The sequence below is a fragment of the Bilophila sp. genome (genome assembly GCF_057864385.1).
In genome coordinates this window covers 4,204-61,874 of record NZ_DBMAFI010000006.1, presented here as the reverse complement: position 1 = coordinate 61,874, position 57,671 = coordinate 4,204, and the positions used below count along the sequence as shown (strand labels likewise).

The 57,671-nt window shown below is 59.0% G+C and carries 42 protein-coding genes and 2 tRNA genes (1 of these 44 running past the window's edge); 18 read left to right on the top strand and 26 right to left on the bottom strand.

Going from position 1 to position 57,671, the window contains the following annotated elements; translation table 11 throughout:
* From ACZM8Y_RS03185 to ACZM8Y_RS03175, 3 genes are all read left to right on the top strand, one after another.
* On the top strand, positions 1-1,007 hold the 3' portion of the coding sequence (locus ACZM8Y_RS03185; RefSeq protein WP_337431686.1) for a sensor histidine kinase. It extends 733 nt beyond the left edge of the window; the window shows 1,007 of its 1,740 coding nt (coding positions 734-1,740); the start codon falls outside the window, past its left edge; the stop codon is at positions 1,005-1,007.
* A 625-nt stretch (positions 1,008-1,632) separates the two neighbouring features.
* Positions 1,633-2,961, top strand: coding sequence for a sigma-54-dependent transcriptional regulator (locus tag ACZM8Y_RS03180; RefSeq protein ID WP_302551773.1), 1,329 nt, complete (start codon positions 1,633-1,635; stop codon positions 2,959-2,961).
* Positions 2,962-3,054: 93 nt separating this feature from the next.
* Positions 3,055-3,351, top strand: a complete 297-nt coding sequence (locus ACZM8Y_RS03175; RefSeq protein WP_308771273.1) for a hypothetical protein — start codon at positions 3,055-3,057, stop codon at positions 3,349-3,351.
* A 244-nt stretch (positions 3,352-3,595) separates the two neighbouring features.
* Here ACZM8Y_RS03175 and ACZM8Y_RS03170 read toward each other — a convergent pair whose 3' ends face one another.
* Positions 3,596-3,934 (bottom strand): hypothetical protein, encoded by a 339-nt coding sequence (locus ACZM8Y_RS03170; RefSeq protein ID WP_487479869.1) that lies wholly within the window; start codon positions 3,932-3,934, stop codon positions 3,596-3,598.
* 631 nt (positions 3,935-4,565) lie between these two features.
* On the opposite strand from ACZM8Y_RS03170, the gene ACZM8Y_RS03165 reads away from it, so the two are divergent.
* Positions 4,566-5,057: a MucR family transcriptional regulator gene (locus ACZM8Y_RS03165; RefSeq protein ID WP_302551775.1), complete on the top strand. Its 492-nt coding sequence runs from the start codon at positions 4,566-4,568 to the stop codon at positions 5,055-5,057.
* A 337-nt stretch (positions 5,058-5,394) separates the two neighbouring features.
* A complete protein-coding gene (locus ACZM8Y_RS03160) occupies positions 5,395-5,784 on the top strand; it encodes a rhodanese-like domain-containing protein (protein ID WP_489501573.1) in 390 nt (129 codons plus the stop codon).
* 726 nt (positions 5,785-6,510) lie between these two features.
* On the opposite strand, the gene ACZM8Y_RS03155 is transcribed toward ACZM8Y_RS03160, so the two are convergent.
* The 7 genes from ACZM8Y_RS03155 to ACZM8Y_RS03125 all read right to left on the bottom strand — a co-directional run bounded on the left by ACZM8Y_RS03155 (position 6,511) and on the right by ACZM8Y_RS03125 (position 19,049).
* Positions 6,511-7,680: a VWA domain-containing protein gene (locus ACZM8Y_RS03155; protein WP_482330531.1), complete on the bottom strand. Its 1,170-nt coding sequence runs from the start codon at positions 7,678-7,680 to the stop codon at positions 6,511-6,513.
* Positions 7,681-7,882: 202 nt separating this feature from the next.
* Positions 7,883-10,309: a DUF5682 family protein gene (locus tag ACZM8Y_RS03150; RefSeq protein ID WP_482330530.1), complete on the bottom strand. Its 2,427-nt coding sequence runs from the start codon at positions 10,307-10,309 to the stop codon at positions 7,883-7,885.
* Between the two features lie 576 nt (positions 10,310-10,885).
* Complete coding sequence (locus ACZM8Y_RS03145; RefSeq protein WP_482330529.1) at positions 10,886-11,980, bottom strand: ATP-binding protein; 1,095 nt, start codon at positions 11,978-11,980, stop codon at positions 10,886-10,888.
* A gap of 9 nt (positions 11,981-11,989) precedes the next feature.
* Positions 11,990-13,648 (bottom strand): DUF5691 domain-containing protein, encoded by a 1,659-nt coding sequence (locus ACZM8Y_RS03140; protein WP_482330528.1) that lies wholly within the window; start codon positions 13,646-13,648, stop codon positions 11,990-11,992.
* Entirely contained in the window at positions 13,645-14,976 is a 1,332-nt protein-coding gene (locus ACZM8Y_RS03135) for an SWIM zinc finger family protein (RefSeq protein WP_482330527.1), read from the bottom strand. The genes ACZM8Y_RS03140 and ACZM8Y_RS03135 overlap by 4 nt, the downstream gene beginning before the upstream one ends.
* A 692-nt stretch (positions 14,977-15,668) precedes the next feature.
* Entirely contained in the window at positions 15,669-16,832 is a 1,164-nt protein-coding gene (locus ACZM8Y_RS03130) for an MFS transporter (RefSeq protein ID WP_302551782.1), read from the bottom strand.
* Between the two features lie 609 nt (positions 16,833-17,441).
* On the bottom strand, positions 17,442-19,049 hold the full coding sequence (locus ACZM8Y_RS03125) for an amidohydrolase (protein ID WP_337431403.1): 1,608 nt from the start codon (positions 19,047-19,049) through the stop codon (positions 17,442-17,444).
* 61 nt (positions 19,050-19,110) lie between these two features.
* Between ACZM8Y_RS03125 and ACZM8Y_RS03120 the strand changes: the two genes are divergently transcribed.
* Positions 19,111-19,305: a hypothetical protein gene (locus ACZM8Y_RS03120; RefSeq protein WP_302551784.1), complete on the top strand. Its 195-nt coding sequence runs from the start codon at positions 19,111-19,113 to the stop codon at positions 19,303-19,305.
* A gap of 5 nt (positions 19,306-19,310) precedes the next feature.
* On the opposite strand, the gene ACZM8Y_RS03115 is transcribed toward ACZM8Y_RS03120, so the two are convergent.
* Entirely contained in the window at positions 19,311-20,690 is a 1,380-nt protein-coding gene (locus tag ACZM8Y_RS03115) for a sodium/glutamate symporter (RefSeq protein ID WP_482330526.1), read from the bottom strand.
* A 296-nt stretch (positions 20,691-20,986) separates the two neighbouring features.
* Entirely contained in the window at positions 20,987-21,565 is a 579-nt protein-coding gene (locus tag ACZM8Y_RS03110; protein ID WP_302551786.1) for a phosphoribosyltransferase family protein, read from the bottom strand.
* A gap of 659 nt (positions 21,566-22,224) precedes the next feature.
* On the opposite strand from ACZM8Y_RS03110, the gene ACZM8Y_RS03105 reads away from it, so the two are divergent.
* The 3 genes from ACZM8Y_RS03105 (at position 22,225) to ACZM8Y_RS03095 (ending at position 23,592) form a co-directional block, all read left to right on the top strand.
* On the top strand, positions 22,225-22,443 hold the full coding sequence (locus tag ACZM8Y_RS03105) for a hypothetical protein (protein WP_482330525.1): 219 nt from the start codon (positions 22,225-22,227) through the stop codon (positions 22,441-22,443).
* A gap of 264 nt (positions 22,444-22,707) precedes the next feature.
* Positions 22,708-22,866 carry a type I restriction enzyme endonuclease domain-containing protein gene (locus ACZM8Y_RS03100; protein ID WP_482330532.1) on the top strand — a complete coding sequence of 53 codons (159 nt, stop codon included), beginning with the start codon at positions 22,708-22,710 and terminating at the stop codon, positions 22,864-22,866.
* 114 nt (positions 22,867-22,980) lie between these two features.
* A complete protein-coding gene (locus ACZM8Y_RS03095) occupies positions 22,981-23,592 on the top strand; it encodes a hypothetical protein (RefSeq protein ID WP_482330524.1) in 612 nt (203 codons plus the stop codon).
* 1,037 nt (positions 23,593-24,629) lie between these two features.
* Here the strand turns inward: ACZM8Y_RS03095 and ACZM8Y_RS03090 are convergent.
* Positions 24,630-24,714 (bottom strand) — tRNA-Leu (locus tag ACZM8Y_RS03090).
* Between the two features lie 665 nt (positions 24,715-25,379).
* Here ACZM8Y_RS03090 and ACZM8Y_RS03085 point away from each other — a divergent pair.
* Together ACZM8Y_RS03085 and ACZM8Y_RS03080 are read left to right on the top strand one after the other, a co-directional pair.
* A complete protein-coding gene (locus tag ACZM8Y_RS03085; RefSeq protein ID WP_302551790.1) occupies positions 25,380-26,297 on the top strand; it encodes a LysR family transcriptional regulator in 918 nt (305 codons plus the stop codon).
* A gap of 424 nt (positions 26,298-26,721) precedes the next feature.
* The gene (locus ACZM8Y_RS03080) at positions 26,722-27,696 is read left to right on the top strand and encodes a DMT family transporter (protein ID WP_482330523.1); all 975 of its coding nucleotides are present in this window, start codon (positions 26,722-26,724) and stop codon (positions 27,694-27,696) included.
* 784 nt (positions 27,697-28,480) lie between these two features.
* Here the strand turns inward: ACZM8Y_RS03080 and ACZM8Y_RS03075 are convergent.
* The 3 genes from ACZM8Y_RS03075 to ACZM8Y_RS03065 all read right to left on the bottom strand — a co-directional run bounded on the left by ACZM8Y_RS03075 (position 28,481) and on the right by ACZM8Y_RS03065 (position 30,448).
* Complete coding sequence (locus ACZM8Y_RS03075) at positions 28,481-28,714, bottom strand: GMP synthase (RefSeq protein ID WP_302551792.1); 234 nt, start codon at positions 28,712-28,714, stop codon at positions 28,481-28,483.
* A 94-nt stretch (positions 28,715-28,808) separates the two neighbouring features.
* Complete coding sequence (locus ACZM8Y_RS03070; protein ID WP_302551793.1) at positions 28,809-28,979, bottom strand: bacteriocin-type signal sequence; 171 nt, start codon at positions 28,977-28,979, stop codon at positions 28,809-28,811.
* 32 nt (positions 28,980-29,011) lie between these two features.
* Complete coding sequence (locus ACZM8Y_RS03065; protein ID WP_302551794.1) at positions 29,012-30,448, bottom strand: putative sulfate exporter family transporter; 1,437 nt, start codon at positions 30,446-30,448, stop codon at positions 29,012-29,014.
* A gap of 277 nt (positions 30,449-30,725) precedes the next feature.
* Here ACZM8Y_RS03065 and ACZM8Y_RS03060 point away from each other — a divergent pair, with 277 nt between their 5' ends.
* Both ACZM8Y_RS03060 and ACZM8Y_RS03055 read left to right on the top strand, forming a co-directional pair.
* Positions 30,726-30,992: a hypothetical protein gene (locus tag ACZM8Y_RS03060; RefSeq protein ID WP_479858584.1), complete on the top strand. Its 267-nt coding sequence runs from the start codon at positions 30,726-30,728 to the stop codon at positions 30,990-30,992.
* A 1,507-nt stretch (positions 30,993-32,499) separates the two neighbouring features.
* A complete protein-coding gene (locus ACZM8Y_RS03055) occupies positions 32,500-32,946 on the top strand; it encodes a hypothetical protein (protein WP_302551796.1) in 447 nt (148 codons plus the stop codon).
* Positions 32,947-33,518: 572 nt separating this feature from the next.
* On the opposite strand, the gene ACZM8Y_RS03050 is transcribed toward ACZM8Y_RS03055, so the two are convergent.
* Positions 33,519-33,612, bottom strand: a tRNA-Ser gene (locus ACZM8Y_RS03050).
* 208 nt (positions 33,613-33,820) lie between these two features.
* Here ACZM8Y_RS03050 and ACZM8Y_RS03045 point away from each other — a divergent pair.
* A complete protein-coding gene (locus ACZM8Y_RS03045; RefSeq protein ID WP_482330520.1) occupies positions 33,821-34,843 on the top strand; it encodes a glycosyltransferase family 9 protein in 1,023 nt (340 codons plus the stop codon).
* A gap of 272 nt (positions 34,844-35,115) precedes the next feature.
* Here ACZM8Y_RS03045 and aroE read toward each other — a convergent pair whose 3' ends face one another.
* The 3 genes from aroE to ACZM8Y_RS03030 all read right to left on the bottom strand — a co-directional run bounded on the left by aroE (position 35,116) and on the right by ACZM8Y_RS03030 (position 41,439).
* Entirely contained in the window at positions 35,116-35,937 is an 822-nt protein-coding gene (aroE, locus tag ACZM8Y_RS03040; protein WP_482330519.1) for a shikimate dehydrogenase, read from the bottom strand.
* Positions 35,938-37,888: 1,951 nt separating this feature from the next.
* Entirely contained in the window at positions 37,889-40,564 is a 2,676-nt protein-coding gene (gene secD / locus ACZM8Y_RS03035) for a protein translocase subunit SecD (RefSeq protein WP_482330518.1), read from the bottom strand.
* A 185-nt stretch (positions 40,565-40,749) separates the two neighbouring features.
* Entirely contained in the window at positions 40,750-41,439 is a 690-nt protein-coding gene (locus tag ACZM8Y_RS03030; protein ID WP_489501569.1) for a hypothetical protein, read from the bottom strand.
* 71 nt (positions 41,440-41,510) lie between these two features.
* Here ACZM8Y_RS03030 and ACZM8Y_RS03025 point away from each other — a divergent pair, with 71 nt between their 5' ends.
* Positions 41,511-41,759, top strand: a complete 249-nt coding sequence (locus ACZM8Y_RS03025) for a HypC/HybG/HupF family hydrogenase formation chaperone (RefSeq protein WP_302553266.1) — start codon at positions 41,511-41,513, stop codon at positions 41,757-41,759.
* 505 nt (positions 41,760-42,264) lie between these two features.
* Here the strand turns inward: ACZM8Y_RS03025 and ACZM8Y_RS03020 are convergent.
* From ACZM8Y_RS03020 to ACZM8Y_RS03005, 4 genes are all read right to left on the bottom strand, one after another.
* Positions 42,265-43,545, bottom strand: a complete 1,281-nt coding sequence (locus ACZM8Y_RS03020; RefSeq protein WP_482330516.1) for a TRAP transporter large permease — start codon at positions 43,543-43,545, stop codon at positions 42,265-42,267.
* Entirely contained in the window at positions 43,542-44,087 is a 546-nt protein-coding gene (locus tag ACZM8Y_RS03015; protein ID WP_302553268.1) for a TRAP transporter small permease, read from the bottom strand. Before ACZM8Y_RS03015 ends, ACZM8Y_RS03020 begins: the two co-directional genes overlap by 4 nt.
* Positions 44,088-44,189: 102 nt before the next feature.
* Complete coding sequence (locus ACZM8Y_RS03010) at positions 44,190-45,197, bottom strand: TRAP transporter substrate-binding protein (RefSeq protein WP_308771030.1); 1,008 nt, start codon at positions 45,195-45,197, stop codon at positions 44,190-44,192.
* Between the two features lie 161 nt (positions 45,198-45,358).
* The gene (locus tag ACZM8Y_RS03005; protein ID WP_486850332.1) at positions 45,359-47,002 is read right to left on the bottom strand and encodes a sigma-54 interaction domain-containing protein; all 1,644 of its coding nucleotides are present in this window, start codon (positions 47,000-47,002) and stop codon (positions 45,359-45,361) included.
* A gap of 362 nt (positions 47,003-47,364) precedes the next feature.
* On the opposite strand from ACZM8Y_RS03005, the gene ald reads away from it, so the two are divergent.
* The 3 genes from ald to sarD all read left to right on the top strand — a co-directional run bounded on the left by ald (position 47,365) and on the right by sarD (position 51,307).
* The gene (ald, locus tag ACZM8Y_RS03000; RefSeq protein WP_302553271.1) at positions 47,365-48,486 is read left to right on the top strand and encodes an alanine dehydrogenase; all 1,122 of its coding nucleotides are present in this window, start codon (positions 47,365-47,367) and stop codon (positions 48,484-48,486) included.
* 159 nt (positions 48,487-48,645) lie between these two features.
* Positions 48,646-50,016: a taurine--pyruvate aminotransferase gene (tpa, locus tag ACZM8Y_RS02995; protein WP_302553272.1), complete on the top strand. Its 1,371-nt coding sequence runs from the start codon at positions 48,646-48,648 to the stop codon at positions 50,014-50,016.
* A gap of 127 nt (positions 50,017-50,143) precedes the next feature.
* Complete coding sequence (sarD, locus tag ACZM8Y_RS02990) at positions 50,144-51,307, top strand: sulfoacetaldehyde reductase (protein ID WP_302553273.1); 1,164 nt, start codon at positions 50,144-50,146, stop codon at positions 51,305-51,307.
* Positions 51,308-51,820: 513 nt separating this feature from the next.
* Here sarD and ACZM8Y_RS02985 read toward each other — a convergent pair.
* The 4 genes from ACZM8Y_RS02985 to hysD form a co-directional block, all read right to left on the bottom strand.
* Entirely contained in the window at positions 51,821-52,609 is a 789-nt protein-coding gene (locus ACZM8Y_RS02985) for a nitroreductase family protein (protein ID WP_482330515.1), read from the bottom strand.
* A 545-nt stretch (positions 52,610-53,154) separates the two neighbouring features.
* Positions 53,155-56,079, bottom strand: a complete 2,925-nt coding sequence (gene uvrA / locus ACZM8Y_RS02980; RefSeq protein ID WP_482330514.1) for an excinuclease ABC subunit UvrA — start codon at positions 56,077-56,079, stop codon at positions 53,155-53,157.
* 174 nt (positions 56,080-56,253) lie between these two features.
* Entirely contained in the window at positions 56,254-56,955 is a 702-nt protein-coding gene (locus tag ACZM8Y_RS02975) for a DUF554 domain-containing protein (protein WP_479858747.1), read from the bottom strand.
* Positions 56,952-57,443 carry a NiFeSe hydrogenase maturation protease gene (gene hysD / locus ACZM8Y_RS02970; RefSeq protein ID WP_482330512.1) on the bottom strand — a complete coding sequence of 164 codons (492 nt, stop codon included), beginning with the start codon at positions 57,441-57,443 and terminating at the stop codon, positions 56,952-56,954. The genes ACZM8Y_RS02975 and hysD overlap by 4 nt, the downstream gene beginning before the upstream one ends.
* Between the last annotated feature and the right edge of the window lie 228 nt (positions 57,444-57,671).

Below are 57,671 nucleotides of genomic sequence, written 5' to 3'. Positions count from 1 at the left end.
TCCTTGAGTCTGTCGAGGACGGGGTGTTGGTGCTGAACGCCGCAGGGGAGGTCATGCTGGTCAGCCGCCGTATGCTTTCGCTCCTCGGCTTGGCCAAAGATGATGTGCAGGGCATGCCGTGGAAGGATTTGTCCACCAGCGCGCCCAACTACATGGCCCTGCGGGACGGCCTCCGCGACGACATGCAGGGCAAGCAGGAAATTACCCTGCGCGTCGGCGGCGAGGAACGCATTTATGCCGGACGCCGGCGGAGCCTGCTCAACAACAAGGGCGCGGTGACGGGGCAGGTGTTTCTCCTGAGCGACGTGACCGAGAAGCGGCGGCGCTACGGGCTGCGTTCGGAGATGATGGACTGGATTTCCCACGAGTTGAAGACCCCCATGCAGTCCCTTGGTTTGGCGGCGGATCTCATGGCCCGGCGTCCGGGGCTGGACGAGGAGATGTCCATGCTGGTGGAGACTGTGGGGCAGGATGCCGCCCGGCTGCGTACCGTGGCCCGGCAGTTTATGGAAATCGCCCGTATGAGCCCCTCGGCGCTCCAGCTTGTCCCCGATACGGTGGATCTCGTCGAGCGCGTGCGCGAGTGGCTGATCCCCTTCCAACTGGTGGCCCGCGAGTCCGGCGAACGCCTTCTTTTGGACATGCCCGAAACAGACATTCCCGTGACCATTGATACCGAACGGTTCGCTTGGGTATTGTCGAATCTGGTGTCCAACGCCCTGCGCGTCGGTTCCGTGGGTTCCACGGTACGGATCGTCATCACGCAGGAAGAGGACGATGCCGTCCTTCGGGTGGAAGACGATGGGCCGGGGATTCCGCCGGATCTGGAGGCGCGTCTGTTCGAGCCGTTCTCGCACGGGCGGACGGCCGGGACGCGCGAAGGGCTGGTCGGGCTCGGCCTGGCGATCACCCGTGACATTGTGGAGGCGCACGGCGGCGTGATCCGTTATGCGCGGAACCCCGGAGGGGGGGCCGTCTTTACCGTGCTGCTGCCGTTGGCGAAGTAGAGGAAGGGGCAGAGGCATTGGGGATGGGGGAAACTTTCTGAAGGAAGGGACACCCCTTCCCCCTCCTTCCGTATCCTCCCGTTCCGAATCTTTTTGGCTCTGTTATAGTTTGTGGTTGTTTCATCTCCACAGTGCGGTGAAAAGACAGCCTTTTTTTCCGGTTTTCCCCTTGGCGGGATCCACGGCCAAGGCATTTTGCCGGTTATCCCTGTGGAACTTCAAGGAAAAAAGCATCAACCATGTTCTATAACACAGCCATATTTCTCATACGTACCGAATCCCCATTCCGGGGCTTTGGGTTACGAAAAGATTCATCCTGCCGGAAAGAGGATAACATCTTTAGGCAGCCGAAGGTGGAAATGTACAGGTGCCCGGCGTTGCGGCAATCAGCCCGAATCCGGGATAAGCCTGCGCCGAGGGCCGTTGCCGCCGATTTGAGCCGATGGCCTTTTTGCGATAACGAACAGATTACGGTCGGCCCGTTCCCGCATGGAGGAACAGGCTGATGCCCGCATAGGAAAGTCTTGGGAAGGAGAGAGGAGGGGGCTTGGGGGAGGGGAGAGGAAACCTTTCTCCAGAAAGGTTTCCTCTCCCCTCCCCCATTCATCCTCATAAGGAGTCCCACATGCTGCGAGTTCTGGTGGCGGACGACGATCCGGGGATCGTACGGACGCTGATGCTTGGCCTGAAAATGATGGGTTGCCAACCCGTGGGCGTGGAGAGCGCGGAAGCGGCAATCAAGGCGCTGGAAGAGAAGGGCGCGGACTTGCTGCTGACGGACATGCGCATGGAAGGCATGTCCGGGGTGGAGCTGGTGCGGGATGCGCATGCGCGCTGGCCTGAGATGATCTGCGTGGTCATGACCGCTTTCGCCTCATACGAAAACGCCGTGTCCGCCATCAAAGCCGGGGCCTACGATTATCTGCCGAAACCATTCTCCACCGAACAGTTGGAACACCTCATCCGCAAGATAGAGATGCTGGTAGACCTCCAGAGGGAAAACTCGCGCTTGCGGGCCGGTTCCGGCGACTGGTTTGACGGGCTGACTTCGCCGAAATGCCAGGCGCTCCAGTCCGTCGTGGAACGGATCGCGCCGAGCGATGCCACCGTGCTGCTGTCCGGCGAGACGGGATCGGGCAAGACTGAGCTGGCTCGCTCCATCCATAGGAGATCGGCGCGGGCGGACAAGCCTTTTGTGGAAGTAACCTGCACGTCAATTGCGGAAAACCTTTTTGAATCCGAAGTATTCGGGCACGTTCGGGGGGCTTTTACCGGGGCGGTGCGCGATAAGGCCGGCAAATTCGAGCTGGCGGAAGGCGGCACCCTGTTCCTTGACGAAATCGGGGAGCTTTCGGCTACGGCACAGTCCAAGTTGCTGCGTTTCCTTGAAGATAAAGTCATTGAGCGGGTCGGGGACAACAAACCCATCCGGCTGGACGTGCGCATCATTGCCGCGACAAACCGGGATCTTGCCGCCATGATGAAGTCCGGGGCGTTCCGCGAAGATCTGTACTACAGGCTGAACGTCTTTGAATGTACGGTTCCGCCGCTGCGGGAGCGCCCTGAGGACATCGAACCCCTCGCCGCGAAGCTACTGCGTTCCGCTTCCGCCAAGTACGGCACACCGCCCACCCTGTCTCAGGCCGCGCGTCAGGCGCTGTTGAGGTACGGCTGGCCCGGCAACGTCCGGGAACTGCGGAACGTCATGGAGCGGGTCGCGCTGCTCGCCGCCGGGCGCGAAGTGACGCTGGCTGATTTGCCGCCCGCGCTGACCGCCGGGGAAGGGATGCGGCCCGGCCCGGATGAGGGGCCGCATATCCTGACCCTGCGCGAGTTGGAAGCGGAACACATCCGGCGTGTGCTCGGACTCGGCGTCAGCATGGAGCGGGCCGCCGAACTGCTTGGAATCAACACCGTGACGCTCTGGCGCAAGCGCAAGGAACTTGGAGCCTGACGGCTTCCTTTTTGGGGCGGAAGGCCGTATGAAGGAGCCATCTTCCCGTTTCGGCGCCGCAAGCGGCAAGGGACGGGCTGAAGGGAGGCCGATATGGGGTTTATCGCCGGAGACAGCGTGTTGGATGCCGCGTACGGGTACGGCATGGTCTGCGATGTGATCAGGAATCCTGACGAAACGTATCCCGTAATCTGCCGGTTCTGGCGGAATGGGCGTCCTGTGGAAATTTCATATACACGGGACGGGTTCAACGACGTTTCCGACGTGATCCCTTCGCTTGTCCATGCGAGGGCCGGTGCCGCGAAAGGGAAGCCAGTGCCCCTGTCCTTTGAAGAGTTTGACGAGGAGTACCGGGAACTGTTCGGCGGCGCTGGGCAGAAGAAACCTTGAGCGTGCCGGTGTCGGAGTACGGCACTTCACGAGATAGTAAAAAGGATGCCCTTTCGGTTTCGGAAGGGCATCCTTTTTCATTGTGGGCTTCAGCCTGTTGAGGATACGAAGTATCCGAAACAAGAAACCACCAGCTAAGCGGGGGGCTTTGACTAGGCCGTGTCGTCAATCAGATATAATCTATTGAAATCATTTAACTGTTTTTTAAGTTACAAAAAAGATTGTTTTTAATAATTTCAAATAGTTATATAAAATAACGACACGGCCTAGGTTGTGCCAGAGAAAATGGCTGATGCTTTTTCTTTAGGCTGTGCCAGAGAAGATGGTTGATACTTTTCTCTTTAAACTTCCAAAGGGATAACCAACAAAATGTTTTAGCTGTGGATTCCGTCAATGGGAAAAACGGATAAAAAAGCCGTACTTTCAGCGTGCTGTGGAGATGAAACAACCACATACCATGACAGAACCTTTTTTTAAGGTTCCAAAGGAATAACCAGCTAAATGCCTGAGCTGTAGATTCCGCCAATGGGAAAACTGGAGAAAAGGGCTGATTTTCACCGTGCTGTGGAGATGAAACAACCACATGCTATGACAGAGCCTTTAATTATGGAAAGAAGGCTTCCCGCTAGGGATTGTTTCTAAAAGAAAATCTAGGTTTTTCATTATCCTATTGCTTTTTTCTAAGCAGAAAGAAGCCTTCATCCTAGCCTAGGATTGCGCAAGGCAAAGGAGCCCGCAATACCTTTTCCGAATGGACGCCTTCCATCTTTTCTAGGGAACGTTTTTACCGTTTGCTGCAATGCGGATCTGCTTGAGTGCGTTGAAGAGGCTGTTAGGAACATGATGATATTGGGGCTCCGTATCTTACGGTACGGCATAACCCCAAAAAGGCTCCCTGTGAACACAGGTCGGTTCATGAAAAGGCAAGCAAATGATGATGGTTTTGGAACAATCCTTGCCTTGCCGGAATAAGCCCTGTCTCCATGATGCTGCCCCCTGCAGGAAACGGGACAAACGCTCCTGCGGTTTCCAAAGCAAGACTGCACAACCGGTTTTCTGTCTTGGATAACTTCTCGTAAACGGAATAACCCTCCTTGCACCGCGTTCTATTTTTTATTGTAATCAGACAAAAAATATCCTTCTATGACCAGACGGTCTATACAAGGGGATAAAAGTCGATTACATTGCTAGGCAATCTACTTGGAGGTGAATACATGATAAGTGATGCCGAATTGCTGAAACTGGTTATGGAAAGATATCCCGAACAGCCCACCCCGTTCATCATCGAACAGTTTACCGTTCTTAAAGCCGGGCTTATTCAGGCCAATAACAAGCTGGCGGCAATGGACATGGAAGAGCCTGTTTGCGAACAGGTGAGCATTGAAGAGCCCATGCCGGAAGCTGCCGAGGCCGCCCCCAGCGCCGCGCCGAAGAAGAAATTCACCAAACGCAGCCTTGTTGTCCGTCCTGAAGAAGCCATTGGGGAAGATGTTGTCCAGTGCTGCCTCTGCGGCCGGGGATTCCAGAATCTGACGGCAAAGCACCTTCTCTCCCACGGGATTTCCGTGGATGAATACAAGAAGTTGTGCGGATACGCACAGGAACAGAAGCTTATCTGCAAGAACCTGCTGGAAAAATTGCAGGAAAACGTGCAGAAGGCCCAGCGCTCCAGAGAGCAGAAGCTGTCCGGCGAACACCTGAAGTAAAAGAAGGCGGGGCATCCGTTTGGGTGCCCTGTTTTATGGCGTGCGCTTAGGCGGGAGGAGCCGGAAGGTGCGATAGGCCTTCCGCCTTCGGGGGCGACATTACTTTTGGCTGTGTTATAGAAAATGGTTGATGCTTTTTTCCTTGAAGTTCCACAGGGATAACCGACAAAATGCCTTAGCCCTGTATTTCGCCAAGAGGAAAACCGGAGAAAAAGGCTGTATTTTCACCGCACTGTGGAGTTGAAACAACCACAAACTATAACAGAGCCTCACTTTTTCGCATGGCGTGCCCCTGCCGTTTGGCTTGTACGCCGCCCCTTTCCCCTGACTTCAACGAATGGTTTTTCCGATGTTGGAAACATTGTCCCCACAAGAGGCCATGACGCTTTTTCGCAATGGCGGCGCCTTTTTCGTGGATGTCCGTACAGAAAAGGAATTCCTCAAACGGGCGATCCCCGGCTGCCCGCTGGTTCCCCTCGATGTATTGGAGCGCGGGGACGGGCTGGACAGCCGTTTTTCCGGCAAGCCGGTCGTCTTTTTTTGCCGTTCGGGGAATAGGACGCGGAACAAGGCCGATCTCTTGGAAAGAAGCGCTCCGGGCAAGGCGTATCAGCTCGGAGGCGGGATCCTCGCATGGGAACAGGCGGGTTTTCCGGTTTGGAGCATACGCGAGCTCCTGCCTTGCTTTGCGCAGGAACCGCCTTTTGCCTCCGGGGTTCTTGCCTGAAATTTGCCCTCATCCTTTGAAAGCTAAAAGCCCGCCCTCCCTTCCCCATTGGAACGGAGGGCTTTTTTCTTGGCTGTGCCATAGAAAATGGTTGATGCTTTTTTCCTTGAAGTTCCAAAGGGATAACCGGAAAAATGCCTTAGCTGTGGATCCCACCAAGGCGAAAAATAGGAAAAAAGCTCTATTTTTCACCGCACTATGGAGATGAAATAACCACATGCCATGACAGAGCCATCCGAAAAGGGGCGGCGGCGCTTGACCGGGAAAAGGAAATACGTATGAAACAGGTGCTGAGGAGCGGAATCATTAGGGGCGGAAAGGAAGGCGCGGGGCCCATCCCCTCATTTGGGAGGCATCGCCCCAGACTGCCCCTTACAGCAATGCCCGGACGCCGAAAGGCCGTGAACCGGGCGGGCCCCGGTCATGGGCAAGATGAAAAAGGCTGTGTCATAGAAAATGGTTGATGCTTTTTTCCTTGAAGTTCCACAGGGATAACCGACAAAATGCCTTAGCCCTGTATTTCGCCAAGAGGAAAACCGGAGAAAAAGGCTGTATTTTTCGCCGCACTGTGGAGATGAAACAACCACAAGCTATAACAGAGCCATGAAAAAACGCCCGGTTCTTCGTTGCGGAAGGGCCGGGCGGCTTTTTATACGGCTGATGTGAGGCGGTTGATGCGCGGAGGAAAACCGTGGTGCCGCCTCCAAAAGCGTGCGGGGATGGATGTTACCCTTTAGGAACGACGATACCCTGCTTGGCGGCCCAAAGGTTGACGTCCTCCTTGCGGATGGCGGCGGCCATCATGCCGGGGAACAGGTCAGGGGTGCAGGCGAAGGACGGGATGCCGAGGCCGGCGAGTTTGGCGGCGAGGGCCTTGTCGTAGAACGGCGCGCCTTCATTGCTCAGGGCAAGAAGGGTGATGACCTGTACGCCCGACTGCACGAGCTCGTTGGCGCGTTGGAGCAGGTTCTTTTCCACGCCGCCTTCGTAGAGGTCGGAAATGAGCACAAGGATGGTGTTGCGCGGATCGCGGATCAGCGACTGGCAGTAGCCCACCGCGCGGTTGATGTCCGTGCCGCCGCCGAGCTGGACGCCGAACAGCAGATCGACGGGATCGTCAAGCTGTTCGGTCATGTCCACCACGGCGGTATCGAACACGACGAGATGGGTTTTTACGGCGGGCATGGAGGCCATGACCGCGCCGAAGATGCTGGAGTAGACGACCGACGACGCCATTGAGCCGCTCTGGTCGATGCAGAGGATGATTTCCCGCTGGACGCGCTGCGATTTGCGGCCATAGCCGATCAGCGTTTCCGGCACGATGGTTTGGTATTCCTGCTGCCAATGCTTGAGGTTCGCCCGGATCGTGCGGTTCCAGTCGATCTCGGCATGGCGGGGGCGACGGTTGCGCACGGCCTGGTTCAGCGCGCCGCTGACCGCCGTGCGCATGGGCTCCTCAAGCTGCTTCATGAGCGCGTCCACGACCTTGCGGACGACCAGCCGGGCCGTTTCCTTGGTCTTTTCGGGGATGATGCCCCGCAGCGACATGAGCGTGGACACAAGGTTCACGTCGGGCTGCACGCTTTCGAGCATTTCCGGCTGGAGCAGCATACTGTGCAGGTTGAGGCGATCGAAGGCGTCCTTCTGCATGACTTGCACCACTGAAGACGGGAAAAAGCGCCGGATGTCCCCAAGCCAGCGGGCCACGCGCGGCGACGATGCCCCGCTGCCGCCCCGCAGGCTGTGCCTGCTGTCCGCTTCGTACAGCGCCGCCAGCGCCTCGTCCATCTGCCGGTCTTCGGGGCTCAGCCCGGCAAGGCCGCAGCTCGCCTGCGCCTCTTCGCCGAGCACCAGCCGCCAACGCCGCAAGCGTTCCCCTTCAGCCGTATCCATCATCAACTCCTGTCGCCCCTTGGAGCCGCCGTAAGCCCGGCGCCATCCGTTGAGCGTGTTAGCCTTTGAATCATTTTGATTGTATGCCCTGTGAGTTCCATGCCTTTGGGGAAGCGCCATGCGGAAGCCAACGCCCTCCATCCGGCTATGCCTGTGCCGTGAGGCCGAGCACGTGCCGCAGCAATCATCCATCCCAGCGAAATGGTTACGCTTGATCCGTGAAGCCGAGCACGCGCCGCAGCAACGGGACGGGCAGGGCCGCGCGTTCCGCATCCCAACGGGTTTCGGCCTGTTTCTGCATCGGCTTTCCGGCGGGGCGCTTGGCGCGTTCGCCGAGCTGCCGGCGTTCGGGGGCGGAAAAGCCTGAGAATGTCCGGCGCAGCATGGGAAGGATATTGGTAAAATGCGACTCGTTCAGGCCGTCCAGCCAGTTGGCGAGCACACCCCACAGGGCGTCGTCATGCAGCAGCACCAGCGCGCTTTGGTTCAGGAACCCCTCGATCCATGCGGAGGCCGAGGCGGGCGCGGCCGCCGCCGACAGGGAAAGGCTCATCAGCCGGGCGGTTTCTTCCACAGGGAGGCGCTGCTCGTCGAACAGCAGGCGCACGGCCATGCCCCGCAGCAGCTCGTGAACCATCCCGTCGCGCAGGGCCGTCTGGTGCAGGGCGGACAGCCAGCTTTCCCAAAGCCCTTCGTTTCCAAGGAGCCGGATTGCGTTGTGCGCCGTGATGATGCGGGTGCGCATGGCGGCGGCGCTTTCGTCGTCCAGCGAGGTGCAGGCCCCCGGCAGCCCGATGGATGCACGGGGGATCAGGCCATCAAGGACACGGGCGACCATCCCGGCGTCGGTTCGGCGCACGTTGCCGTAGCGGGCGATGGCTGCCAATGACGGAATGGCTTCCAGCAGTTGGCCGACATCGTTGGCTGTGGCGGCCTTTTCTTCCAGCATACGGGTGGCGTGCCCCACGGCGTCCGGCAGGTCGGCGAACAGGATGTCGTTCACCAGCTCCGCCAATCGGAGCAGGTCCGCTTCACGGGACAGCTCTACGGCCTTCGCGGTGGCGGCTTCAAGGATGGTGTTTCCCCAGCGGCTGGCGGCGATCACCGCAATGGAGAGCTCCGGCACCCACTGCATTTCCCAAAGTTCATGGAACGTCCCCTTGGCGTTCCGGCCGCCTCCCGGCGCGGCCCAGCCGATCTCCAGCAGCCGCAGGCGGTGCAGGAGGTGGCTGCGCGCCAGATCGTTGGCTTGGCGCAGATCGAGATCCAGTACCTTCTGCGCGGCTTCAGGCTTCAGGCGCAGGGTCTTCTGCTGCTGCCCCAGATCCCGCTGGAGCGGGACGGTGGGCGCTGTTTCGGGGATCGTCCCCAGTTTGTCGCCCACGATAAGCTGGCGCTCGATGAGGCGCAGCGGCGCGGGGTCGCCCATGCAGACCGTGGTTTGCAGGGCTTCGTAAAGTTCCGGCAAGCCGGGGCGGGGCCGCTCGCGCAGGGCCGCCAGCGACGTGGCGAGGCGCGAGGCTTCGATGATGTGGGCGGACGAGCAGTCCATGTCCTGTTCGCGGAACAGGCGGGCGGCGTGGGCCAGCCAGCCGATGGCCCGATCGCCCTTGCCGCTGCGCCAGAGGTGCTCGTACCACGCGGGAGAGGTCACGCCCGCGCCGTAACCGCTCCGGCTGCTCAGGTTGGCATACGTCCACGGCGTCCATGTCGCCGCGACCTTCATCTTGGGCAGCCCCTTGAGCAGGCCGTTGTCCTGCTTGGCGGGCGTTTCCGCTTCGAGCGCGGGCACATGCCACGCGCCGCAGATCACGGCGATGCGCTGGAAGCCTTCCTTTTTTGCCTGCCGCAGCGTTTTGCGCATGTACGCTTCGCGCAGGGCTTCCCGCCGCGCCTCCCACTCGCCGCGTTCGCGTCTGGGCGCTTCGGCCCGCAGCGTGGTCATGGCTTCGCGGATGGCGTCAAACAGCTCAAGGCCGTCGATGCGCTCCTCGACCATATGGTTCCACCACGCCTCGCCGTCGCCGTATCCGGCGGCGCGTCCGAGCCAGTCGAGCGGATCGCCGTAAACGTCCTCCTGATCCGCCTCACCTCCGGCGTCTCCCTCCGCACCGCCCGCATCGCCGCCTTCAGGCTGTTTGGGGGCCTCTCCGCCAGTGAGGGCATCCGGGGCGGCGCCTTCAGGTGCCTGCGCGTCCGAAGCGGGGGCTTCCGTGCCTTCGGCGGGTTCCGTTTTTGTATGTTCTTCCGCTTTTTTCAGGGCTTCCTCTTCCGCCGCCCTGCATTCATCTTCAAAAGCCTTGTCCAGCCCGAATTGATGGGCGATGGGCAGATCCATGAAGCGCACCGGGAGGGATTGGCCCAAGCCGTACCGCAAGGCCTGCCATTCCGGGGAGAACTCGGCGAAAGGGTAGAAGACGGCGCGGCGGGAATCGTCGGGAGCGTACACGAGCAGGGCCACCGGGGGGCACATCCCGGATTCGAGCACGAACGGCAGCACGGATTCCCCGTCCGGCGGCCCTTCGATCAACAGGCAGTCGGGCTGCATTGCTTCCAGAGCCAGCAACAGGCTGCGGGCGCACCCCGGCCCGTGGTGGCGGATGCCGAAAAGTCGAACGGTCTGATCAGGCATGGCGAAGCCTTTTGTAAACTGTTGGGGAGGAACGCCCGCCGAAGGAAGGCCGGAAAGCCTTTTTCCCCGAATCGACATGCGGCGTGCATCCTTCTTCTTGCAACAACTTCAGGGCGGCGTTTGCTCCGTTTGCCCCGGATGGGCGGCATTTCAACGCCATTGGGACGGCCTTGGCTTGCCCCGTTTGTCCCCGGATGGGTGAACCTGAGAAACGGGGCATACGGCCCCCTGTTTTCCGGCGGCATACGCATGGCTGAACGGAAACGGCGCGGCATGGGCCGATTCCCCAGCCCCGCCGGACACCATCCTGAACGCCCTTTGCGCCGCCTCCCCACTGGTCAAAGTTTTTGCGGGTGGGGGTACGGGGGAGGGGCTTTTTTCAAAGGCTGTGTCATAGTATGCGGTTGTTTCATCTCCACAGTGCGGTGAAAAATACAGCCTTTTTTCCTGTTTTCCCCTTGGATGAATCCACGGCTAAGGCATTTTGCCGGTTATCCCTTTGGAGTTTCAAGGAAAAAGCAACAACCATTTTCTATAACACAACCTTTCAAAAAGCTCCCTCCCCCGGTTCCTTCACTAATCCACTTCGCGGCAGGCGCGGTAGAGATCCTTCCAGTCGGAGCGTTCCTTGACCACGGTTTCGAGGTACTCGCGCCAGACGAGATCGTCCTGCACGGGATCCTTGACCACCGCACCCACGAGGCTCGCGGCGATGTCGCGGGCGTGCAGCACGCCGTCCCCGAAGTGCGCGGCAAGCGCCATGCCGCTGTTGAGCACGGAGATGGCCTCTGCCGTGCTCATCGTGCCGGTGGGCGACTTGAGCTTGGTCTTGCCGTCTTCGGTCTGCCCGTTCCGCAGCTCGCGGAAGATCTGCACCACGCGGCGCACTTCATGCAGCGCTGGGGGCTCGGCGGGAAGTTCCAGCGCGCGGCCCATTTCGGAGACGCGCTTGGATACGATGTTGATTTCCTCTTCCTCCGTGGCGGGCACGGGCAGGATGACCGTATTGAAGCGCCGTTTGAGCGCGGAGGACAGTTCGTTGACGCCCTTGTCGCGGTTGTTCGCCGTGGCGATGAGGTTGAAGCCGCGCACGGCCTGCACTTCGTCGTTGAGTTCGGGGATGGGGAGCGTCTTTTCGGACAGGATGGTGATCAGCGTATCCTGCACGTCGGCGGGGATGCGGGTCAGTTCTTCCACACGGGCGATGCGGCCTTCGGACATGGCGCGCATGAGCGGGCTTTCGACCAGCGCGGCGCGGGACGGCCCTTTGGAGAGCAGTTCCGCATAGTTCCAGCCATACCGCATCTGTTCTTCGCTGGTGCCCGCCGTGCCCTGGATGATGCGCGTGGAATCGCCGCTGATGGCCGCCGCCAAATGCTCGGACACCCACGATTTCGCCGTTCCCGGAACCCCGTACAGCAGGAGCGCCCGATCCGTCGCCAGCGTGGCGACCGCCGTTTCGATGATGCGGCGGTTCCCGATATACTTGGCGGACACCGTAAAGCCGTTGTCCAGTTCGCCGCCGAGCAGGTAGGTGCAGACGGCCCACGGCGAAAGCTCCCAGTTGGCGGGACGCTGGCGGGCGTCGGATTTTTTGAGTTCTTCCAGTTCCTCGGCGAACTGTTGTTCGGCGTGGTGCCGCAGCTTGTTTTCGTTGGTAGCCGTGCTCATGGTTTTCTCTCAGGCAAAGTATTGGTGAAGGGCCTTGCGGGTTCTGATGGCCGTGGCCAGAAACTCGTATCTGGATTGGCAGAAGGGGGCCCCGTTTTCGCAGAGGGGCCAGTCTTCAAGCAGATCATCCAGCAAGGAAACCGGAATCAGCCAAAAAGTGGCCTTAATGATATGGGTCAGCGCGAAGGAGGTCTCGTAGCTTTTCTGGCTGAGGCCCTCGGAATGGTTCGCCCAGAAGCGGATCCGCCGGATGAGGGCGCGCCCGCCTTCAAGGGAAAAGGTTGCATCCCCCTCCCATTCGGATGCGGCGAAGCGTCCGAACTGCATCATCTGTTTATAGTACTGCTGTGCGAATTTCGCCCCGCCGCCCTCGGAGCCGGGGCAGGGGAAACGTTCAAGGAGGGCCGCCTCACGTTCGGGGGGCGGCAGAAGGCCGATGAATGCGGAGGCGTTGAAGTGGCCCTTGCCCACGGAAATCTCAATCTGTTCCTTGAACACATGCGAGAGCAGGGCGGAGGCCCATGCCGCATGGCGCTCACGGAGGGCGGCATCCAGCCAGATGCGGAGCAGCACGTTGCGCCAGTCGGTTTTCTGCGCCCAGCCGATGAGGGCTTCGGGCGGCAGGCCGGTATGCGCCTCCCACCACGCCAGCGGTACGCAGCGCCCTATCTGGTAGAGCCACCATGCGCGCTGGCCGAACTCCTCGTACTGCGGCTTTTTTTCTTCCAGCAAGTCCTTTTTCCACTCGGGATCGAAGGATTCCGGGGGCTCGACGACCGGGAGCGGCGCGGAAAAGGCTGAGGCGATGCGGCCGATGAGCCCGCCCTTGGCCTCCGGGACGACGATGCAGGCGGCAAGGCGTTCGCCCATGCGCCGGACATAGCCGCTTTCCGGCAGGCGGACGAGCAGGGAGGCGGCGGCTTGGCGCACTTCCCTGCTGCGATCCTTTTCCAGCAGGGTTTCGAGAAAGGCTTCGTCAGCCGCGCTCAGCCCTTCGCCGAGGCACCCGGCAAAGGCGGCGCGTTCGCGGGCATCGAAGGACGCGGAGGCCGTTTCAAAGAGTTCACGGGCTTTGGCTGGGTCTTGCGCGCGGAGGGACTTGAGATAGGCTTCGCGCTGCATGAGCGTGCCGTTGTCCCATATTTCAGGATCAAGTTCGTTTCCGGCGTCGGTGGCGAAGATGTTCCATGCGGCGTTCCGTCCGGCGAGCCAGCGGCCGCGTTCCCCGGCGATCAGGGCGATGGGCCCGCGCAGGGACGGCGTGCGGCGCCCAAGCTCCAGCGCCTGCGGGAGCAGCGCCGGGGGAAGCACTTTCCCCGCGCCGAACATGAGCCTGAAGGCTTCAAGGCGCATACGGTCGGAGTCGCTGGAAAGGGCTTGACGCAATACGTCGATGACGGCGGCCTTGTCGACGGACGCGCGGGGTTCCGGCGGGCAGGGGGCGGGGAGGGCGGAGTCGGCGCGGGGCGGCAGATACCCCGCCAGCCCGCAGACGGCCTGTACCCCGGCGGCGCGGAGCAGCTTGAGCGCCTCGGCGTTTTCGGAGCCGTCCCGCGTGGCGGCAATGGCTTGCGTGAGCCGTCCGGGTTCGCTGTCGTCGGCGGGAAGTTCGGGCGGGCGCTTGTCCGTGCCGAGCAGCGCCTGCATGGTCAGGAAAGGCATGTTCATGGGCGGGCTCCTTCTCGCCACAGCGGGGAACCGGACGTTCCGGGTTCCCACGCGCTTAGGGGCTGAAACCGGGCCCCGTCCCATTCCCCCCAGATGCTCAGGGGGCGTCCGCCGCCCTGCGCAAGCAGTTCCCAGCCGTCGTTGTCGGCTATGGAGAGCGGGAGGCGGTCGCCTGCGTCCGTCTGCAGGAACCAAGAATTATCGGAACGGCAGGGGACGCCGTCGCTGACCATGAGGGGCAGGGGCCATTGCCACGGCTGCGCGGCGATGGCTTTCGCCATGCCTTCCAGCGCCTCGCGGAGGGGAACCGTAGGGATGGGGGCCGTTTTCGCCCGGATGGGGGCGCCTGTGGCGATGGCCCGCAGGGGAGCCGCGCCCGGATAGAAGGCCAGCGTCATATCCACAAGGCTGCCGACGACGAAGCTCTGCTCGAAGTGCTTGCCGCCGTGTGAAAAATCCAGCAGCAGGGCCGTGCGCCCGCTGTTCTGCCCGCGCAGCCAGACGCGCCGACGCCAGAGCTTGTTTTCTTCGGCATAGCCTACGCCGAGCACCAGCCAGAGATCGCTCAGGCGTTCCCCGGCGGCAAACACTTCGTCCTTATCCGGGGACAGGCCGAGGGCGGCACGGACATCCGCCTGTTCCTCCGGGGACAGCGCGTCAAGATGGCGGAAGGCGTCGATGAGGAGCTGCATCTGCCCAAACTGGGCCAGCACCACGCCGGGCCAGTCCTCCCCGGAGAACGTGACGCCTTGCAGGTTCCGCAGCCGTGCGGCGATGCCGGGAAGCTGCGCATCGACCATGCGCGCGGCGGCTTCCTCCTGCCATGCGGAGGCCCCGGAGAGCTGCCCGAGGCCGTGGCGTATAAGGTCGCACATCCAGCGTTCCAGATCATCCAGGCCGGAAGCCATGCGTTTCAGGCGGGACGCCTCACGTTTGGCTGCTGCGGCGGGATCGGCGGGCTGGCCTTTGTTTTCCTGCTTTTGTTCCTGACGCGCGGCGCGCTTCCCGCGTGCGTCAAGCCATTCCTTTACCCAATCGGGCGCTTCGCCCTGCGTAAAGGCGGCCTCTTGCCGGACGCGGAGCAGGAGCAGGGCCAGGGAATGCTTGCAGGGGAATTTTCGGCTTGGGCAGGTGCATTTGAAGACCGGCCCGGACAGGTCGGCTTCGACTTGGTAGGGTTTGGCGCCGCTGCCTTTGCATTCGCCCCATACGGCGTTTTCGTTGAAGCCGAGCGTCGGCCACTGGCCGGGTTTGAGCAGGGCTTGCGCCGCCTTGACGGAGGAGGCATCCGGGGCGAGGGCCAGTACAGATTCGGAGGTGAGTTCCATCGTCTGTCCTGTTGTCGGCGGCCATGCGGCCGCTTCTTAAAGGATCGAAAGAAGGGAAGGACGGCCCGGCGGAACTCCTTTACCCTTACGCGGCGGGCCCTGTTCAGGGCAAGGCCGGCAAGCCAGGCGTCCCTGCGGGAATGCCCCACAGTGTAGGAAGAGTTCTGCCATAATGGGGGCTTTCCGGCAACCCATAATCTTTTCAGGGCACTATCCGCAAAAAGGCCCTTTTCCTCAAGGGGATGGGGAAAAGGCCCTTTTATCGGGGATCTCTGTTTGGATGGAGGAAAACCTCGCCTATGCGGGCAAGGATCCCATGCGTGTGCCTTGCTGTTGCTATCTCAAGGGAAACGCTCGCCAAGGAGTCACGGACGGGGCGATGGTTCCGCGCAGGCTGGAAAAGCCTCACGCATATGGGTGGGGAGGGGCTAAGGTGCGGATGGAGGACAGCTCCGGGGTGAAACCTCCGTTCATGTGCGCGAGGAAGATGCCTGCCTCCCCCCGTTTGATGCGCTCCGGGAAAACTCATTCATGCAAATGAGATATAAAGGGCAAAAGGCCGCCGTTTGGGAGGGGGAAAACCGCTGCCATCCCAAACGGGGCGTTTCCCTTTCCGTGGAACGGGGAACGGTTCAGCCGGGTTCCTTTCGGTTCCCGGCCCTGAGTTCCCTTTCCGGGGAGAGCCGGACGGTTCAGTTCCGCCGCAGGAACCGCGCCAGCACAGCGGTCATGAGCCCGAACACGGCAATGAGAGCAAAGGAATGGCGCAGGCTCGACGCGTGGGCGATGAAGCCGATGACCGGCGGGCAGAGCAGGAAGCCGAGGAACCCGATGGTTGAAACCACGGCCAGCGCCACGCTCGGATGCATGATCTGGGATTTTCCGGCCATGCTGTAGCAGACCGGCACCACCGAAGCCGTGCCGAAGCCCACCAGCGCGAGGCCGAACGTCGCCGTGGCCACATGGGGCAGGAGGACGGCGATCAGCAGCCCGGAGGCGATGAGCGCGCCGCTGACCTGCAGGATGCGGATGACCCCGAACCGGGTCACAAGCCCGTCCGCCATGAACCTGCCGCAGACCATCGTGCACATATATGAGATGTAGCCGAGCCGGATGAGTTCCGGCGAGGGCTTGATGATCGCTTCGTAATATACGGCGCTCCAGTCATACATGGTTCCTTCGCTCGCCATGCAGCCGAAAGCGATCAGCCCAAGCAGGACGACATAGGGATCGATTTTGCCCTTGGGCCGTTTGTGTCCGGGCGTCGTACTGCGTGCCATGTCGCGCGGCAGGGTGAGCCGGAACATGATAGCCACGATGCCCAGGCAGACGGCGAAGATAAAGCAGAAATGCACACGGGGGCTGACGGAGAACGCCGCAAGCAGCGCACCGATGATCCCGCCGACGAACCCGGCGAGGCTCCACAGGCCGTGGAAGGCGGCCATGATGCTGCGGCGGTAGAGGCGTTCGACGCCGACGGCCTGCGTATTCACCGAGATATTGTGCAGGTTGGCCGCGACGCCGAAGAACACCAGCATGGCGAAGAGCTGCCACGTTTCGCTGATGAAGCCGAGGGCCATGAGGGTTCCCGAATAGAGCAGGGCCGCGAGGAGCAGCATCCTGTGGCTTCCGAAGCGGCTGACCAGATAGCCGGACAGGGCCATCGCCGACATCTGCCCCACGGGGATGGCGAACAGGACGCCGCCAAGCTGCGCCTCGTTGAGATCGAGGGCCTGCTTGATGTCGGGGATACGGCTGGCCCAACTGGCGAAGACCAGCCCTTGGAGGAAAAAGAAGCTTGCCACGGCGAGCCGGTAGAAACTCTTGGGAGACTGGAATAATGGAATCAATGACATGGGCGTTTCCTTTTGAGGGAGGATTTCCTATCCCAAAGGGGGCGGCTCGTCCAGTTTCTTTTTGGTGACGGAAAAAGGCAAAGCTCAGAGGGGATTGGGGTGGGCAAGGGCGCGGGTAAGAGGCTTCCGATTTCAAGGGGTACATCCCGTACACGGCAAGGGCCCCACAGATAAGGGCCTCGCGGGGAAGGGGCTTCCTTTGCCGGACAGAAGGCGACAGCATGTTGGAAATGAAAAATATCAGAAGCCATCTGGCTGGGAAAACATGATATATTCTTTAAAGGCAAGAGATACGGCGGTGCATTTCTACAGAGTGGCAATGGCTTTTTAGGGAAAACGCCCTGAATGGGTTAGGCATGAGGCTTGTATCCGGGGGATACTTTTTTTAGGTTATGTCGTCATGTTATATGTAATTATTTGAAATTATTTAAAAATATTTTTTGTGGCTTTAAAGAATATTAAATAATTTCAATATGTTATGTATAGTATGACAACACAGCCTGAGAAGCACGAATACGGAGCCGTGCAGTGCGTGCCGCTCAGGGGCCGAAAAAAGGCCGGCGTTCCTCCATGTGGGAACGCCGGCCTTGGCTACGGAGAAGAAAGGGATCAGAGCGTGAAGACGGTATTCCCGCCGACGACGGTTTCAAGCACGCGGATGTCGCGCAGGGCTTCGGGCGCGCACTCCAGCGGGTTGGTATCGAGCAGGATGAAGTCGGCGAATTTGCCCGGCTCCAGCGAGCCCCGATCCTTTTCCTCGAAATGCTGCCACGCGGCGTTGATGGTGTGGGCGCGCAGGGCTTCCCGCACGGAGATGCGCTGTTCGGGGCCGAGAACTTTTCCCGATGAGGTGAGGCGGTTCACGCAGGCCCATATGGACAGGAAGGGCTTGACCGGAGTGATCGGCGTGTCGCAGTGCGACGTGCAGACGTAGCCGCGATCGATGGCCGAACGGATGGGGTTCATGCGCGCGGCGCGTTCGGGCCCGAGGAAGATGTCGCGGTGCCGGTCGCCCCAGTAGTAGACGTGGGGTACGAAGAACGTGGGCGTGAAGCCCGCCTTGCCGAGTCGGTCCAGTTGATCGTCCCGGATGGTCTGGGCGTGGATCAGGATGTGGCGGCAGCCTTCACGGGGGTACTTGGCCTGTGCTGCTTCAAGGGCATCCAGCGCGTCGTCCATAGCCCCGTCGCCGTTTGCGTGGATGAGGAACTGCCCGTTCCGGTGCGCCTCCTCGACGATGGCGAACAGCTCCTCACGAGAATAGGCGGGGTAGCCCTTGTAATTGGGATCGCCCTTGAACGGGGTATGGTAGGGCTTGGACAGGAAGGCGGTGAAGCCTTGCAACGAGCCGTCGCTCATGATTTTCACGCCGCCGGTGGTTATCTGGCCCTCAAAGTGCAGGCGCGGATCGTTCCTGTCCAGATAGTAGTAGGGGTTGATGTGCGCGCGGACGGCGAGCAGCCCCCGCTCGCAGGTTTCCCGCAGGGCCTCGGCGCTGTCGTAGTCGAGCACGCCCGCGTCCAGCGCGGTGGTGATGCCGCGCGCCGCATAGACCTCCCGCGATGTCCTGGCGATGTTCTGCACCTGATGTTCGCGGGAAAACACGGGCAGGCGCGGCGAAACCAGATCGAACAGGGCGCGTTCCTCGACCACGCCGTGCAGCGAGCCGTCGGCCTCGCGGCGGATGACCCCGCCCTCTGGATCAGGCGTGTCTCGGTCGATGCCCAGCGCGGCGAACCCGGCGCTGTTCAGCGTCCCGAAGTGGATGGAAATGTGCTGCACGAGGATGGGGTGTTCGGTGCTGACGGAATCAAGCTCCGTACGGGTGGGGAAACGTTTTTCCTCCATTAGCGTGTCGTCGAAGCCGTAGGCCAGGATCCATTCCCCGGCGGGCGTCTTCGCGGCGCGTTCGCGCAGCCGGGAGAGGCAGTCCTCAAGCGTGCGGCAGGTGCCGATGGGCGGGGAGTTGAGGTCTTCCCAGTCCAGCATCGACGCCGTGAGCAGGATATGCCCGTGCGCGTCGTAAAAGCCGGGCATGACGGTTTTCCCTTCCATATCGCGGCGGATTGTGTCCGGGCCGACGAAGGGGGCGAGGTCTTCGAGGGTGCCCACGGCGAGGATGCGATCCCCGTCGAGCGCGATGGCCGAGGCCACGGTATCGTGAGCATCCAGCGTCAGGATGACGGCGTTGAACAGCAGTTGGCTGGCATAAGGCATAGGCGGACTCCTTGGCGGATCATACGGTTGGTCCGGGGCACATGACGCTCGTGGCGATGCCGTGAGCGCCGTTGGAGCGGGCCGGACGGGCAAGATGTTCGGACGGTTCCGGCCCCGGCGTTCGCGGAGCGGAACGGCGCTTGGCGGGAACGGAGCGGAACGCGGGAGCGGGGAGAGGTTCCCCGTCGGGGCCGCGCCGCCGCACCCCCGCCGGGCCGCTTCCGAAACGGCCTGCGGCCCGGAAGCGGCCCGGTGATGCGGCTAGAGTGCCGGCTTTCGTATCAGCTTGAGGAAGTACATGATGATGGGGATGCCGATGGCTATGCCCAAGAAAATCCATGCGAGGGGGAAGCCCTCGCGTGGCGCGAAGGGCATGGACAGCGTGACCGTCGTGTCGAAAATGAACAGCAGGCAGACGTTCATGGCGCCGATTTCCACAGCCACGGGCGTACGGAATTCCGGATCGGCGATGCGCAGGAGCAGCAGGCCTGATGCGGCCGTTCCCGTGCAGTAGCCGAACAGGGCGAGGCAGCGCTCAAAGCCGTATTCGGGGGAGCGGCGTCCGAACCACAGGCACAGGGCGAGGGTAATGACGGTGGCTACGATGATCGACAGCCCGAAGGGCATGAGGATGTCCTGAAGGGTGCTGAACTGGATGCCCATGAACACGGAACAGATCATGAAGTCCACCGTCATGTTGGTGATGCGGTGGCAGGTTTCGTTGTCGAGCAGGGTGTTGATGCGGCGGGCCTTCATGAACTTGCGCACGCCCATCGCCACGAGCATGCCCCAGAAGAACAGCATGCCGAAGCCGAGCCCCCTGAGGGCCTGCGGCGCATACAGTGTCCATGCCACGGCCACAAGGTAGGCGAGGCCGTAGGTGGCGGCCATGAGGCCCATGTGGAACCCGAACGAGTCGATGTTCGCGGGGTGCGTGGTGCTGAAGGCGCAGGACGGGTTGTCGCCCTCGTCGCGCAGGCCGCGCAGCAGGCAGCGGGGCAGGCCCTTGCCGTCCTCGCAGGCGGCCCAGCCCTTCTTGAGCCCGTACAGGGCCAGCGGTACGCCCACCAGACCGGCGACGAGGAAGCCAACGGCGGCGAAGGCCAGCCCCGTGTTGATGGCGTTGGCGGTCTTGTAGGTGTTTTCCCAGATGCTGGCGTAGGCCAGCGTCTGGCCCGGCCCTTGCGTGAAGCCCGCGCCGAGCAGGTAGCCGTTGACGGTTTCAAACTGCCCGCCGAAGAGGTTGGCCCAGGCGGCGAAGATGCCCTTGCCGAGCAGGGCTTGGATGCAGAACATCATGGTGAACAGCAGCGCGATCCACAGAGCCCCGCGCAGGACGACCTTGCTGTTGTCCGTCTTTTGGGCGGATTCAAGGAAACCGATGCCGACGAAGCCGAAGGCGAATAAATGGAAGGTGAGCGTGCCGAACGGGGCCTGATCGATCGCCTTCCAGCCTTCCGTGGTCGGTACGCCGAGCCATCCGGCGTTGATGAGCACGAAGCCGATGAGCCCGCCGATCAGGGAAGCGGGAAACAGTATCCGTTGGAGAAACGGAACCTTCGCCCGGAGGTAGGTTCCGAGCATGAGCAGGATGCCGATCCAGATGAAGGCCACGATGGACGGAAAAAACGATGCTTCCATAAAAACTCCTCTCCCTAGTATTGTGCGGTTCGGCGGCCGTAAACGGCGTTGAACCCCGGCGGCGTCCGTATGGTCCCCTCATCGGGACGCCGTCGGCGGATTGTTCACTAAAAGAACGCGATACGCAAGCACGGCGGCGGAAAAACACGGTTCCCCGGATCGGGGGCTCCCGATGCCCGGCGGTACGTCGGAAAAGGGGAAAGGGCGGCGGCACGCGGGAAAACGCCGGGGCGGGGAGTATGCGGACGAGAAAAGGCGGCGGGGAGCGATCCGTTCTCCCGCCGCCGTGCGGAAGGCTATTTGAGCGATTCGATCGGCGTATAGGTGCCGTCGGGGTTGGGCCGGAATACGTAATGCTCTTTCAGGTAGATGATGTCGGTGCGGTGGACGGATTCCAGCTCGGCGAGGATGGCCGCACGGGCCACGATGTTGGCCCCGGCCGACTTGGCCAGCGTTTCCAGTGCCTCAAGGGATTCGCCGGTGGCGATCACGTCGTCGATGAGGGCCACGCGTTTGCCCTTGAGCTTTTCAGCTTCGCAGCCGTCCAGCCAGAGGTGCTGTTCCTTCTGGGTGGTGACGGAACGGACGGAGTGGGAAACGGGGTTCTGCATGTAGGGCTTGCGGCTTTTTCTGGCGACGACGAAGTCCTTCATGCCCATCAGGCGGCTGAGTTCGTAGGTGAGGCAGATGCCTTTGGCTTCTGCGGTCATGAGTACGTCCACTTCGGGGAGGCGCTTCAGAAGCTCTGGGGCCACGGTTCGGATCAGTTCGGTGTCCGAGAGCACCACAAAGCTGGCCAGCGCCAGATTTTCACCCACCTGCACATACGGCAGTTTCCTTTTCAACCCCATGATTTCAAAATCAAAAAATTTCATCTCTCCTCCGAGCGAGTACGGGTGCGGGCCCGATGGTTTCAAAAAAGCGGCGTGCGCCTTTCCAACCTATGATTTTTTCCCGCTTCGGGCAAGAATCATGCCCCGCCGCCCCTTCCCCCGGATCGGAAGCCGCCCCGTAAGGGCGGGGGCGCTGCGCCGGGAGCGTTTCCGTATGCCGTCAAGCACATAAAAGGCCAGCGAAATCAAGATGCACGGCAAGACGGCAGGCTCTCGGCGGAAAGCGTTTCGCGGTACTGGCCGCCTGCGGATTTCAAGCGTCCTCAGGATGATGTTTTATTGCTGCCTGTAGTCGGCATCATTTTTAGGATGGATGTTTTGGGGAACAGTTATCGGGCCCTGTCATAGATGCGGGTGTTTTATCTCCACAGCATGGTGAGAAAATACGGCCCCTTTCTCCAGCCGTCCGTCGGCGGAGCCCATACCTGAGGCATATTGTCGGTTACTCCCTTGGAATTTCAGGAAAGAAAGCATCAGCCATTTCTTATGGCACGGCCTTCATTTTCCTATTTCCCTCCCAGCCTGTTCCTGCGGCACGCGCTTATGTGAGGGGCATTGAGGTCGCCCCGGATGCCGCCCGACGGGGGTTGTCTCAGGAACAACGTATTTTTCCCCTTTTCTTGCCAGCTTGAGGTGTTGGAATGCGGGAAGAGGCAGCGTTTTTTCAGGCCACCAGTACCGCGTTGGCCGGGAGCCGCACCTGTTCGGACAAAAGCAGGGAAGAGCGCGACTTCACCATCCAGCAGATCGTCATCCGCACCGCTGTCTCAATCGAATTCGGGGATACCCTTAAGGCGGTGGGAATGACAAGAACTGTCATTTCGGTTCGTTCCGACGAATTGGGGGAGGAGGCCCGTTAACCGCGCCAGAAGAATTTGGATCTGGAATCGTTATGAAAGATTCTGGATAACGGCATCCGCATCCAGAAGCGGGCTTTTTCCGATCGTTCGTAAGGCTTGGCGGCGCGGCACCATTCCAAGGCGTTGCCTGCCGCTGGATTCATACAAGAATTCATTGAAATTGCAGCCGATATCAGAAGGCCGAAGAGCGGGGAGAGGTGTCTGGGCTGATGGAAGACGAGATCATGTTTTATGATGCTCTGGCGGAAAATTTCCGTATAGGTGATGGGGAGCGATGGCCTTAGGGAGAACAGCCCACGAACGTTTGATAGGCTGAAGGCCAATGTTTCCGTGGATTGGGCGCATCGGGCCGCACGGGCACATCTGCGCGCACTGGTCAAGAGAACTGTGCGGAGGTATGTTATCCCCGGAGTTACAGGATAGTGCGGTGCAGGCGGTACTGCAAACGCGGAAACGTTTGTGGAGGATGGGCGGCTCAACTTCGGCAGCCTGCCTTGTAACGAGAACATTTCACTGCGCATAATGAGGGCGGAAAATATGGTGCAACTCCCGGCTATACAGGCCACACGCAAGAGCGGCAAAGAATGTTTTCAGGGGATGGACGGCGGACATACCCTTCAGGATTTCTGGGCGTGGGCCTTTTCGGATCTGATCAGCAATACGGAACGCGGCAAGCTGGCGGAATACATCGTCGCGACGGCGATGGGCTGTGATGGGGGAACCAGCCCCACATGGGGAAGTTTTGATCTCCTTTCGCCTGAGGGCATCAAAATCGAGGTCAAGGCATCGGCCTACATCCAGTCATGGGAACAAAAAGGTTTTTCCAGAATAGGATTCAGTATTGCCGAAAGCCTGTACTGGGATGGCCTTGCCTATGCCAAGGAGAAGAAGCGTCAGGCTGACGTTTATGTGTTTTGCGTGCTCAAGCATAAGGAACAGGATACCATCAATCCGCTCGATTTGGAGCAATGGGATTTTTACCCCGTCTCCACAGCTATCCTGAATGAGACTGTAAAAGGGCAAAAAACGATTTGTCTGGCACGGGTTGCCGAGCTGTGCGGCAGGGGGCCATGCACCTACCAGAGGTTGAAAGAAACTGTGATTGAAGTGTGGCAGAGCGGCGGCACACCGGCACGAACGGGCGCATAAAGGATAATATAGAAGGCAGTGTTATAGAAAATGGTTGATGCTTTTTTCTTGAAACTCCAAGGGGATAACCGAAAAAATGTCTTAGCCGTGGATCCCGCCGAGGGGAAAACCGGAGAAAAAGGCTGTATTTTTCACCGCACTGTGGAGATGAAACAACCACATACTATAACAGAGCGATATAAAAAGGCTGTATTATAAGGAAATGGTTGATGCCTTGTTTTTTGAAATTCCAAAGGAATAACCAACAACCTGACTCAGGCATGGAGTCCGCCAGCGAAAAAGTTGGAGAAAAAGGCCGTATTCCCATCATACTGTGGATGTGAAAGAAGTACATCGGAGATGAAGCAATCACATCTTATGGCAGAGCCAAAATATATATTGGGCAGGCATGATATATTCTGCCGTATGAGTCTTTGCCTCAACAGCAGGGAAATAACATTTGGTGTAACTGCCGATAGCCCTTTTTCTGTCTGAAGATTAAGATGGTCAATATTTGAGCTGTGATTGCAATATTCACCATAGGGGAGAGTAGCAATGCCCAAGATGGTCAGGGAAGGGCGTTCGGAAAATCTTGCATATCTTATTTTGGCATAGCCCGGAGTAGGCCGTTGAGCCGCAGTCTGAGCGCTTCGTAATCCATAACATCCCTACCATCTGAGTGGGCGCTCGGAGCAGCCGTTGGGCTAGCTTCTTGGCCCACTGAGGTATGGCGTTTGGGGGCTCAGGCGGAGTTCCGTCTTGCCTTGTTTGCGGTATCGTTCTGGGATTACGTATCGAAAAGAGAAAAGTTGTCCACGCCTGTACAGGTACGAGGGATAAGTTGTCTTGCGTGGCATGCGGATTCGTAGGCGGAGAGAGCCCTTTTTAAGCGTCTTACAAAGCATGGGGCTCCTGCCGATTTTTGGCGTGAATGACCCAGCACTTTGGCACCGTTTGGCACGCTTCAGCCCAAATGGGGCTTTTCCGTCCCTTCCGGCAACAGCTCGAAACAAAAAAGAAAAGCCGTTGCACTATGTTACTGCAACAGCTTTGAAAAGTGGTGCCGAGGGCGGGACTCGAACCCGCACAGGAATTCCCACTACCACCTCAAGATAGCGTGTCTACCAATTCCACCACCTCGGCGCGAAAAGAGGTATATGCAAAACAGAGACGGCTTGCAAGCTTTTTTTTTGCGATCCGGTGAAATTTTTTGGCTCTGTCATAGTCTGTGGTTGTTTTGTCTTCACAATATAGTGAAAATACAACCTTTTTATCCTGTTTTCCCCTTGGTGGGAGCCACGTCTAAGGCATTTTGCCGGTTATTCCTTTGGAACTTCAAGGAAAAACATCAGCCGTTTTCTATGGCACAGCCAATTTTTTCTGCCCGCATCAGGGCCCGGCCTGTTTCCTATAGCCTGAGAAAAGGGGTAGGCTATATGGTTGTTATGGATGGATCGAGTTGGGAGGGGCCGTACCCTTATGGGAAAGGGGAGGAGAAATCGGTTTGTTTCGGCAATCGGTTTTCTAGGTTGTGCCGTTATTTTTGCGTGTAGCTATTTAAGATTATTAAAAATAATATTTTTGCGGCTTAAAAAAATAGTTAAATAGTTTCAATAGATTATATTGATTGACGATACGACCTAGGGGCCGCAGAACCCCGCGTTTAGGGACGCCGCTTTGATCCGCACGGCAGGGAAGGGCGGGCCGCGGCGGAACGACGCGCTTTTCCTCCAAGCTCTCGAAAAGGGTTGCCCTGCCGGGCTGTTGCATGTCAATGCAGGAAGAACCGGCTGGACAGGATGGTGGGTATGAACATTTCGTTTGAATACTACAAGGTCTTTTATCAGGTGGCGCAGCTTGGGAGCATTACCCTTGCGGCTAAGGCGTTGTTCCTTTCGCAACCGGCGGTGAGCAAGTGCATACGGCAGCTTGAAAAGCTGCTCGGCTGCGCGCTGTTTTATCGGATGCACAAAGGGATGCGGCTCACGCCTGAGGGGGAAGTGCTCTATCAGCACGTCGCGCAGGCTTGCGAGCAGATTGCCATCGGGGAAAAGAAGATTCAGGCCATGCTGCATCTGGACTGGGGAAGCATCCATATCGGTTCCTCCGATATGATCATGCATGCCTTCCTGCTTCCGTATCTGGAGCGGTTCCATAAGGACTATCCCAAGGTTCGCATCAGCACCATCACGGCATCGACGCCCGAAACGATTGCTTCGCTGCGGGCCCGCCGGATCGATCTGGGCGTCGTGTTTTTGCCGGTGGAAGAAAACGACGATCTGGACATAATCCCCGTTTGCACGGTTCAGGATACGTTTGTCGCGGGCAATACGTTCCGCCATCTGGAAGGATCCGTCCTTTCACTGGATGAGGTTGCCAAGCTCCCTCTTGTGTGCCCGGAAAAGGGAACCAGCACCCGGGCGTATCTGGATGCGTTTTTCCAATCGCACGGCGTAGTGCTTGATCCGGAATGTGAGCTGGCGACGACGGTGCTGATCGTGCCTTTTGCGGAGCGGGGGCTTGGAGTGGGCATAACCGTGCGGCGATTTGCGGAGGAGAGCCTCAGGGCGGGAAGCGTCTTTGAGCTACAAACAACGCAAAAGATACCGGAGCGGGCCATTGCGGTAGTGACCAGAAAGCGAAGCCAGATTTCACACGCGGGCCATGCCTTCATAGGCTGCCTGACCGGAAGGGAAGCTGAAGAGGGCGGGGGCGAGCGGCCTTAGGGCGTGTTCACGCTATGCCGGGTTTTCCAATGGCTGAAGCGGGTTGGAAGGAACATTCAGCATGCTCGAAAGCGGAGGTAACCATTTGGAAATGATGTTTATTCTTTGTTTATGTGAACAGGCCCCAGGCCGTGTCGTCATTTTTATATAATTATTTGAAATTGATTAAATAATCTTTTTGTGGCTTGAAAAATAGTCAAATAATGTCAATAGATTATATCTGATTGACGATACGGCTTAGGGAAAGTGTGGCTAGGCTGATCCGATCATTAACTTAACGGCATGTTTCTCATGAGCATATTTCATTTTACGCATGAGTGGGCGTAGCGTACGAACGGGAGGCGGGAGGCCCCCCACGTTGCGGGGAGATACGCTCAAGGCTTCTCGGCGGGCCGCCGGTTTTGCAGCGAGAGGATATGCCGTTATGAAAAGAGGTTACCTGTTTATCGCATTGGCAACGCTGTTTTTCAGCACGATGGAAATCGCGCTCAAGGAAGTTGCCGGACTGTTTAATCCTGTCCAACTGAACCTCACGCGGTTCCTCATCGGCGGCCTTGTCCTTATCCCGTTCGCCAGACGGATGCTCAGAAAACGTGGCGTGCGGATCGACGCCCCCGGCTTCGTTAAACTGGCCGGGCTCGGCTTTTTGGGGATCGTGGTCAGCATGACCTTGTACCAGCTTGCCGTGGAGAACACGAACGCCTCGGTCGTTGCCGTCCTGTTCAGCTGCAACCCCGTGTTCGTACTCGTTTTCGCCGGGCTCATCCTGCGCACGCGGATCCTGCGCCAGCACGTCATTGCGCTGGCGTTGGAATGCCTCGGCATCCTTATCCTGATCAATCCGTTGAATACGTCCATCAGCACGGCGGGCATCACGCTCACCTTGCTGTCCACGGCGGTGTTCGCCCTGTATGCCGTGCTCGGTACCAAAATGTGCGCCAAGTATTCCGGCGTGGTCGTGACATGCGGGAGCTTCCTGTTCGCCAGCCTTGAAATGGCGGCCATCGTCGCGTTCAGCCGCCTCTCGGCGGTCGCCGGGTTCCTCGCGGACATCGGGCTCGGCCTGTTCGCGGATATCCCCCTGCTGTCCGGGTATACCCCGTTCAGCGCGCTGATGATGCTGTATATTTGTGTCGGCGTGACCGGGGCGGGTTTTGCCTGCTACTTTATGGCAATGGAGGCGACCTCGCCGATCACCGCCTCATTGGTCTTCTTTTTCAAGCCCGCCCTCGCGCCCGTGCTGGCCTTGGCCTTCCTGCGGGAAGCCATTCCGACAAGCATGGTCATAGGCATCCTGTTCATCCTCGTGGGGTCGCTGGTTTCGCTTGTCCCCTCCTTGCCCACCATTCCCGCGATGGTGCTCGGAAAGGTATGGGGCTGGAAGCGGGGCCGGGCCTGACGTTTGTGCAGGCAGGCGGCGAGTTTTCCCTTCCCACAAAAAAGCCCGGACAAAACCGTCCGGGAGCTTGATAAGGGATCCGCCCCACTCTTGGGCCGCATGTACAGGCCCTCAGATGCCCGTTGATTGGCTTCTTTGCGGCCCCCAAAACACGTTTTAGGCCACACTTTTTCAATGGGGCCTTGCCATTGGCTTCGCCTTTGGGCGGGGCGGCCTCCGGGCATGGGTTCCCGAAGGCTTCCGTCTGTCCGATCTGGGACAGCAGGGCGTTTTTCCTGCACAGGCTTGCCTGTATTGATTAGGCGCTGGCGGGCTTCGGAGTCAGGCTTTCAAGAACGCGGGCGGTGGAAGCTGCGATGGGCAGAGTATGCCGCTGACGGACAGCGCTAGCCGGTTTTGTTGGCTCCATAACCCGGAAGCGATAAGGCCGCGGCTCTGGCCGCCGGCGTCACCGGGCTGGAGGAGGGGTTCAGCCTAGGGGATGGCGGGCTGCCGCCGGAAGGCGCGGCGGGCACGCGGGTGGGGCATACGGAACTTCAAGCCTTGCATGCCTTCAGCTTGCTGATCGGGTGCCGGGATGGAAGGAACCCGGCATACGTCCACGGCAGGCTATGAAATTCGGCTCCGCAGCGTGGTTGGTTCCCGCAGGGGTGCCGCTTGGACGGGCGGAACCTCAGGTTGTGTTGTTATTTGACATAAAACTATTTGAAATCATTTAAAATCTTTTTACAGCTTAAAAGTAGTTTGATAATTTCAATATGTTATGTCTAATTAGCGGCACGGCCTAGTACCGCATCCCGGAAAAGTCGCCGTAACAGTCGTGGCTGGTAGACGCCTGTTTCGGATCCAACAGGACGGCTTCCCACATTTCCGTATAGTAGACGCAGGTGCCGGGGTTTTGGGCGGCGGCCGAGAGGTGATCCCTCGCCTCAAAAACGGGCCATGAACATTTGCGGGACAGCGCATCTTTGAAAGAGTCCGCTTCCACGATTTCGGAATCGCCCCGGACAAGGTTCATGTTCATTCCCGAGTAATAAACAAGCTTGTATTGAGACATGGCGGTGTGTCCACACGGGGGGAGAGGCGGGCTCTCCCCCCGTTGTGCTTAAGGATTAATGGATGCCGGGAAGGATGTATTTGCTCACGACGAACAGGGTCACAAGCAGGACGATGCCCAAAGTGATGCCGCCCTTAATGAGCTTGAGCTCCGTTTCGTCCATGGGCTCATATTCCATCTTCTGTATTTCTTCATGAAACTTCACGTCGTTCTTCTTTTCTGCCATGATCGTTCTCCTTAGCTAAGCAGAGTGTGAAATCAGGAGGCCAGAGGAGGAGTCATGCCGTGGAAGAACAGCCACGAGATGAGCAGCCCAAGCCAAATGATGAAACCGAACAGGCACACCACATAGACGATGGCCAGCCTGCCGATGCCTTCTTCCATGAGCTTGCGGAAGTTCGACACCATGCCGATGGTGAAGAAGGTAAGCAGGAAGAAGATGACGCGGAAGGCGTTCAACGTGCCGGAAACGGCCTTGCCGGTCTTCTGCAGTTCGGGGGACTGGAGGCAGATGATGAGAAGGATGGCGAACGTGATGATGTAGCCGAGCACGAAGCGGGGGAAACGGGCCCACACGTCGCCCCAGTGCATGGTGCGGTCGCCGGACTTGTCAAACTTGGTGCACCACACCCACGCGAGGACCAGGGCCCACACGCCGATGAAGACGTCGATGAAGATCTTGACGGTGGTGGTCACCATGATGATCCAGCCGGGTTCCCAGTTGATCCCGGATTCGGCGGCCTTGGCGAGGATCAGCGATTCGGCGATGGCGCCGGAAGCGATGGCGCCGCCGTCGGACTTGACGGCGAGGCCCATCCAGCCGCCCGCAACCATGGGTTCGCCGGTCAGGAAGTGCTGGGCGATGAAGGGCAGGATCAGCATTTCGATGCAGGTGAAGACCACGACGAGCGAGGACACCATGATCGGAACGACAGGCCGGGAGCGGATGGCCGCACCCGTGGCGATGGCAGCGGAAACGCCGCAGATGGAGATGCCGGAGGCCAGCGGCGCGGCCCATTCGCGGTTGAACTTGAAGTACCGGCGGGCGACGTAGTAGACCACGCACCAGTAGAGGAGATAGGCTTCAACGATGGCGCACAGTCCCCGGAAAATGATGTGACCGGCGAAACCGGCGGCGTCGGCGGCCTTCACGCCGAGTTCGGCGCCCATGATGACGATGGCGATCTTGACGAACAGTTCGGGACGGCATGCGTCCTTAAGGGATTCGGCAAGGTTCGGCATAAAGTTGCTGATCACGATGCCCATGACGAGGGCGAGGATGAGCCCGGCTTCGGTGCTCAGGCCCAGCGCCCACGGAATCCCCTGCGCCTTGAGCTGGGTGGGGTTGGCCGCGATGTAGGCGTTGGCGCCCAGCGTATAGCAAATGATGGCGATGAAGAAGATGATGGTGAAGGACTTGACGAACTTCGCCACGTCGTTCCCCATGAGCTTCACGCCGCACGCCAGCGCGCCCGTCAGGACGGCGTAGGTAACAAACAGGGCCCCATAGCCGGGGAGAAGGCCCTTGGTGGCGGACTTCCACGCATCAAGCGGGTTGTCCACCCACATACCGGTTTTGACGGCCCAGCCGAGCATGTCTATCCCGCCGAACTTGAGCAGGGCAAGGATAAAGATGACGCTTCCGAGCAACAAGGCTACGCGGTCTTCATTCAACGGCTTTCTTACGGTTTCCATATTCCTCACTCCGAATATGTTCTTGAGTAATGCGAAATGATCCTAAGGGGAATCCGGCCCCCGGCGGGATGCACGCTGAAAAGGCTGAGGGGACGATCCCCATTCGCGGGGACGGGTGCCGTTCCCGCGCCAAACATGCCTTGGGCATGAAAGGCCCTTTTTCAGCCGTGCCCGATCCGGAGGCTTAAGGGCGCGCGGGCGGAGGAGCGAATGGGAGTGGAAGCATCCCGTGAAAGTCGTATAGGTTAGGAAGAAAATCATTTTGCAGGCGGCAAAGATGGATTTTCCTGACGACAGGCCCGTAGAGAAGGAAGCCAAGCAGGATGGAAAGCAGGGGAAGAAGCGTTTCCATACCGCTTGCATTCGGATTGCAAGTCGAGCGCCTCTGATCCGCACGCTGCGTTACGGCATATTCGCAGATTTCTTCGGATACGACGCCTTCCCTGTCTTCAAAGTAAAGGGCGTTTTCCACTGCTGCATATTGCCATACGCCACAGATCATTGTGACGACAAAAAATGCGCACATAAATCTTTGTGTGACTAAAGAAAGAGGCATAAGCAGCTCACATGGGGATTATACGGATGATACAGTGAATTTTTACACTTGAAGATAAAATATGTCAAGGCTGCCTGACTTTATTTTAGTAAACATTATCTTTTTTATTGAAATAATAGTGTATCCATGAAGATCCACAGGGCGGTCAAGCGGGAAAAAGAACAGGCCGCAGGAAGCCGCGGAAGCGGGGAGGGCAAGGCCCCACGCGATGATGAGGCGCCCCGCGATCCCCCAGCGGGGGGCTGTGAGGCGCTTGCAGAACCACTGTCAGGGCGGCATTGGCGCAGCTGCGGGCACCGTTGGTAAAAATCAAGGCTGTGGCCTAGGAAATGGTTGATGCTTTTTTCCTTGAAATTCCAAAGGAATAACCAGAAAAACGCCTCAGCTATGGATTCAGCCAAGGGGAAAACTGGAGAAAAAGGCTGTCTTTTCACCGTGCTGTGGAGATGAAACAATCACACGCTATGACAGAGCCAAAATCAAAGAGCAACGCCTCGACGATGATCAAAATAGGGAGGAAGGAAACGTCATATTTCAAGCGCAGCTCCCTCATACGTGCCTGCGAGATCCGATACCGCACCGGCCGTGCTCTCCATGCGTGCATGGCACTGTCCTTGGGACTACGCGCCACGCGACTGCCTTGAAACTGCTCTCCATGCGCGCATGGCACTGTCTCCCTGACGCGCCGATTTTCGAGATCGGTGAGGCTGCTCTCCACGCGTACATGACATTGTTCTTAAAGGATAAACACCATGTCACGCTCAACTGTTTCGGTTTCGTTGCCCATCAACTCGGCAAGCCCGGCAGATTGGAACCACAGTTGGGATTCCGGGATTCAAGCGCATGGATATGCGCTGGCACCCCTTCCTTCATGAAAATCCCACCCAGCATGGTCTTCGTATCCCGCAGCATCCCCGGAGCCTTGAGACATCCGCCTTTTCGATGATTTCCTCAAAATTTGTTTTTCAGTTTCAAATAGTTGAATGCGAATTTCATTGAAACGCGAATGTTTCGGATACATTCCGCGATCCTCTGTGCGGGAAGGCGCGGGGACACGAACACGGAAACAAAAAAGGGTCGGCAACGTGCCGGATCTTATCCTCAGCCCGTTCCTGAACCATATGAAGTGCGTGAATATTATCACGATCTATGGGGTAGTGAACATTTCGAGAGATACTGGATGCCCCGGCATGGCTGAGCCGTCTCTTCTTCCAACAGGCTGATCCGTTTCAAATGGCGCTCCGACGCGTTCATGTTGCCTACGGCAGTGCGAGCTCCCCGGCATCTCCTGTAGGAGGGCGTCCCGCCGTACCGAAGTTCAGAAAGGGATGGCCTGAGATAAAAAGCGCACGGATATTCTCCTGCCATAACTTCTGGATATGGAAAAACAGGGAGACACGTCCCGGAACATCCGCTGAAAGTGGAAAGAATACAAGGTGGTATCTGATGAATAAGGCTCTATCATAGTCTGTGGTTGTTTCGTCTCCACAGCGCAGTGAAATACGGATTTTTTCCGGTTTTCCCCTTGGCGGAACCTACGGCTAAGGCATTTTATTGGTTATTTCTTTGGAATTTCAAGGAAATAACCAATAAAATCCCCCAGTCACAGGGCCCGCCAGCGGAAAAAATGGATAAAAAGCATATATTTCAGTATATTGATGAAACAAAACAACCATGTATAGGACAGAGCCAAATAAAAAGGCTCTATTATAGTATGTGGTTGTTCCATCTCCACAGTACGGTGAAAAATAGAGCTTTTTTCCAGTTTTCCCCTCGGCGGGATCCACGGCTAAGGTATTTTGCCGGTTATGCCTTTGGCGTTTCAAGGAAAAAAGCATCAACCATTTTCTATAACACAGCTAATAAAAAAGGCCTTCACGGTATGGCTGCCATGAAGGCCTCATTTATCAAACAGGCACTTGATGGCAACGCCAGACCGTAATGTCATACTGTTGATGCCGCCGATGTTTCAAGGGCTCAGTTATTCCCCTTATACGTCCTTTAAAGGAAAGAATACGCCATCTCTTCCGACAATACTTTTTCCTATTTTCACAATGTACTTATCCATAGATTATTGCGTATATAATTTCAGTAAAACTGAGTGGTGCAGTTTTTATTCCTTAACATTGAATCAATACGCATAAATTACAGTACAAAATGATTTTAGAAAATGCAGTAGAAATATTCGTGTCAAAGAATAAACGGAACTGAAAGATCAAGATGTGGTAAAATGGATCACGAATAACTCTGTAGAAAAAGGTTTTTCAGATCGCATCAGGCACAAAAAAGCCCTCAATCATTGAGATCAAGGGCTTTCAGAATTGGCTGTGTCCTAAAAAATGGTTGATGCTTTTTTTCTTGAAGTTCCAAAGGAATAATCGGCAAAATGCCTTATGGATTCTGACAAGAGGAAAGCTGGAGAAAAAACTGTATTTTCAACGTGTTTTGGAGATGAAGCAACCATCTACTCTAATAGAGCCTCAGGATTTCATCGGATGCCTTGGCGTTTTTAAGTGGCGGAGAGGGTGGGATTCGAACCCACGTACCAGCTCATCACCGGTAACTCGATTTCGAGTCGAGCGCGTTACGGCCACTTCGCTACCTCTCCATCCAGCGCAAGACTCTATCGGATCATAGCGTAAAGAGCAAGAGGGAGAGGGCTAAAATCCTCTGCTATCGTTTGGGACAAGGAGGTTTTTCCACATGAGCGCAGAGAGCCCTGTCACGGAAGGGGCGCTCAATATAGAAGTGAAGTTTTCTCCACATGGGTGCAGAGAGTCCTTTTCTTTTGGAATGCCCGCTGGTAGTTTCCGGGCATGACAATTTCATCTTTTCATGACGTCCCAGCCCCCACGGAATGGGTTGTAATCCGGCTGAGCGCCCTCGGCGATGTGGCCCTGACCACTGGAGTTCTCGAATATTGGCACCGTATGCACGGTTGGACGTTCACGGTCATTACCCGCGAAGCGTTCGCCCCTGTTCTGGAAGGGCACCCGGCTGTACGTTCCGTTATTGGGCTCGCCAAGGAGGATTTGAGGTTTCCGCGTCAGCTTGGCGTTTTCCGCGGGCTGGCGGAAGCCCACGCAGGGCGGGGATTGCTCGATCTGCATGGTACTCTGCGCACCCGCCTGCTTTCCCTGTTGTGGAAAGGGCCTGTAAAGCGTTATCGCAAGCTTAGCCTTGAGCGCCGTTTATTCCTGCGGAGCAAGGGGCGGCTGTTCCGGGATAAGCTCAGGCTATGGAACGTCCCGCAGCGTTATGCCCTTGCCGTGGAGTCTGCACCCCCTTCCCGCGCCGAACTCCTGCCCCACATTTGGCTTTCCGATGAGGAGATCAGGCAGGGGCAACGCCTGCTGGAACAGCTCCCGGACAAAGCAGGCGTTCCGCCCATAGCCCTGCATCCGTATGCCACGCATCCTGATAAGGCATGGAAAGAGGCATATTGGCGCCAGCTCATGCAGCTTTTCGAGGCGCGCGGCATACCGTGGATCGTCATCGGCCGCGGCAGCGGCATGGAAGGGCTCCCCGCGTTCCGTGATTTTACCAATCGCACATCCTTGCGGGAGACATGCACTCTGTTGAAAGCCTCATCCCTGTTGATCACGGGAGATTCCGGCCCGATGCACCTTGCGGGGGCGGTCGGCACGCCCGTTTTGGCACTGTTTGGGCCCACGACGGAAGAGTGGGGGTTTTTCCCGGCGGGGCCGAAGGATCGGGTTCTTGAACCGCAGTTGGATTGCCGCCCCTGTACGCTGCACGGAAAGAAGCATTGTGATCGCAGCCATGCGTGTATGCAGTCCATCACCCCCGAACAGGTGATGCGGGCTCTGGGGTGGTGAGGGGTGTGGAAGATTGGAGGGGGAAGGGAAGGGCTTTCTTCAGAAAGGCCTTCCCTTCCCCCTCCAAACCTCCCCTTCCCATCCCAAAGACTTTTGACTGGTGGGGAGGCTGCCCAGCAGGAGTTCCTGCCGGACAACAGGCTTGGAGGACGGGATACGCAGGGCATTTTATTATAAGAGGCTGCGGGAAAGCGGTACGGCGGAAACTTCCCTTTTTATCGCCATGCTTGAGATGGCGTTTGATGGGCGCGGAAGCGTACAGCCGTTTCTTATTATCCATAAAGCGTGGAAGCCACTGCTGTTATGGCTTCTTCTGGAAGGTGGTGCCCCGTCCACAGGTGGAACTGCGCGTCCCCCTGCCCAATGAACATATCGAGGCCGGGGATGGTTTCCCAGCCCGCAGCCGCGGCGTCGAGCAGGAAACGGGTCTGGAACGGCGTGTAGAGCAGATCGTAGGCGATGCCGCTGCCTTGAAATGGCGAAGGGTAGGGCGTTTCATGTTCTTGGGCCCCGGTCATGCCGAGTGATGTCGTGTTGATGATGAGGTCAGCGGGAACATCCCCGCGCTCTTCCCACGGGGCGCACAACAAACCGAATTCGTTGCAGAGGGCTTCGGCGCGTTCTTTCCGGCGGTTGGTGAGGGTAATATTGGTGAGGCCGAGCCTCCGCAGCCCCGCAATGGCCGCCCGTGAAACGCCCCCCGCACCGAGCACGAGCGCACGGGTGTCGGGAGGCAGCGAGCGCTTTTGCAGCGGAGCCATGAATCCGATGACGTCGGTATTTTCCCCACAGAGCTTTTCGCCGTCACGATAGATAGTGTTGCAGGCGCCCATTTCCTTTACACCTGCGCTCGTTTCGTCCAGCAGCGGGATGATGTCGACTTTATGGGGAATCGTGATGGAGCAGCCCCGGATATTCAACAGCCGGGCAGCGTCCACAAAGCCGGGGAGCCGCCCCGGTTCAATGGGCCATGAAAGATAGACGCCGGGCAGGTTCAACGTCCTGAAGGCCGTATTGTGCATGAGGGGGCTCAGGCTGTGCCCAAGAGGGTAGCCGATGATGCCGTGCAGGGCCGGCGGCGCAAATGTGGACATGGCATATCTCCATATGAATGTTTTCGCGTGATAGGAACAGCCTTTGAAAGGACATGATGACGCTGGAAAGGGAATTTGTTGGGAAAATCCCTCCCCCGGCTAACTCAACAACAGCACATCCATCGTTTTATTGGCTCTGTTACAGCAAACGATGGATGTTTTTTCTTCCCCGGTGCAGGCGTATAGGAATATCCGGCAGGCAAACCCGCCGGACGGATCTGCAAGGCAAATCCGCGGGCACAGGCAAAGAGATAACCCAAATAAAGTATTTTAGTCATGGAGTTCGTTGATGAAAAGCTAAAAAAATCCGTATGTTCACTATGCTGTAAAGATAAGGCAATCACGTCCCCGCACATTTTTTTGACATCCGTATCCGTATTGAATGTCCCTTTGGCCCTGTTTACAATATAATTGATATGATTGGCCCTGTCAGAGATCTGGTTGTTTCATTTCTACAGCGCTGTGAAAAGACAGCCTTTTTCTTCAGCTTCACAGTGCGATGAAAAGATAGCTTTCTCCAGCTTTCCCCTTGGCGGAATACAGGGCTAAGGTATTTTATCAGCTAGTCCTTTGGAACTTCAAAGAAGAAAGCATCAATCATTTTCTATGGCACAACCTTACCCCTATTTAACACACTGAATATATACTTTTATAGCGTCTTTCCGATGAGCGGCGTGGGTGGGCATTCCACTGAGCATTTATTGGGGAACTTCAAGAAATGGCTCTGTTATTCATCCGATTGATACAATTTAGAGTAGCTGATTTTATTGCATTTTGAAATATCGTTGCTGGTGGGCCAAGGCCGAAAAACGTTTTTCTCTTATCTACCTTGAATTCCATGGAATGAACTATCAATTTTTTACTATGACAGTGCCGAAGAAATAAAACATCAACCGGCTTCTGAACAAAACTTTCTGTTTACAACGCTCCCAATACACAGATTTTCTTGGCTCTGTCATGGCATAAGATTGCTTTTTTTCCACAGTGCAGTGAAAATACAGCCTTTTTCTCCAGTTTTCCTGTTGGCGGAATCTACGGCTAAGGCATTTTGTCGGTTAATCCTTTTTGATTTCAAGGAAAAAAGCATCAACCATTTTCTACGACACAACCATTTTTTTGACATGCATCCCTTCTAAAGAAAAACGCCCTTGCGCATCCCGCGTGAAGGGGAACGTATCCCAAGGCCAGAACGATTGGAAGGGCTCCCCCCGTTTCCCTCGCGGCCCTTTTCCCAAGGCTGTGTTATAGAAAACGGTTGATGCTTTTTTCCTTGAAGTTCCAAAGGGATAACCGGAAAAATGCCTTAGCCGTGGATCCCGCCAACAGGAAAACCGGAGAAAAAGGCTGTCTTTTCATCGCACTGTAGAGATGAAACAACCACAAACTATAACAGAGCCTTTCCCAAACAGCGATTATCCTATTGCCCTTTTTCTCCGCTTGGGTTCCCCGTTGCCGTTATCCTCCAACAGCTTGCATCCCGTATGGCCCATTTGCCGAAGCCGGCCTTGCCTTTTCCAGTACAGCCCCCATGAGGGATTCGATAAGGATGAAAGTCTTTGGGGAAGGAGGGGTGGGGTTTGGGGAGGGGAGGAAGGGGCTTTCTTCAGAAAGGCCCTTCCTCCCCTCCCCAATTTCCCCGTTCCAAAAGAAGCGGCGCCGGCACTCCCTCCTCAGTGTCGGCGCCGTCCGAGGAGAGGGCGACATCCTCAGGGGGATGGATGTTGCCCGAACGCGGCCACCTTCACAGGGGAAAGAAGGTGAACCCGGGTGGAGGAGAAAACCCGGAGCCCGCGTTTGCATAACCCGCCGGGCGGCCGTAAAACGCCCGACGCGTCGTTTTCGGAGGACGGAATTTCAGGGGGGGAATCCTGTCCTCCCGGAACCATCGGCAGGGGACGCCGATGGTGCCGTATTCATGGAAACGGAGGCGGGGAGAGGAGGTTTCCCGCCGTCAAACCACGCCGTGTTCGCCGGGCCGCTCAAAGACGCCCAGGGTAACGGCGGTCTTGAACGAAAGGGTGTCGCCAAACAGGGGAAGCATTGGCGCTGCGACGAACAGGGAGGAAATCGTTCCCATGAAAACACCTATGAGCATGGTCAGTGCGAAGCCGTAAATGACCGGGCCGCCGAGCAGGAACAGGGCGAGGGCCGCCACGAGCGTCGTGCCTGCGGTCAGCAGGGTACGGCTCATGGTGTCGCCAAGCGCCTCCTGAATGATTTCCGGCAGCGGGCGCGGCGAGTCGGGGTTCTCCCGCCGCAGGGTTTCACGGATCCGGTCGTAAATCACAATGGTATCGTTCAACGAATAGCCGATGATGGTCAAAAGTGCCGCTACGATGTTCAGATCGATTTCTTGTCCGAGGATGACCAGCAGGCTGGTGGTCGTCGTGACGTCGAATATCAGGCTGGCCATCGCCCCCGCCGCAAAGGAGAGGCGGAGCCGCCAGCACAGGAACAGGGTCAGCAGCAGTGCCGCAAGGATACGGCCTTCCGTCGGCACGCCCAGCCATTGCAGGGCGATCATGGTCGCCGTGAGCGCCCCGGCAAGCAGGGCGGCGGTTCCCCAGCGCTGTTCAAACCGCCCTGAAATATACACGGTGATCAGGAGCAGCGCGTAATAGATGGCTTCCAGCGCCGAGCTGCGGAGATCGTCGCCGACCTTGGGGCCGACCGTTTCCAGACGATCCAAGGAAACCGTCCCGCCGCCGTCCACGGTTTGGAGATGGCTGAGCAGGGTTTCGCCGAGCTGCTGCGCGGGGGTGTCGGGCAGGCCGAAACGGAGCAGCCAGACGGAACTGTTGTCGCCGTATTGCTGGGTCATCAGGCCTTCGAGGTGCATGGGATCAAGCGCGCCGATGAGCTGCTTGTCCGAAACGGGGTGCTCGAACCGGACTTGCGCCGCAACGCCGCCTGAGAAGTCGACGCCGTACTGGAGGCCGCCGCGCCACATGCCCATGGAAACGGCCGCCGCCACGAGCAGGAGGGTCAGCACGCCTACGTGCTTCACGCGCTTGAGGAAGGGGAAGTGGGACAGGTAGCCAGACAGGGCGCGCAGCTCCATGGGGCCGTGCATGCTGAGGCGGGTGCCGCCGGTGTGCTTCATCCACGCGTCGAAGGCGATGCGGCAGAGGAAGATCGCCGAGAACATGGAGGCGATGATGCCGAGGGTCAGGGTGACGGCAAAGCCGCGCACCGGGCCGGTCCCGAACTGGTACAGGATGGCCGCGACGATGATCGTCGTCAGGTTGGAGTCCACAATGGAAAGGTTGGCGCGCTCGAAACCGACCTTGATGGCCTTGGGAGGCGTCAGGCCAAGGGCCAGCTCCTCGCGTATCCGCTCAAAGATGAGGACGTTCGCGTCCACGGCCATGCCGATGGTCAGCACGACGCCCGCTATGCCCGGCAGGGTCAGGGTCGCGCCGAGCGCGGCCATGCCGCCCATGAGCAGGCTGAGGGTGCAGAGGAGCATCCCGTTGGCGAGCATGCCTGACCAGCCGTAGCGCAGGGGCATGATGATCATGACCGCCAGCGTGCCGATGAGCGCAGCGAGGATGCCGCTGGTGATGGACGCTTCGCCGAGGGCGGGGCCTACCGTGCGCTGTTCGAGCACATGGACAGGGGCCGCGAGGGAACCGGAACGCAGGGAAATGGCAAGATCCTGCGCCTCTTCGGGCGTGAACTGGCCGCTGATGCTGGCCGTGCCGCCCGCGATCCTTTCCTGAATCACCGGGGCGCTGTGGATGGTGCCGTCCAGCACGATGGCGAGGCGCTTGCCGACATGCTCGCCGGTGGCCATTTCAAACAGGGCCGCGCCGCGAGGGGTGAAGGACAGGCTGACCATCGACGTATTTTTGTCGTCGAATCCGGGGCGGGCGTCGGCGACTTCCTTGCCGCTCAGGAGGGGGGTGCTGTCGAGCGCCAGCTTTGCATTGCCCTCTTCGCCGTGCTTGCCCATCATGGGGTAGAAGGCGACGCCGGGAGGCAGGTAGCCTTGGGGGATGTCGTCGCGGACGAGGTGGAAGGACAGATCGGCGGACTTCTCAATGAGCTGGACGGCGCGGTTGACGTTGGTCAGACCGGGGAGCTGGATGAGGATGCGGTCGCCCTGCTGCTTGCGGATATCCGGTTCGGCCACGCCGAACTGGTCGATGCGGCTGGAGATGGTGCGCAGCACCTGATCCACGGCCAGATCCTGCGTCTGCTTAACAAAGGCGGGCGTGAACGTATAGGGCAGATGGACAGCGCCGTCGGAACCAGTCCGGGGCGTTCCGGGCACGACCTGCGGGGCGTCCTTTTGGACAAGGGCAAGGAAGGCATCGGCCTGATTGGCGCGGGCGATGATGAGTTCCTGTACGCCGCCGGGCATCTGGCGGGGGCCGAGGACGGTGATCCCGGCCTCACGGGCCTTCTGGCGGAGCATTTGCCCACTGTTGACGAGTGCGGACTGAACGGCTTTTTCCGTATCCACGCCCAGCGTGAGCTGAACGCCGCCTTTGAGATCGAGGCCCAAGCTGATGCGGGAGGCGCCCGGCAGGTTGACGTCTTCCGGCATAAGCGTCGGAGACAAGAGGAAAAGCGCGCCGGCCATGACAATGGCGGCAATCGCATATCGGAACGAGAGTTTCATGAAAGCCTCTCACACGGTTGCAGGAGCAGAATGCTGTCGGGAACGGCGGAACCGCCGACAGGACGCACACTGATTCGGGCGTTCCGGTATTCTGCGCGGGAGACGTGTGAGGGGTACAGAAGACCGGCTGCGCGAGTCAGGGCTTTTCTGTCACGCAAAAAGCGAAGGACGGAAAAGCGGAAGCTCTAGCAGCCGTATGGAGGAGGCGTAGGGTAGGAAACAAGCCCGCGTTCGGCGGGAAGGAAGCAAAGGGGCGTGCCGATGGGCAGCGCCGCCGGGACAGCGGAAACCTGAGGCAGGACAGGCGGGGAGGCCAACGCGGCGGCATACCCCGCCGAGTTCGGCAGGGGCTTGTCGAACCCTTTGGGCGTCCGGGCCGTCGTTTGGCTTGTATTGCCGTTGAGCGTCTCAGAAATACTGGTGAAGGGATTCCTTTCGGAACGGGCAAGCGCCGCGTCAAGCCGCCACTCGCCGGATACTTCGACAAGCGCCGAACCTTCATCTACGGCATCGAAGCGTTGGAGCTGCGGGCCGATGTTCCCGCTTTCCAGTTCGGAGTGCTGATCCTTGAAGGCCTCCATACTTGAAGGGGCCGTTTCGAGGAGGGCTTCAAACTGCCTGCCGACATCGCTGTCTATGTGCGCCTGCGCGGAAAAGGAGGAACACAGAAAAAGCCCGAAAGCAAAAAGCAGCGTCCCCAACACGGAGCGGGAAAAGCTGGTCGTTGCGTCTTTGATGGGCCTTAACGTATTCATGCCTTTACCCATAAAGCCGAACGGTAAGGATGTCAATAATACGTGGCGGCCCTTTTGGGGATTCTCATGCGGGATCGGAGGTTCGGGCTTGCCTGAGGGCTTGAGGATGGGTACTATCATTTTTCCCGCACGGCATCCGTTTTGTGAAAACCTCCGTTCCCGCGGGCCGAAAATCAGCGAAAGGACTCAGTATGTGTCTTGCCATCCCTGCGAAAGTCATTGAAAAATCTGATGACGGCATGTTGAAGGCCACCGTCGGCAACGGGCCGACCTGCCTGACCGTTTCCGGCATTTTGCTGCCCGAAGAAGTGGAGATCGGGGATTACATCATTATCCATGCCGGGTTCGCCATGCACAAGATGGAGAAGACCGAGGCCGAAGAGAGCCTGCGCCTTTTCCGCGAGCTGGCCCAAGCCACCGGGCAGGAAGCGGCCTTTTGACGTGAAGCATATGGGGAAAACCTTGGTTGAAGGCATATCCCTGTCCTTCACCTTTCCTCGGCCCGTCCTTGCGGCTGTCCCTTCCCTTTTCAAAGTGTTCGGCCTATTTTCAGGTGCTGCCGTAGGTATGAGGCCGTTTCATCTCCACAGCGCGGTGAAACTACAGCCTTTTCTCCAGCTTTCCCCTTGGCGGAATCCACGGCTAAGGCATTTTGCCGGTTATTCTTTTGGAACTTCAAGGAAAAAAGCATCAGCCGTTTTCTAGGGCACAGCCTGTTTTTATCGCCGGGCGGGGTGAGGCTGGGCGGATTTCCTTGTGCTGCATGGCGTAAAGAAAAATCCCGAAGTTGAAGGCTTCGGGATTTTTTTATGGCCGCATGGAAACGGAACGGTGCGTTCGGCGGCCTCCGTTTTTTTGTGGGGCGGCGGCTGGCTGGAAAGCGGTACGGCTTTTCCCTCCGGGCTGAGGGGCGGCAGTGTGCCCGTTCCCGTGCTCCCTGTGGGATCAATATATCATGCGCGGGAGGAACAGCACGATGTCCGGGACGAAGACGCAGAGGATGATGACGCCCACGGTCACGAAGACAAAGGGCAGGGCGCTGTAGGAAATGTCCTCAAGGGTGGTGTCGGCGATGCCTGAGGCGATGAAGATGTTTTCGCCGAGGGGCGGCGTGGAGAACCCGACCCCGCAGCAGCAGACCAGCACCACGCCGAAGTGGATGGGGTCTACGCCGAAGGCGGTCATGACCGGCAGGAGCACGGGCGTCGCCAGCAGGATGATCGCCAGCGTCTCCATGAACATCCCCAGAAAGAGCAGCAGGGCGATGACGAACATCCAGATGACGGCGACGTCCGAAGTGAAGCCGAGGATGTGCTCCACAATCATGTCCGGTATCCGGTACTGGACGAGCAGCCGCTCGAACGCGTAGGCCGTGAACATGATGATCAGCACGCGCCCGGTCATCCATGAGGTGATCTGGAGCGAGTGCCGGATGCCCCCGAACGTCAGCTCGTGGTGGATGAACAGCCCGACGAAGATGGAGTAGAAAATGGCGACCACGGCGGCCTCGGTCGGCGTGAAGAACCCCCCGTAGATGCCGCCGAGGATGACGACCGGGGCCATGAGCGACCAAAGCCCGTCCTTGAGCGCCTTGAGCAGCGAGTCCCCTGAGCCGTTTTGGAGATCTTCCGCCACGGGCATGTTCCGGCAGAGGAAGAGGTGCATGGCGGCGAGCCCCACCGCGATCATGATGCCGGGCGTCACCCCGGCGAGGAACATTTTGGTGATGGACTGCTGCCCCGACACCGCATAGACGACCATCGGGATGCTTGGGGGGATGATGATGCCCACGCCCCCGGCGGTCGCCGCGGCCGCAGCCGCATACCCCTTGCTGAACCCGCGCCGGATCATGGCCGGGATCATGAGCATCCCCACGGCGGCGGTCGTCGCGGGGCCGGAACCGGAAATCGCCCCGAAAAACACGCAGGCCAATGCGGTGGAGACGGCGAGGCCGCCGGGGATGGGGCCGACGATATTTTCCGCAATGGCGACAAGCCGCCGCGAAATGCCCGCGCATTCCATGAGCGCCCCGACGAGCATGAAGGCGGGCAAGGCCATGATGGGAAAGGAGTTGACCGAGGTGAAGGCGATCTGCACCAGCGTGACGAGGTTTTGATCCACCGTGTAGAGGGCCGTCATGGCCGCCACGCCGAGCGCCACGGTAATGGGCGAGCCGAGCAGCATCAGTACCGCAAAGGTGGCGAAAAGGGCTCCCGCCGGGCTCATGGCTTGCCTCCGTCCGCCAAGGCTTTCCGGCTCTCTTCGATTTCAACGACGTCGGGTGCCGTAACGCTCCTCTTCAGGATGAACTTCATCACGTTGACTTGGATGATGCGGGCGGACATGAGCGTAAAGGCGATGGGGAAGATGAAATAGATGTACGAGAGCTGCCAGTCGAGGGCGGGGGTGGCGTAGGGGAATTCCCGGAGTTCGCGGATCACGGCGAGGCTTTCCACGACCATGACGCTGTTGAAGAACAGCCACACGCCGTCACTGAGGAGCATACAGGCATCGCCCACCCATTTGGGGAAGGGGCGGAACTGGATGGTGACCCGGTTGTGCGCGGCGAGGCGGGCCGCATAGGAAGCCCCGAAGAAGACGAACCAGACAAAAGAATACCGCGCGAGCTCTTCCGTCCAATACAGCGGATGCCCGAACTGGCGCAGGAAAATCTGCAGGAGCAGGATCAGCACGAAGAACGCAAGCAAGGCTTGGCTGACGTACCCCTCAAAATTGTCCAAAAGCGTTAGAAGAACCTTCTTGAGCATGAAGTCCCCCCCCGGAGAGCGTCGGTGCGGCGCGTCGCCAGTGTAGGGCAGCGCACGGGAATAGACAACCTTATGAAGCCGCTTTCCCCTTGTGCGGAAAGCCTACTTCCAAGGTTTTTTCCCGATGGCGGAGAGGAAGGCGTTAATGGCGGCCCTGCCGCCCACGAACGTCTCCATTTCGGGCCAGACCTGCGCAATGGCGGCATTCCTCCAGTCGGCCTCGTCCTCAAGCTGATCGATCTGCACGCCCGACTCGATGAGCCGCTGCTTCGCCCTCACGCCTTCGACAAGCTGGAAGGCAAGGCAGTATTCCTGCGCGCCGCGCCCGGCGTCGGTGATGAGCGCCTGCATTTCAGGGGACATTTTCTTGAATGCCCGCTGGCTCAGGATCATGGGCTGGAGCTGATAGGTATAGTGCGCTTCGGTGATGTACTTCTGCACTTCGTTGAACTTGCAGGCGAGGAAGGTGATGTAGCCGTAACATTGCCCGTCGACCAAGCCCTGCTGGAGCGCGGTGAAGGTTTCCGCCCACGAGATCGGCACCGGGTTCGCCCCCCATGCCTTATAGCAGGCGAGCAGGATGGCGCTCTGCGGGACACGGAACTTGAGCCCCTTGATGTCGTTCAGGTTTTTGATGGGCCTGCGGGAATTGGAAATGTAGCGGTAGTCGGTATACGTCCAGCCGAGGATGCGGAATCCCCCCTCCCGTATGGCGTACCCGTTGAGCAGGGCATGGGCGGGGCCGGTGGTCGCCCGGACGACGTCGTACATGTCGTCAAAAAGGTAGGGCATGGTGAGGATGCCGAGTTTTTTCACGAACGGGACTGTATTGGCGATGCCCACAACGGCGATGTCGAGGTTCCCGGCGCGCACGTTCTGGATCATTTCCGTTTCGTCGCCGAGCTGGCCGGAGGGGAAGAGCTGGACTTCCACCTTGCCTCTGGATCGGGCTTCCACGATTTCCTTGAACCGGATGCCGATGGCCCCCATCTCGGAATCGATGGGATCGCCCATGCCCACTTTCAGGATGGTTTTTTCATAGGCGCTGGCGGGGGAGGCGCCGGTGAGAAGGGCAAGCGTCACCAAGGCGGCAAGCAGGCTTTTGAGCATAGAATCCTCTCTCTTTCCATCTAGAGTCCCGTGGCTGCGTGCAACCCCACACCTTATTTTGGGCTTTAGCTCACGAGGCTCGAAGGTGTCAACCTGGCCTCCCCGGTAAGCCCGCCAGCCTGATTTTCCTCCTATCCGACTGTAGATACGTTTGAAAAAAATTATTTGTGGGCGATTTCCACGAGGCCGATCTTATACCGCTGCGCTTTCCTGACGATGGTGGACTGGCTGACTTTGAGCCGCCGGGCGGCCTTGTAGGTGCTGCCGGTTTCGGTGAGCGCGGCCATGATCATGTTGCGTTCCAGTTCGGCGACGGCCTCGCGCATGGGCTGGCGGAAGGAGACGCCGCCCTGCGGGAGGGGCGACTGGGCCTGCATATATTGAGGGAGATCCTGCATGGTGATGGTTTCTTCCTCGCTCATGGTCGCCAGCGACTGCACGAGGGCGCGGAGCTCGCGGACGTTGCCCGGCCATCGGTAGGTCAGGAAGCAGTTCAGCACCTGCGGATCGAAATTTTTTTGCAGCCCGTTTTTCTTGATGATCTCCTGCAGGAAATGCATGGCGAGGACGGGGATGTCGTCCGGCCGTTCCCGCAGCGGAGGGATTTCCACGGTCAGCACCCGGAGGCGGTAGAAGAGGTCTTCGCGGAACTGCCCCGAAGCGGCCATGTCCGCCAGCGGCTTGTTGGTGGCGGCGATGACCCGCACGTCCACGGTGATGGGCTTGGTCCCCCCGACCCGGTGGAAGGGGTGCCCGTCGAGCACTTGCAGCAGCTTGGCCTGCATGGGGAGGGGGAGCTCGCCGATTTCGTCAAGGAGGAGGGTTCCCTTGTGGGCCAGCTCGAACATGCCGGGCTTGCCGCTTTTGGCCGCGCCGGTGAAGGCGCCTTTTTCGTAGCCGAACAGTTCGGATTCCATAAGCGACATGGGGATGGCCCCGCAGTTCACCGCGATGAACGGCTCGGCGCTGCGCTGGCTCATGTCGTGGATGGCCTTGGCCGTCAGCGTCTTGCCGGTTCCGGTTTCGCCGAGGATGAGGGTGATGGCTTCGGTGCGGGCGGCTTTGGAGGCTTCCTTGCGCAGGCGGCGCATGGGGGCGCTGTGCCCGACGAACCCGGCGTCCATTTCGGTTTGAAGGTTTTCCAGGCGTGCTTTGTAGGAGAGGGTTTCCATCTCCAGATCGGTGAGCTTCCGCTGGAGGGTTTCCAGCTCGGTCATGTCGCGGATGGAGGCGATGACCCGCCACACGTTGCCCTTTTCGTCAAAAATGGGCGTGCTGGTGTTCAGGCAGCGCTTGCCGTTGGAATAGTCGTCGAACATGGTGACCGCGCGTTTTTCGATGAGCGCGCGCAGGGTGACGCAGGTTTCAAAGCGCCCCTTGTGCATGGGTTCGGTCACATGCTTGCCGATGACTTCCTCGGCGCGCAGCCCGGCGATGCGCTCCATCGCCTTGTTGACGCGCAGGGTGATGCCGTCGGAGTCGATGACCCAGATGCCGTCGTGGATGGAGTCGAGCAGGACGGTCAGCTCCTGCCAAGGCAGTTCGGCCACCCGGTTGATCTGATCGACCGGGATTTTTGACATTGTGATAAGGCGAACTTGCTCGCCGTCCGCGGAATCGCCGGCGGAAACGCTTTTCCAGCGGATGATGTACATGGAACCCTCTTTGTGGTGGGCGATCAGCTCGCCTCCGTGGGGTTCGCTCAGGCTTTCCTCCACTTCATCAAATCCGCATCGCGTCAGGCGTGGCAAAAAAGGCTCGTCATCAGCCCGTCCGGGAGAAAGTTTGAGTATTTCTCCCAACATATTGTTTATAAAGATTAAATTCCATGTGTCCCCGCGGCATATTCCGGCGGCGGCGAGTTCGTTTTGATGGAGGATGTGATCGCAAAAGGCGGGCTGTGGCGTCATGGAAGAACCTCTCTAATGCAACTATGCATCATGATGCAAAATTAACTCGAACATTCCTATGATTCATCGGCAAGTGATTCGAGACTGCATTGACCCCAAAAAGGCCTGAAAAGGACGCTTTTAAAAACTATAATAAAAATATTATGTTATGATGTTTGGGAAAAATGGAACGCTAGTTGCTATAAAGAGGGCATGGAGTACAACCCCACCCTGAATTTCAAAACGTACTTCAACATACTGCTCTCGGAGGCACTCAAATGCGTGTAGGTATCCCCACCGAAATCAAAGTTCAGGAATTCCGCGTTGGCATCACCCCCGCTGGCGTTCATGCCCTTAAAGAAGCCGGTCACACCGTCCTCGTGCAGAAGGGCGCCGGCCTCGGCAGCATGATCACCGACGAAGAATACGTTGCCGCCGGTGCTCAGATCGTTGATACCGCCAAGGAATGCTGGGACTGCGACATGGTCGTGAAAGTGAAGGAACCTCTGGCTCCTGAATACGACCTGTTCCATGAAGGCCTGATCCTCTACACCTACCTGCACCTTGCTCCGGAACCGGCCCTGACCAAGGCTCTTCTCGACAAGAAGGTTATCGGTATCGCTTACGAAACCGTGCAGCTCGACAACGGTTTCCTGCCCCTCCTCGCCCCCATGTCCGAAATCGCCGGCCGCATGGCCACTCAGGTGGGCGCCCAGATGCTGACCAAGATTGAAGGCGGCATGGGCCTCCTGATGGGCGGCACCGCTGGCGTGCAGGCCGCTCACGTCGTCATCGTGGGTGCCGGTACCGTGGGTCTCTCCGCCGCCAAGGTTGCCATGGGCATGGGCGCTCGCGTGACCATCCTTGACAGCAACCTCTTCCGCCTGCGTCAGATCGACGACCTGTACGGCGGCCGCATCCAGACCCTGGCCTCCAACGCCTTCAACATCGCCGCCGCTGTGAAGGAAGCCGACCTCCTCGTGGGTTCCGTCCTCATCCCCGGCGCCCTGACCCCGAAACTGGTCACCGAAGCCATGGTGAAGACCATGAAGAAGGGCTCTGCCATTGTTGACGTCGCCATCGACCAGGGCGGTTGCATCGAAGTGACCGCGAAGCACGGCGCCACCTACCATGACAACCCGACCTTCATGTATGAAGGCATCGTGTGCTACTCCGTGGGCAACATGCCCGGCGCCGTGGCCCGCACCTCCACCTTCACTCTGACCAACGCCACCATGCCTTACATGATCGATCTGGCCAACAAGGGCTGGAAGAAGGCTTGCCAGGACGACAAGGCTCTGGCCCGCGGCATCAACACCTATGACGGCAAGGTGTACTTCAAGGGCGTTTCCGATGCTCTCGGTTACGAACTGCATTGCACCTGCGACATCCTGAAGTAAGACGTGATTCATGACTGGACCAGTCTCATGTCCGCATGAGACTGGCCAGTTTTCCGGTCAAAGTCAAGGGTAAGGGCAGGAACGGCCCATGTGCGCCAATTGGTTTTCGCCTTTAACCTTCCTGTGACAATACCATCATTATTTCATGAGGAATGCACCATGACTTACGATAAAGCTGAATTGGTCGCTCTGGACAAAAAGCACGTTTGGCACCACCTGACCCAGCACAAGAATTTCGAGCCCGCCATCTATGTGAAGGGCGAAGGCATGCGCATCACCGACATCGACGGCAAGACCTACATCGACGCCGTGTCCGGCGGCGTGTGGACCGTCAACGTCGGCTATGGCCGCAAGGAAATCGTTGACGCCGTCGCCGCCCAGATGATGGAACTGTGCTACTTCGCCAACGGCATCGGCAACGTCCCCACCATCGAATTCTCCAAGAAGCTCATCGAAAAGATGCCCGGCATGAGCCGCGTGTATCTCTCCAACTCCGGTTCCGAAGCCAACGAAAAGGCTTTCAAGATCGTCCGTCAGATCGGCCAGCTGAAGCACGGCGGCAAGAAGACCGGCATCCTGTATCGTGCCCGTGACTATCATGGCACCACCATCGGTACCCTGAGCGCTTGCGGCCAGTTTGAACGTAAAGTTCAGTACGGCCCCTTCGCTCCCGGCTTCTATGAATTCCCCGACTGCGACGTTTACCGCTCCAAGTTCGGCGATTGCCCGGATCTCGGCGTGAAGATGGCCAAGCAGCTTGAAGAAGTCATCCTGACCGTGGGCCCGGACGAACTCGGCGGCGTGATCGTGGAACCCATGACCGCCGGCGGCGGCATCCTCGTTCCTCCGGCAGGCTACTATGAAACCATCCGTGAAATCTGCGACAAGTACGGCCTGCTCCTGATCATGGACGAAGTCGTGTGCGGCCTTGGCCGTACCGGCAAGTGGTTCGGCTACCAGCACTTCAACGTCCAGCCCGACATCGTCACGATGGCCAAGGGCGTCGCTTCCGGCTACGCTCCCATCTCCTGCACCGTGACGACCGAAGCCGTGTTCCAGGACTTCGTGAACGACCCGGCCGACCACGACGCCTACTTCCGCGACATCTCCACCTTCGGTGGCTGCACCGCCGGCCCCGCCGCGGCTCTGAAGAACATGGAAATCATCGAGCGCGAAAACCTGCTCGAAAACTGCACGAAGATGGGCGAACGCCTCATCGAAGGCCTCAAGGGCCTGATGGACAAGCATCCCATCATCGGCGACGTACGCGGCAAGGGCCTCTTTGCCGGTATCGAAATCGTTAAGGATCGCGCTACGAAGGAACCCATCGCCGAACCCATCGCCAACGCTATGGTCGGCGCCGCCAAGCAGGCCGGCGTGATCATCGGCAAGACCTCTCGTTCCTTCCGTGAATTCAACAACACCCTGACCCTGTGCCCGGCCCTGATCGCCACCGAAGCCGACATCGACGAAATCGTCGCTGGTATCGACAAGGCGTTCACCACCGTCGAACAGAAGTTCGGTCTGTAAGAATTGAAAAGCCCGATGCCTCCACCGGAGGCATCGGGACTTTCATTCTGGAAAACGTCGGCAGGGCAAGGCAGTGCTTTGTCCTGCTTCGGCATATTGAAGACTTCAACAACGCGAGGATACGACAATGGCTTTTGTGCATTACACCGTCAAGAAGATCGTGCATGGCCTCGGCGCCATCAAAGAAGCCGCCAACGAAGTGAAGAACCTCAAGGGTTCCAAAGCGTTCATCGTGACCGACCCCGGTTTGGCCAAGATCGGCGTCCAGAAGCCCCTCGAAGAAGCTCTGACCGCCGGCGGCATCGAATGGAAGCTGTACGCTGAAGCCCAGCTCGAACCCAGCATGGATTCCATCCAGCACTGCACCGACGAAGCCAAGGCTTTCGGCGCCGACGTGATCATCGGTTTCGGCGGCGGTTCCGCCCTCGACACCACGAAGGCCGCTTCCGTGCTGCTTTCCAACGAAGGCCCCATCGACAGGTACTTCGGCATCAATCTGGTTCCGAACCCCTGCATGCCCTCCATCCTGATCCCCACCACCGCCGGCACCGGCTCTGAAATGACCAACATTTCCGTGCTCGCCGACACCAAGAACGGCGGCAAGAAGGGCGTTGTTTCCGAATATATGTATGCCGACACCGTCATCCTCGACGCCGAGCTGACCTTCGGCCTGCCTCCCCGCGTGACCGCCATGACCGGCGTTGACGCTTTCGTGCATGCCATGGAATCCTTCTGCGGCATCGCTGCCACCCCGATCACCGACGCCCTGAACCTTCAGGCCATGAAGCTGGTCGGCGCCAACATCCGTCAGGCTTATGCCAACGGCAAGAACGCCGCTGCCCGCGACGCCATGATGTACGGCTCCGCCCTCGCCGGCATGGGCTTCGGCAACACCCAGAACGGCATCATCCATGCCATCGGCACGACCCTGCCCGTGGAATGCCATATCCCCCACGGTTTGGCCATGTCCTTCTGCGCTCCCTTCAGCGTGGGCTTCAACTACATCGCCAACCCTGAGAAGTACGCCATCGTGGCTGACATCCTGCGCGGCGATGACCGTTCCGGCTGCATGAGCGTGATGGATCGCGCCGCCGACGTGGAAGACGCCTTCCGCGACCTGCTGAACGATCTCGACATCGCCACCGGCCTCGCCAACTACGGCGTGAAGCGTGAAGACCTGCCCGCCTGCGCGGATCGCGCCTTCGCCGCCAAGCGTCTCCTGAACAACAACCCCCGCGCCGCCAGCCGCGACCAGATCCTTGCTCTGCTCGAAGCCAACTTTGAAGCCTAGTCCTTGGATTTGAGATAAGCCATTGGCCGGGGGAGGAAAGGCGCATTGCGCAGTTCCTCCCCCGGTTTCTTCGTTTGGCTGTGTCATGGAAAATGGTCGATGCTTTTCCTTGAAGTTCCAGAGGAATAACCAACAAAATGCCTTGGCTAGGGTTCCGCCAAGGGGAAAACTGGATAAAAAGGTTGTATTTCGCCGCGCTGTGGAGATGAAACAGCCCCATACTATGACAATGCCTTTCGTTTTATCCCATACGGAAGTGGGGCTCCCTTGCGGCAGAGGACAAAAAGGCTGTGTCATGGAAAATGGTTGATGCTTTTTCCTTGAAGTTCCAAAGGAATAACCAACAAAATGCCTTAGCTAGGGTTCCGCCAAGGGGAAAACTGGAGAAAAGGGTAGTATTTTCACCGTACTGTGGAGATGAAACAACCCCATACTATGACAGAGCCGACAAAAAAAGCCCTGAACAGTATTCAGGGCTTTTTTGTTCTTCAGTGATTGGGTACGTACAGCGGCTTACTCCACGACAGCCAACCGTACGGGCCTGCGCGGGGGGACACGGGCATATTGGACGGAAGGATACCCGATCATGAGCCCTCCGCAGATTTTACGGCCTTCGGGGACGGGGATGCCGAGGTCTACTCCGTTGTTGGCGGCGGCGATGACGAAACCGCTCCAGCAAGTCCCGATGCCGTAGCTGTGCAGGGCAAGTTCCAGATAGCTGACGGCGGCGGCACAGTCGATGGCGTTCCACGGCGTGTTGGCGTCGCCGTGCGCGAGGATGAGGGAAGGGGCCCCCCGGAGGATCGGATCCTGCCCGGCGTGGAAAGCCGACGCCACATGGCGGTATTTTCCGGTGAGCGTCGACATCCAGTCCGCCACGCGCGAGGCGAGGTCGTGCAGTCTGTCGCGGCCTTCCACCAGCAGCCACGCCACTTCCTCGCTGTTGGATGCCGTCGGCGCGTAACGGGCCTCTTCCAGCGCCTTGAGCAGTACGCTGCGATCGACCGGGGCGTCTTTATACGCGCGGGTGGAACGCCGCGTCTTAAACAGCATGTCGCGCTGCAGGTCGGAAAGGGGAGCGTCTTCGATAAGCGGCAGGGAGGAGGGCGCGATATGCTCCAAGGTCAGGGCCGCCTTGGGACAGACGGCGACACAGTGGCCGCACCGGATGCAGCGGGCCAGAGCCCCGTGCAGGACATCCACGGCCCCATTGGTGCGGCGTCCGAGGATGCGCTGAGGGCATACGCTGATGCAGCGTCCGCACCGGATGCAATGATCCTGATTGAGTTCAAGGGAAACCATAGGCAGTCCTTTGGAAGCGCTTCGGAAAGGGCACCCTTTCCCGGCGGCTTCCCGCCTTTTGTGTCCTGGGCGGACGTTGTTGCGTTCATCGTTCCGGTAGTGCCTCGCCCCGATCAAAAAACGGGCGGGGGAGGGAAAAGGGCGGGGTCTTGAAACGGCATTTCTCCCCGTGCAGGCGTCTGATGCAGGCTGTGCCGCCTTGAGACGGAGGCACGGCGCAATACACCTCCTGTATTCCGGGATTTGCGGACAGAGGCACGGGAGCCAAGCCCTTGGAATGCGGAAAGAGGCTCTGAACATGCACGTTTGGGGAAGGGGGACGCCTCCCCTCGGAAAGCCTTCCCTCCCCCAATGCCGTGTCATAGGAACTGGTTGATGTTTCTTAAGATTCCAAAGGAATAACCAATAAAATGGCCCAAGCATGGAGCCCATCGACGGAAAACTGAAGGAAACGTCTGTATTTTCACCATACTATGGATATAAAACAACCATATGCTATGGCAAAGCCTTCCCTACTAGCCCCTACCGCTCGATGGGCATCCGCGTCAGCCGTCTCCGAGCTTGCGCCGTGCCCGCCGTTCTTCGGTGAGGAACTTGCCGGTAACGGAATTCGGATCGGCCATGATGGCTTCAGGCGTTCCGGCGGCGACGATGCGCCCGCCGTTTTCCCCTCCGCCGGGGCCGAGGTCGATGACGTAGTCCGAGGCAAGGATGACGTCCGTATTATGCTCGATGACCACGACCGTCGCGCCGAGTTCCACCAGATGGTGCAGCACGGTGACGAGCTTGCCGACCTCGTGCATGTGCAGCCCCGTGGTCGGCTCGTCGAGGATGTACATGGTGCCGGGCAAGGAACGCTTGCCGAGCTCGCGCGATATCTTGATGCGCTGGGCCTCGCCGCCGGAGAGGGTCGTGGCGGGCTGGCCCAGGCGGATGTAGTCGAGCCCCACGTCTTCCAGTACGGCAAGGCGGCGTTCGAGTACAGGATAATTGGAGAAGAACTGGCGTGCTTCACGCACGGGCATGTCCAGCACTTCCGAGATGTTCAGCCCCCGATAGCGAACTTCGAGGGTTTCGTGGTTGTAGCGTTTGCCCTTGCACACGTCGCAGGTGACGTACACGTCGGGCAGAAAGTGCATTTCCACGCGGATCTGCCCGTCGCCGCTGCACGCCTCGCAGCGCCCGCCCTTGACGTTGAAGCTGAACCGCCCCGGCTGGTAGCCGCGCTTGCGGGCGTCCGGGGTCATGGCGAAGATGTTGCGGATCTCGTCGAAGATTTTGGTGTAGGTGGCCGGGTTGGAGCGCGGCGTGCGTCCGATGGGCGTCTGATCGATGGCTACGATGCGCTCGATGGCCTCCACGCCGTCGATGCCCCGGATGCTGCCGGGCTGATCCACGCGGATGCCCTGCGCCAGCGCGAGGTGCTTGTACAGCGTGTCCACCACGAGGGAGCTTTTGCCTGATCCGGAAACCCCGGTCACGCAGGTCAGCGTGCCGAGTGGGATGGGGCAGTCGATGTCCTTGAGGTTGTTGGTCGTGACCCCGCGCAGGGTGAGCCAGCCCTTGGGCTCGCGGCGCTCGTCGGGGATGGGCACGGACAGATCCCCGCGCATGTACTTGGCGGTCAGCGTGTCCGAGTGCTTGATCAGGTTCTCGAAAGAACCGTGGTACACCATGTCGCCGCCGTGCGCGCCGGAACCGGGCCCAAGCTCGATGATGTGGTCGGCCTCACGGATGGTGGCCTCGTCGTGCTCGACCACCAGCACCGTGTTGCCGCGCCCCTGAAGGCTGCGGAGCGTGGCAATGAGGCGTTCGTTGTCCCGCGGATGCAGGCCGATGGACGGCTCGTCGAGCACGTAGGTTACGCCCACCAGCCCGGAACCGAGCTGTGAGGCGAGGCGGATGCGCTGCGATTCCCCGCCCGAAAGCGTGGTCATGGTGCGGCCCAGAGAGATGTAGTCGAGGCCCACATTGGTCATGAACGACAGCCGATGGTTCAGCTCTTTAAGGAGCGGCTCGGCGACGAGGGCGTGCCGCCCGTCGAACTCCCGCCCGTTCAGCCAGCGGAGGGCGCGCTCCACGGGCAGGGAACAGAACTGGTGGATGTTGAGGTCATCCACGCGCACGGCCAACGATTCGGGCCGCAGGCGCGCGCCGCGGCATATGGGGCAGTCCATGCTCTGGAGGTAGCGGGACAGCAGATCCCGCCACATGTCGCCGTACTGCATGCCGCGCTCAAGCAGGGGGATGACGCCCGGCCAGTTGTCCGTGCCCAGCTTGTGCGGGCCATCGTAGGCCTTGGCCGGAGCGGGGGCGGTGTCGTCGTACTCCGGCGAATCGAGGGCCACGGATCCGCCGAGGCGGTTCCTGCGCAGGCCGCTCTTGGATTTCTGCGGGGAATCGTCCTCACCGTAGAACAGGGCTTGCAGGGCTTCGGGCGAATACGCGGACAGCGGCGTGGACAGGGTGAAGCCGAAGCGCTTGCCGAGGGCGGCCAACGCCTCTTCATAACGGGCGAAGGTCTTGGGGTTGGCCCACGGCAGGATGGCCTTGGTGTTCAGGGACAGGCCGCGGTTGGGCGCGATGAGCATGGGCTCGAAGTATTCCACGGTGCCGAGCCCGGCGCAGCGCGGGCAGGCTCCCTGCGGGCTGTTGAAGGAAAAGAGCTGCGGGCTGGGTGCGGGCAGGCTGATTTTGCAGACCGGGCAGACGGATTCCGTGGCGTGCAGCGTGTCGCCGTCGGCTCCCTTGTCGGGTTCGTTCACGATGATCCGGCCCTCGCCGTAGCGCAGGGCCAGCTCCACCGAGTCGGCCAGACGCCCCCGGATGCCGTCCTTGATGACCAGGCGGTCGATCACGAGATCGATGGTGTGCTTCTTGTTCTTGTCCAGCGCGGGGATGTCTTCCATGCCGTACAATTGCCCGTCCACGCGCACGCGCACGAAGCCCTCGGCCTTCAGTTTCTTGAAGCGGTCGAGGTGCGTCCCCTTTTGGAGTTCCACCAGCGGGGCCATGACGATGACTTTCGTGCCTTCGGGCAGGGCGAGGATGTCGGCGATGATTTCATCGGCGGCGCGCGCCTCGATGGGGCGTCCGCATTTGGGGCAATACATCTTGCCGAGGCGGGCGAAGAAGACGCGCAGGAAGTCGTAGACTTCGGTGACGGTGCCGACCGTGGAGCGCGGGTTGCGGCCCGTGGTCTGCTGTTCCAGCGAGATGGCGGGGGAAAGGCCCTCGATCTTGTCGACGTCCGGCTTGTCCATCTGCGGGAGGAACTGGCGGGCGTAGGCGGAAAGGGATTCCACATACCGGCGCTGGCCTTCCGCATAGACGATGTCGAACGCGAGCGTGGATTTGCCCGATCCCGAAGGGCCGCAGACGACCACAAGTTCGTCGCGGGGGATGTCGAGCGAGAGGTTTTTGAGGTTGTGCTGGCGCGCACCCTCGATATGGATGGAGGAATGGCTCATGAGGTTCCTTGGAAAGTCTGTCCAGACTGGGGTGTCTTGCGGGTGAATCGCCACTTCCGCCGGGCCTGCCGGGGCGTGGCCGGTTTCATTGCATCCTAATATGATTGTTGTCTTTCAGCGCCGTTTTCGCATGTAAGGCGGAATATCCCCGGCGCTCCTCCCATACGCGGCCGGTCAGATGGTTCCGGCAAAGGAGGCCGTCAGCGCGCACAGGCCCACGGCGGCAAGCAGAGACGGGAGCATGTTCGACAGGGAAATGCGGGTAATCTCAAGCATGTTGAGGCCGATGCCGATGATGAGCGTGCCGCCGACGGCTGTGAGCTCCGTCATGGCTGCGGGATCAAGCCAGCTTTGGAGGCTGCCCGCGAGCAGTGTGAGCGCCCCCTGATAGATAAGCACGGGGATGGCCGAGAACAAGACCCCAAGCCCGTAGGCTGAAGCCATCGCCAGCGCCGCGAAGCTGTCGATGATGGTCTTGGAAAGGACAACGGCCCGATCGCCCCTGAGCCCCTCGTCGAATGAGCCGATGATGGCCATCGCGCCGATGCAGAACAGGACCGAAGCGTTGACCATGCCTTCTGTAAACAGCGGGTTGGACGACTTGAGCCGCCCTTTCAGCCATTCCCCCACGCGGATAAGCCGGGCTTCGAGCCCGATCATTTCGCCGGCGACCGAGCCGATGACGATGCTGAAAATGACGATGAGCGGGTTTTGCGTGAGCAGGGCCATTTTGAACCCGATGACCAGCACGCAGAGGCCAAGCCCCTGAAAGACGATGGCACGGACGCGTTCCGGCAGGCGGGCTCCGAAGGCAAGCCCCACAAGGCCGCCGATGGTGATGCCCAACGCGTTGATGATGGCCCCGATGGGGATCATGCCCGGTTCCCCTCGTTGCCGTACCGTTTCAGCCATTCCCCGATTTCCTTCCTCGCCAGCGCGAGAAATTCGGGGAACACGGCCTGTACGTCATCCGAGAGCCCGATGTTCCACGTCAGATAATCTTTGGGTTCCACGCCGAGCACGAGGAGCTCGGACTTGGTGCCGAACAGCTTTTCGGCCATGCGCAGGGAGTCGATCAGGTCGATGTCGTGGATGGAGAGGCGCTGCTTGTCGTCCTTAATCAGCGCGTCCTCGGTGAGCCGGTAGAGGGTTCCCGGCTTGCCGCCGCAGTGCACCACATCGAGTACCAGCAGATTGGAGTAGCCTTTAAAGCTGTAAAAGATGTCCTGCGTGAACGTCCCGCCCTCGCGTATGGTAACCTGCTCCGGCCAGTCTTCCTTCATCAGTTCCTGTGAGGCGAACACGCCCACCCCGTCATCCGTGAGCAGCATGTTTCCTATTCCGAGCACCAGCAGCTTGTTCATGGGGGGGATCCTTGATTGGGGGAGGAGGGCAAGGCGGTGAGTTGGGGAAGGGAGGGAGAACCTTTCTGAAGAAAGGCTTCTCCCTCCCTTCCCCAAACCCCATCCCTCCCTCTCCCAAGACGTTCGAGTTTATCGAATCCCTGTTCCGTGAGCGTGCGGCTCATCGGGGTTGGGGGATTGCGGGGGCAAGGTGCGGTTCGCAGGGAAGCGCATCCCTCTCATTTTCTC

What these genes read in the sequence shown, in the direction of transcription:
- ACZM8Y_RS03180 (WP_302551773.1), top strand. Translation starts at nt 1,633, where the DNA reads ATGCTGCGAGTTCTGGTGGCGGACGACGATCCGGGGATCGTACGGACG.
- ACZM8Y_RS03175 (WP_308771273.1), top strand. Translation starts at nt 3,055, where the DNA reads ATGGGGTTTATCGCCGGAGACAGCGTGTTGGATGCCGCGTACGGGTAC.
- ACZM8Y_RS03165 (WP_302551775.1), top strand. Translation starts at nt 4,566, where the DNA reads ATGATAAGTGATGCCGAATTGCTGAAACTGGTTATGGAAAGATATCCC.
- ACZM8Y_RS03160 (WP_489501573.1), top strand. Translation starts at nt 5,395, where the DNA reads ATGGTTTTTCCGATGTTGGAAACATTGTCCCCACAAGAGGCCATGACG.
- ACZM8Y_RS03155 (WP_482330531.1), bottom strand. Translation starts at nt 7,680, where the DNA reads ATGATGGATACGGCTGAAGGGGAACGCTTGCGGCGTTGGCGGCTGGTG.
- ACZM8Y_RS03150 (WP_482330530.1), bottom strand. Translation starts at nt 10,309, where the DNA reads ATGCCTGATCAGACCGTTCGACTTTTCGGCATCCGCCACCACGGGCCG.
- ACZM8Y_RS03145 (WP_482330529.1), bottom strand. Translation starts at nt 11,980, where the DNA reads ATGAGCACGGCTACCAACGAAAACAAGCTGCGGCACCACGCCGAACAA.
- ACZM8Y_RS03140 (WP_482330528.1), bottom strand. Translation starts at nt 13,648, where the DNA reads ATGAACATGCCTTTCCTGACCATGCAGGCGCTGCTCGGCACGGACAAG.
- ACZM8Y_RS03135 (WP_482330527.1), bottom strand. Translation starts at nt 14,976, where the DNA reads ATGGAACTCACCTCCGAATCTGTACTGGCCCTCGCCCCGGATGCCTCC.
- ACZM8Y_RS03130 (WP_302551782.1), bottom strand. Translation starts at nt 16,832, where the DNA reads ATGTCATTGATTCCATTATTCCAGTCTCCCAAGAGTTTCTACCGGCTC.
- ACZM8Y_RS03125 (WP_337431403.1), bottom strand. Translation starts at nt 19,049, where the DNA reads ATGCCTTATGCCAGCCAACTGCTGTTCAACGCCGTCATCCTGACGCTG.
- ACZM8Y_RS03115 (WP_482330526.1), bottom strand. Translation starts at nt 20,690, where the DNA reads ATGGAAGCATCGTTTTTTCCGTCCATCGTGGCCTTCATCTGGATCGGC.
- ACZM8Y_RS03110 (WP_302551786.1), bottom strand. Translation starts at nt 21,565, where the DNA reads ATGAAATTTTTTGATTTTGAAATCATGGGGTTGAAAAGGAAACTGCCG.
- ACZM8Y_RS03105 (WP_482330525.1), top strand. Translation starts at nt 22,225, where the DNA reads ATGCGGGAAGAGGCAGCGTTTTTTCAGGCCACCAGTACCGCGTTGGCC.
- ACZM8Y_RS03100 (WP_482330532.1), top strand. Translation starts at nt 22,708, where the DNA reads ATGGGGAGCGATGGCCTTAGGGAGAACAGCCCACGAACGTTTGATAGG.
- ACZM8Y_RS03095 (WP_482330524.1), top strand. Translation starts at nt 22,981, where the DNA reads ATGGTGCAACTCCCGGCTATACAGGCCACACGCAAGAGCGGCAAAGAA.
- ACZM8Y_RS03085 (WP_302551790.1), top strand. Translation starts at nt 25,380, where the DNA reads ATGAACATTTCGTTTGAATACTACAAGGTCTTTTATCAGGTGGCGCAG.
- ACZM8Y_RS03080 (WP_482330523.1), top strand. Translation starts at nt 26,722, where the DNA reads ATGAAAAGAGGTTACCTGTTTATCGCATTGGCAACGCTGTTTTTCAGC.
- ACZM8Y_RS03075 (WP_302551792.1), bottom strand. Translation starts at nt 28,714, where the DNA reads ATGAACCTTGTCCGGGGCGATTCCGAAATCGTGGAAGCGGACTCTTTC.
- ACZM8Y_RS03070 (WP_302551793.1), bottom strand. Translation starts at nt 28,979, where the DNA reads ATGGCAGAAAAGAAGAACGACGTGAAGTTTCATGAAGAAATACAGAAG.
- ACZM8Y_RS03065 (WP_302551794.1), bottom strand. Translation starts at nt 30,448, where the DNA reads ATGGAAACCGTAAGAAAGCCGTTGAATGAAGACCGCGTAGCCTTGTTG.
- ACZM8Y_RS03060 (WP_479858584.1), top strand. Translation starts at nt 30,726, where the DNA reads ATGGATTTTCCTGACGACAGGCCCGTAGAGAAGGAAGCCAAGCAGGAT.
- ACZM8Y_RS03045 (WP_482330520.1), top strand. Translation starts at nt 33,821, where the DNA reads ATGACAATTTCATCTTTTCATGACGTCCCAGCCCCCACGGAATGGGTT.
- aroE (WP_482330519.1), bottom strand. Translation starts at nt 35,937, where the DNA reads ATGTCCACATTTGCGCCGCCGGCCCTGCACGGCATCATCGGCTACCCT.
- secD (WP_482330518.1), bottom strand. Translation starts at nt 40,564, where the DNA reads ATGAAACTCTCGTTCCGATATGCGATTGCCGCCATTGTCATGGCCGGC.
- ACZM8Y_RS03030 (WP_489501569.1), bottom strand. Translation starts at nt 41,439, where the DNA reads ATGATAGTACCCATCCTCAAGCCCTCAGGCAAGCCCGAACCTCCGATC.
- ACZM8Y_RS03025 (WP_302553266.1), top strand. Translation starts at nt 41,511, where the DNA reads ATGTGTCTTGCCATCCCTGCGAAAGTCATTGAAAAATCTGATGACGGC.
- ACZM8Y_RS03020 (WP_482330516.1), bottom strand. Translation starts at nt 43,545, where the DNA reads ATGAGCCCGGCGGGAGCCCTTTTCGCCACCTTTGCGGTACTGATGCTG.
- ACZM8Y_RS03015 (WP_302553268.1), bottom strand. Translation starts at nt 44,087, where the DNA reads ATGCTCAAGAAGGTTCTTCTAACGCTTTTGGACAATTTTGAGGGGTAC.
- ACZM8Y_RS03010 (WP_308771030.1), bottom strand. Translation starts at nt 45,197, where the DNA reads ATGCTCAAAAGCCTGCTTGCCGCCTTGGTGACGCTTGCCCTTCTCACC.
- ACZM8Y_RS03005 (WP_486850332.1), bottom strand. Translation starts at nt 47,002, where the DNA reads ATGTTGGGAGAAATACTCAAACTTTCTCCCGGACGGGCTGATGACGAG.
- ald (WP_302553271.1), top strand. Translation starts at nt 47,365, where the DNA reads ATGCGTGTAGGTATCCCCACCGAAATCAAAGTTCAGGAATTCCGCGTT.
- tpa (WP_302553272.1), top strand. Translation starts at nt 48,646, where the DNA reads ATGACTTACGATAAAGCTGAATTGGTCGCTCTGGACAAAAAGCACGTT.
- sarD (WP_302553273.1), top strand. Translation starts at nt 50,144, where the DNA reads ATGGCTTTTGTGCATTACACCGTCAAGAAGATCGTGCATGGCCTCGGC.
- ACZM8Y_RS02985 (WP_482330515.1), bottom strand. Translation starts at nt 52,609, where the DNA reads ATGGTTTCCCTTGAACTCAATCAGGATCATTGCATCCGGTGCGGACGC.
- uvrA (WP_482330514.1), bottom strand. Translation starts at nt 56,079, where the DNA reads ATGAGCCATTCCTCCATCCATATCGAGGGTGCGCGCCAGCACAACCTC.
- ACZM8Y_RS02975 (WP_479858747.1), bottom strand. Translation starts at nt 56,955, where the DNA reads ATGATCCCCATCGGGGCCATCATCAACGCGTTGGGCATCACCATCGGC.
- hysD (WP_482330512.1), bottom strand. Translation starts at nt 57,443, where the DNA reads ATGAACAAGCTGCTGGTGCTCGGAATAGGAAACATGCTGCTCACGGAT.